The organism is Bradyrhizobium sp. McL0616, assembly GCF_049993385.1.
Taxonomy (GTDB): domain Bacteria; phylum Pseudomonadota; class Alphaproteobacteria; order Rhizobiales; family Xanthobacteraceae; genus Bradyrhizobium.
Genome location: NZ_CP188255.1, coordinates 7,234,566 through 7,290,321 on the forward strand (window position 1 = coordinate 7,234,566; position 55,756 = coordinate 7,290,321).

54 protein-coding genes, 1 tRNA gene and 1 pseudogene (2 of these 56 only partly in view) are annotated in these 55,756 nt (G+C 63.9%); 27 read left to right on the forward strand and 29 right to left on the reverse strand.

Going from position 1 to position 55,756, the window contains the following annotated elements:
* Together ACPPVR_RS34735 and ACPPVR_RS34740 are read right to left on the reverse strand one after the other, a co-directional pair.
* Positions 1–832, reverse strand: partial view of a D-amino acid dehydrogenase gene (locus ACPPVR_RS34735; protein WP_426611024.1) — the 5' portion only. The gene continues 434 nt to the left of window position 1, outside the view; 832 of the gene's 1,266 nt are visible here — the first part of the coding sequence; its start codon is at positions 830–832; its stop codon lies beyond the left edge, outside the window.
* A 71-nt stretch (positions 833–903) separates the two neighbouring features.
* Positions 904–2,232, reverse strand: coding sequence for an aspartate aminotransferase family protein (locus ACPPVR_RS34740; RefSeq protein ID WP_426611025.1), 1,329 nt, complete (start codon positions 2,230–2,232; stop codon positions 904–906).
* A gap of 149 nt (positions 2,233–2,381) precedes the next feature.
* Between ACPPVR_RS34740 and ACPPVR_RS34745 the strand changes: the two genes are divergently transcribed.
* From ACPPVR_RS34745 to ACPPVR_RS34755, 3 genes are all read left to right on the forward strand, one after another.
* The gene (locus tag ACPPVR_RS34745; protein WP_426611026.1) at positions 2,382–2,930 is read left to right on the forward strand and encodes a cupin domain-containing protein; all 549 of its coding nucleotides are present in this window, start codon (positions 2,382–2,384) and stop codon (positions 2,928–2,930) included.
* A gap of 117 nt (positions 2,931–3,047) precedes the next feature.
* Entirely contained in the window at positions 3,048–3,200 is a 153-nt protein-coding gene (locus tag ACPPVR_RS34750) for a hypothetical protein (protein WP_426611027.1), read from the forward strand.
* A gap of 104 nt (positions 3,201–3,304) precedes the next feature.
* Positions 3,305–4,873 carry a caspase family protein gene (locus tag ACPPVR_RS34755; protein ID WP_426611028.1) on the forward strand — a complete coding sequence of 523 codons (1,569 nt, stop codon included), beginning with the start codon at positions 3,305–3,307 and terminating at the stop codon, positions 4,871–4,873.
* Between the two features lie 13 nt (positions 4,874–4,886).
* On the opposite strand, the gene ACPPVR_RS34760 is transcribed toward ACPPVR_RS34755, so the two are convergent.
* The 3 genes from ACPPVR_RS34760 to ACPPVR_RS34770 are packed head-to-tail and all read right to left on the reverse strand — an operon-like array spanning position 4,887 to position 8,693.
* Positions 4,887–7,148, reverse strand: coding sequence for a xanthine dehydrogenase family protein molybdopterin-binding subunit (locus ACPPVR_RS34760; protein WP_426611029.1), 2,262 nt, complete (start codon positions 7,146–7,148; stop codon positions 4,887–4,889).
* Positions 7,141–8,196, reverse strand: coding sequence for an FAD binding domain-containing protein (locus ACPPVR_RS34765; protein WP_426611030.1), 1,056 nt, complete (start codon positions 8,194–8,196; stop codon positions 7,141–7,143). Before ACPPVR_RS34765 ends, ACPPVR_RS34760 begins: the two co-directional genes overlap by 8 nt.
* A complete protein-coding gene (locus ACPPVR_RS34770; RefSeq protein ID WP_426611031.1) occupies positions 8,193–8,693 on the reverse strand; it encodes a (2Fe-2S)-binding protein in 501 nt (166 codons plus the stop codon). The genes ACPPVR_RS34765 and ACPPVR_RS34770 overlap by 4 nt, the downstream gene beginning before the upstream one ends.
* A 241-nt stretch (positions 8,694–8,934) precedes the next feature.
* Between ACPPVR_RS34770 and ACPPVR_RS34775 the strand changes: the two genes are divergently transcribed.
* Entirely contained in the window at positions 8,935–9,573 is a 639-nt protein-coding gene (locus ACPPVR_RS34775; protein ID WP_426616242.1) for a TetR/AcrR family transcriptional regulator, read from the forward strand.
* Between the two features lie 67 nt (positions 9,574–9,640).
* On the forward strand, positions 9,641–10,048 hold the full coding sequence (locus ACPPVR_RS34780; protein WP_426611032.1) for a DUF4864 domain-containing protein: 408 nt from the start codon (positions 9,641–9,643) through the stop codon (positions 10,046–10,048).
* On the opposite strand, the gene ACPPVR_RS34785 is transcribed toward ACPPVR_RS34780, so the two are convergent.
* Positions 10,045–11,232, reverse strand: coding sequence for an MFS transporter (locus tag ACPPVR_RS34785; protein WP_426611033.1), 1,188 nt, complete (start codon positions 11,230–11,232; stop codon positions 10,045–10,047). The genes ACPPVR_RS34780 and ACPPVR_RS34785 overlap by 4 nt on opposite strands.
* A 227-nt stretch (positions 11,233–11,459) precedes the next feature.
* Between ACPPVR_RS34785 and ACPPVR_RS34790 the strand changes: the two genes are divergently transcribed.
* The 8 genes from ACPPVR_RS34790 to ACPPVR_RS34825 all read left to right on the forward strand — a co-directional run bounded on the left by ACPPVR_RS34790 (position 11,460) and on the right by ACPPVR_RS34825 (position 18,857).
* Positions 11,460–11,906 carry a hypothetical protein gene (locus ACPPVR_RS34790; protein WP_426611034.1) on the forward strand — a complete coding sequence of 149 codons (447 nt, stop codon included), beginning with the start codon at positions 11,460–11,462 and terminating at the stop codon, positions 11,904–11,906.
* 78 nt (positions 11,907–11,984) lie between these two features.
* Positions 11,985–12,269 (forward strand): hypothetical protein, encoded by a 285-nt coding sequence (locus tag ACPPVR_RS34795; protein ID WP_426611035.1) that lies wholly within the window; start codon positions 11,985–11,987, stop codon positions 12,267–12,269.
* A 9-nt stretch (positions 12,270–12,278) separates the two neighbouring features.
* Entirely contained in the window at positions 12,279–13,703 is a 1,425-nt protein-coding gene (locus ACPPVR_RS34800) for a TolC family protein (protein WP_426611036.1), read from the forward strand.
* 13 nt (positions 13,704–13,716) lie between these two features.
* A complete protein-coding gene (locus ACPPVR_RS34805) occupies positions 13,717–15,048 on the forward strand; it encodes a copper oxidase (RefSeq protein WP_426611037.1) in 1,332 nt (443 codons plus the stop codon).
* Positions 15,049–15,080: 32 nt separating this feature from the next.
* The gene (locus ACPPVR_RS34810) at positions 15,081–15,536 is read left to right on the forward strand and encodes a cupredoxin domain-containing protein (RefSeq protein WP_426611038.1); all 456 of its coding nucleotides are present in this window, start codon (positions 15,081–15,083) and stop codon (positions 15,534–15,536) included.
* Positions 15,537–15,552: 16 nt separating this feature from the next.
* On the forward strand, positions 15,553–15,855 hold the full coding sequence (locus ACPPVR_RS34815) for a copper-binding protein (RefSeq protein ID WP_426611039.1): 303 nt from the start codon (positions 15,553–15,555) through the stop codon (positions 15,853–15,855).
* Between the two features lie 365 nt (positions 15,856–16,220).
* Complete coding sequence (flhA, locus tag ACPPVR_RS34820) at positions 16,221–18,362, forward strand: flagellar biosynthesis protein FlhA (protein ID WP_426611040.1); 2,142 nt, start codon at positions 16,221–16,223, stop codon at positions 18,360–18,362.
* Positions 18,363–18,656: 294 nt separating this feature from the next.
* Entirely contained in the window at positions 18,657–18,857 is a 201-nt protein-coding gene (locus ACPPVR_RS34825; protein ID WP_426611041.1) for a hypothetical protein, read from the forward strand.
* A 223-nt stretch (positions 18,858–19,080) separates the two neighbouring features.
* Here ACPPVR_RS34825 and ACPPVR_RS34830 read toward each other — a convergent pair whose 3' ends face one another.
* The 6 genes from ACPPVR_RS34830 to fliI all read right to left on the reverse strand — a co-directional run bounded on the left by ACPPVR_RS34830 (position 19,081) and on the right by fliI (position 25,332).
* On the reverse strand, positions 19,081–20,298 hold the full coding sequence (locus ACPPVR_RS34830; protein ID WP_426611042.1) for an NAD(P)/FAD-dependent oxidoreductase: 1,218 nt from the start codon (positions 20,296–20,298) through the stop codon (positions 19,081–19,083).
* A 133-nt stretch (positions 20,299–20,431) separates the two neighbouring features.
* Entirely contained in the window at positions 20,432–21,391 is a 960-nt protein-coding gene (locus ACPPVR_RS34835; protein WP_426611043.1) for an AraC family transcriptional regulator, read from the reverse strand.
* A 237-nt stretch (positions 21,392–21,628) separates the two neighbouring features.
* On the reverse strand, positions 21,629–22,705 hold the full coding sequence (locus ACPPVR_RS34840; RefSeq protein WP_426611044.1) for an anti-sigma factor domain-containing protein: 1,077 nt from the start codon (positions 22,703–22,705) through the stop codon (positions 21,629–21,631).
* Positions 22,706–22,742: 37 nt separating this feature from the next.
* Positions 22,743–23,288 (reverse strand): sigma-70 family RNA polymerase sigma factor, encoded by a 546-nt coding sequence (locus ACPPVR_RS34845; RefSeq protein ID WP_426611045.1) that lies wholly within the window; start codon positions 23,286–23,288, stop codon positions 22,743–22,745.
* Between the two features lie 183 nt (positions 23,289–23,471).
* Entirely contained in the window at positions 23,472–23,891 is a 420-nt protein-coding gene (fliJ, locus tag ACPPVR_RS34850; protein ID WP_426611046.1) for a flagellar export protein FliJ, read from the reverse strand.
* A 115-nt stretch (positions 23,892–24,006) separates the two neighbouring features.
* Entirely contained in the window at positions 24,007–25,332 is a 1,326-nt protein-coding gene (gene fliI / locus ACPPVR_RS34855) for a flagellar protein export ATPase FliI (protein ID WP_426611047.1), read from the reverse strand.
* A 203-nt stretch (positions 25,333–25,535) separates the two neighbouring features.
* Between fliI and ACPPVR_RS34860 the strand changes: the two genes are divergently transcribed.
* Together ACPPVR_RS34860 and ctrA are read left to right on the forward strand one after the other, a co-directional pair.
* Positions 25,536–25,748 (forward strand): hypothetical protein, encoded by a 213-nt coding sequence (locus ACPPVR_RS34860; protein ID WP_426611048.1) that lies wholly within the window; start codon positions 25,536–25,538, stop codon positions 25,746–25,748.
* On the forward strand, positions 25,733–26,434 hold the full coding sequence (gene ctrA, locus ACPPVR_RS34865; protein WP_007600544.1) for a response regulator transcription factor CtrA: 702 nt from the start codon (positions 25,733–25,735) through the stop codon (positions 26,432–26,434). Before ACPPVR_RS34860 ends, ctrA begins: the two co-directional genes overlap by 16 nt.
* A gap of 119 nt (positions 26,435–26,553) precedes the next feature.
* Here ctrA and ACPPVR_RS34870 read toward each other — a convergent pair whose 3' ends face one another.
* Both ACPPVR_RS34870 and ACPPVR_RS34875 read right to left on the reverse strand, forming a co-directional pair.
* The gene (locus tag ACPPVR_RS34870) at positions 26,554–28,137 is read right to left on the reverse strand and encodes a hypothetical protein (RefSeq protein ID WP_426611049.1); all 1,584 of its coding nucleotides are present in this window, start codon (positions 28,135–28,137) and stop codon (positions 26,554–26,556) included.
* A 73-nt stretch (positions 28,138–28,210) separates the two neighbouring features.
* A complete protein-coding gene (locus ACPPVR_RS34875; RefSeq protein ID WP_426611050.1) occupies positions 28,211–30,028 on the reverse strand; it encodes a CHAT domain-containing tetratricopeptide repeat protein in 1,818 nt (605 codons plus the stop codon).
* Positions 30,029–30,292: 264 nt separating this feature from the next.
* Between ACPPVR_RS34875 and ACPPVR_RS34880 the strand changes: the two genes are divergently transcribed.
* The 4 genes from ACPPVR_RS34880 to ACPPVR_RS34895 all read left to right on the forward strand — a co-directional run bounded on the left by ACPPVR_RS34880 (position 30,293) and on the right by ACPPVR_RS34895 (position 32,566).
* Positions 30,293–30,697 carry a DUF350 domain-containing protein gene (locus ACPPVR_RS34880; protein WP_426611051.1) on the forward strand — a complete coding sequence of 135 codons (405 nt, stop codon included), beginning with the start codon at positions 30,293–30,295 and terminating at the stop codon, positions 30,695–30,697.
* Between the two features lie 2 nt (positions 30,698–30,699).
* Positions 30,700–31,101: a hypothetical protein gene (locus ACPPVR_RS34885; protein ID WP_426611052.1), complete on the forward strand. Its 402-nt coding sequence runs from the start codon at positions 30,700–30,702 to the stop codon at positions 31,099–31,101.
* Between the two features lie 64 nt (positions 31,102–31,165).
* Positions 31,166–31,405 (forward strand): hypothetical protein, encoded by a 240-nt coding sequence (locus ACPPVR_RS34890; RefSeq protein ID WP_426611053.1) that lies wholly within the window; start codon positions 31,166–31,168, stop codon positions 31,403–31,405.
* Between the two features lie 3 nt (positions 31,406–31,408).
* Positions 31,409–32,566 (forward strand): glutathionylspermidine synthase family protein, encoded by a 1,158-nt coding sequence (locus ACPPVR_RS34895; RefSeq protein WP_426611054.1) that lies wholly within the window; start codon positions 31,409–31,411, stop codon positions 32,564–32,566.
* Positions 32,567–32,610: 44 nt separating this feature from the next.
* Here ACPPVR_RS34895 and ACPPVR_RS34900 read toward each other — a convergent pair whose 3' ends face one another.
* The 6 genes from ACPPVR_RS34900 to chpT form a co-directional block, all read right to left on the reverse strand.
* Positions 32,611–33,483 carry a CheR family methyltransferase gene (locus ACPPVR_RS34900; protein ID WP_426611055.1) on the reverse strand — a complete coding sequence of 291 codons (873 nt, stop codon included), beginning with the start codon at positions 33,481–33,483 and terminating at the stop codon, positions 32,611–32,613.
* Positions 33,480–34,676 carry a protein-glutamate methylesterase/protein-glutamine glutaminase gene (locus ACPPVR_RS34905; RefSeq protein ID WP_426611056.1) on the reverse strand — a complete coding sequence of 399 codons (1,197 nt, stop codon included), beginning with the start codon at positions 34,674–34,676 and terminating at the stop codon, positions 33,480–33,482. Before ACPPVR_RS34905 ends, ACPPVR_RS34900 begins: the two co-directional genes overlap by 4 nt.
* Before the next feature lie 74 nt (positions 34,677–34,750).
* Positions 34,751–35,116 carry a response regulator gene (locus ACPPVR_RS34910; RefSeq protein WP_008138864.1) on the reverse strand — a complete coding sequence of 122 codons (366 nt, stop codon included), beginning with the start codon at positions 35,114–35,116 and terminating at the stop codon, positions 34,751–34,753.
* A gap of 73 nt (positions 35,117–35,189) precedes the next feature.
* On the reverse strand, positions 35,190–35,660 hold the full coding sequence (locus ACPPVR_RS34915; RefSeq protein WP_426611057.1) for a chemotaxis protein CheW: 471 nt from the start codon (positions 35,658–35,660) through the stop codon (positions 35,190–35,192).
* 21 nt (positions 35,661–35,681) lie between these two features.
* On the reverse strand, positions 35,682–38,495 hold the full coding sequence (locus ACPPVR_RS34920; RefSeq protein WP_426611058.1) for a hybrid sensor histidine kinase/response regulator: 2,814 nt from the start codon (positions 38,493–38,495) through the stop codon (positions 35,682–35,684).
* Between the two features lie 196 nt (positions 38,496–38,691).
* Positions 38,692–39,345, reverse strand: coding sequence for a histidine phosphotransferase ChpT (gene chpT / locus ACPPVR_RS34925; RefSeq protein ID WP_426611059.1), 654 nt, complete (start codon positions 39,343–39,345; stop codon positions 38,692–38,694).
* 174 nt (positions 39,346–39,519) lie between these two features.
* On the opposite strand from chpT, the gene ACPPVR_RS34930 reads away from it, so the two are divergent.
* Entirely contained in the window at positions 39,520–40,347 is an 828-nt protein-coding gene (locus tag ACPPVR_RS34930) for a 3'(2'),5'-bisphosphate nucleotidase CysQ family protein (protein ID WP_426611060.1), read from the forward strand.
* On the opposite strand, the gene ACPPVR_RS34935 is transcribed toward ACPPVR_RS34930, so the two are convergent.
* Positions 40,341–40,826, reverse strand: a complete 486-nt coding sequence (locus ACPPVR_RS34935) for a YHS domain-containing (seleno)protein (RefSeq protein ID WP_426611061.1) — start codon at positions 40,824–40,826, stop codon at positions 40,341–40,343. The genes ACPPVR_RS34930 and ACPPVR_RS34935 overlap by 7 nt on opposite strands.
* A gap of 139 nt (positions 40,827–40,965) precedes the next feature.
* Between ACPPVR_RS34935 and ACPPVR_RS34940 the strand changes: the two genes are divergently transcribed.
* The 4 genes from ACPPVR_RS34940 (at position 40,966) to ACPPVR_RS34955 (ending at position 44,393) form a co-directional block, all read left to right on the forward strand.
* Positions 40,966–41,571, forward strand: a complete 606-nt coding sequence (locus tag ACPPVR_RS34940; RefSeq protein ID WP_426611062.1) for a DUF1134 domain-containing protein — start codon at positions 40,966–40,968, stop codon at positions 41,569–41,571.
* Positions 41,572–41,689: 118 nt separating this feature from the next.
* Entirely contained in the window at positions 41,690–42,988 is a 1,299-nt protein-coding gene (locus ACPPVR_RS34945; RefSeq protein WP_426611063.1) for a hypothetical protein, read from the forward strand.
* A 161-nt stretch (positions 42,989–43,149) separates the two neighbouring features.
* Positions 43,150–43,224 (forward strand) — tRNA-Val (locus tag ACPPVR_RS34950).
* 293 nt (positions 43,225–43,517) lie between these two features.
* Positions 43,518–44,393: a hypothetical protein gene (locus tag ACPPVR_RS34955; protein WP_426611064.1), complete on the forward strand. Its 876-nt coding sequence runs from the start codon at positions 43,518–43,520 to the stop codon at positions 44,391–44,393.
* Positions 44,394–44,538: 145 nt separating this feature from the next.
* Here the strand turns inward: ACPPVR_RS34955 and ACPPVR_RS34960 are convergent, their stop codons facing one another.
* The 4 genes from ACPPVR_RS34960 to ACPPVR_RS34975 all read right to left on the reverse strand — a co-directional run bounded on the left by ACPPVR_RS34960 (position 44,539) and on the right by ACPPVR_RS34975 (position 47,088).
* Positions 44,539–45,315, reverse strand: coding sequence for a class I SAM-dependent methyltransferase (locus tag ACPPVR_RS34960; protein WP_426611065.1), 777 nt, complete (start codon positions 45,313–45,315; stop codon positions 44,539–44,541).
* Positions 45,316–45,438: 123 nt separating this feature from the next.
* The gene (gene greA, locus ACPPVR_RS34965; RefSeq protein WP_426611066.1) at positions 45,439–45,921 is read right to left on the reverse strand and encodes a transcription elongation factor GreA; all 483 of its coding nucleotides are present in this window, start codon (positions 45,919–45,921) and stop codon (positions 45,439–45,441) included.
* 147 nt (positions 45,922–46,068) lie between these two features.
* Positions 46,069–46,551: a hypothetical protein gene (locus tag ACPPVR_RS34970; RefSeq protein WP_426611067.1), complete on the reverse strand. Its 483-nt coding sequence runs from the start codon at positions 46,549–46,551 to the stop codon at positions 46,069–46,071.
* A gap of 165 nt (positions 46,552–46,716) precedes the next feature.
* Positions 46,717–47,088: a hypothetical protein gene (locus ACPPVR_RS34975; protein WP_426611068.1), complete on the reverse strand. Its 372-nt coding sequence runs from the start codon at positions 47,086–47,088 to the stop codon at positions 46,717–46,719.
* A 268-nt stretch (positions 47,089–47,356) separates the two neighbouring features.
* On the opposite strand from ACPPVR_RS34975, the gene ACPPVR_RS34980 reads away from it, so the two are divergent.
* Entirely contained in the window at positions 47,357–47,590 is a 234-nt protein-coding gene (locus ACPPVR_RS34980; protein ID WP_426611069.1) for a DUF3551 domain-containing protein, read from the forward strand.
* 332 nt (positions 47,591–47,922) lie between these two features.
* Positions 47,923–49,461: a peroxidase family protein gene (locus ACPPVR_RS34985; protein WP_426611070.1), complete on the forward strand. Its 1,539-nt coding sequence runs from the start codon at positions 47,923–47,925 to the stop codon at positions 49,459–49,461.
* A gap of 376 nt (positions 49,462–49,837) precedes the next feature.
* Here the strand turns inward: ACPPVR_RS34985 and ACPPVR_RS34990 are convergent, their stop codons facing one another.
* The 4 genes and pseudogenes from ACPPVR_RS34990 to ACPPVR_RS35005 form a co-directional block, all read right to left on the reverse strand.
* The gene (locus ACPPVR_RS34990; RefSeq protein WP_426611071.1) at positions 49,838–50,212 is read right to left on the reverse strand and encodes a hypothetical protein; all 375 of its coding nucleotides are present in this window, start codon (positions 50,210–50,212) and stop codon (positions 49,838–49,840) included.
* Positions 50,213–50,486: 274 nt separating this feature from the next.
* Positions 50,487–53,042, reverse strand: a pseudogene (locus tag ACPPVR_RS34995) (arylsulfatase).
* 196 nt (positions 53,043–53,238) lie between these two features.
* Positions 53,239–53,757 (reverse strand): hypothetical protein, encoded by a 519-nt coding sequence (locus ACPPVR_RS35000; RefSeq protein WP_426611072.1) that lies wholly within the window; start codon positions 53,755–53,757, stop codon positions 53,239–53,241.
* 37 nt (positions 53,758–53,794) lie between these two features.
* A complete protein-coding gene (locus ACPPVR_RS35005; RefSeq protein ID WP_426611073.1) occupies positions 53,795–55,342 on the reverse strand; it encodes an acetolactate synthase large subunit in 1,548 nt (515 codons plus the stop codon).
* A 265-nt stretch (positions 55,343–55,607) separates the two neighbouring features.
* On the opposite strand from ACPPVR_RS35005, the gene ACPPVR_RS35010 reads away from it, so the two are divergent.
* A protein-coding gene (locus ACPPVR_RS35010; protein WP_426611074.1) for a L,D-transpeptidase crosses the window boundary here: on the forward strand, positions 55,608–55,756 show its beginning. Its footprint extends 433 nt past the window's final position; only the first 149 of its 582 coding nucleotides appear in the window; it begins with the start codon at positions 55,608–55,610; its stop codon lies beyond the right edge, outside the window.

Consider the following 55,756-nt stretch of genomic DNA (forward strand, 5'->3'; position numbering starts at 1 on the left):
TGGAATAGCCCTTCACCGGATAGACCGGCAGGGAAATGCCGAGCGGCGCAACCAGCCGCGACGACCAGCTTCCGAGTGCGAGGACATAGGCGTCGGCCTGCAACATTCCGGCGCTGGTCGCGACACCGCTGACGCGCGCGCCATCCGTGACGATGCGATCGATGCCGGTGTTGAACATGAAGCGCACGCCGAGCGCCTCGGCGTGCTTGGCCAGCGCCTGCGTGAACATGTGGCAGTCGCCGGTCTCGTCCTGCGGCAGACGAAGCCCGCCGGCGAACTTCTCCTTCACGCCGGCAAGCGCCGGCTCGACGGCGATGCAGCCTTCGCGGCTCAGCACCTCGTAAGGAACGCCATATTGCTTGAGCACAGCGATGTCTTCGCCCGTACCATCGAGCTGGGACTGATAACGAAACAGCTGGAGCGTGCCCTGCGAGCGCTCGTCATATTGAATGCCGATATCTCGGCGCAGATCGCGCAGGCAATCGCGGCTATATTCCGCGATCGGAATCATCCGGCTCTTGTTGACCGCGTAGCGCGCGCTGGTGCAGTTGCGCAGCATCTTGAGCAGCCAGACCCACATCACCGGATCGAGCTTCGGCCGGATCACCAGCGGGCCGTGCTTCATCAGAAGCCACTTGATCGCCTTCACCGGCACGCCGGGGCCGGCCCAGGGCGAGGAATAGCCGGGCGACACCTCGCCGGCATTGGCGAAAGAGGTCTCCAGCGCCGGCTCGGGCTGACGGTCGACGACCGTCACCTCATGACCGGCGCGCGCGAGGTAGTAGGCGGAGGTGACACCGATGACACCGCTGCCGAGGATCAGAACTTTCACGCTTCGTCAAACTCCCGCGGCATCACGTTCGCCGCTGCAAGAAGAAACTCTCGCAACGGCGAGAGCAATTATCAGGCCACCCGCTTGATGGCGTCGCCCAGGATCGACACGATGTCGTCGATGTGGCTCTTCTCGACGATAAGGGGGGGCGACAGCGCGAAGGAGTCGCCGCTCATGCGGAAGTATAGCCCGCGATTGAAGCAGTCGACCATGACGTCGTAGCCGCGCGCACCGACCGTACCATCACGCGACGACAGCTCGACCGCGCCCATCAGGCCGCAATTGCGGATATCGACGACGTTCGGCAGGCCCTTCAGCGAATGCAACGCATCGCCCCAGTACTCAGCGATCGACGCACCGCGCGTGAGCAGGCCCTCGTCCTTGTAGATGTCGAGCGTCGCGATGCCGGCGGCGCAGGCCGTCGGATGCGCCGAATAGGTGTAGCCGTGGAACAGCTCCATCTGGTTCTCCGGACCGACCATCAGGCCGTCGTGAACCTTGCGGCTCGCGAACACCGCGCCGCAGGGAATGGTGCCGTTGGTGATACCCTTGGCGGTCGTCATCAGGTCCGGCGTGACGCCGAAGAAGTCGGCGGCGAACGGCGTACCGAGGCGGCCGAAGCCGGTGATGACCTCGTCGAAGATCAGCAGAATGCCGTGCTTGTCGCAGATCTCGCGCAGGCGCTTGAGATAGCCCTTCGGCGGCGGCAGCACCGCAGTCGAACCCGGCACCGGCTCGACGATGACGGCAGCGATCGTGTCGGCGCCATGCAGGCCGACCAGACGCTCGAGATCGTCGGCGAGCTCGGCGCCATGCTCGGGCTGATCCTTGGCGAAGGCGTTGCGGCCGAGATCATGGGTGTGACGGATATGGTCGACGCCCGGCAGATGCGTTGCAAAGGCGCGGCGGTTGGCGACCATGCCGCCGACCGACATGCCGCCGAAGCCGACGCCGTGATAGCCACGCTCGCGGCCGATCAGGCGGGTGCGGCTCGCCTGTCCGTTGGCACGATGATAGGCCAGCGCGATCTTCAGCGCGGTGTCGACCGACTCGGACCCGGAATTGGTGAAGAAGATACGGTCGAGGCCCTTCGGCGCGATCTCGGCGAGGCGCTCGGCGAAGTCGAACGCCAGCGGGTGGCCCATCTGGAACGACGGCGCGAAGTCCAGCGTCATCAGCTGCCGCTCGACCGCAGCGGCGATCTGCTTGCGGCCGTGGCCGGCATTGACGCACCAGAGGCCGGCGGAGCCGTCGATCACCTTGCGGCCGTCGACTGTTGTGTAGTGCATGCCCTCGGCCGAGGAGAACAGCCGCGGCGCCTTCTTGAACTGCCGGTTAGCCGTGAACGGCATCCAGAACGAATCGGTCTTGATGGTGTTCGGAATCTGATGAAGGGTCACGGGCCACGCTCCTTTGCTGACCTGACAGCAGAGCCACGGCTTCAAAGGCGCAACAAGTCCTTTTCTGCTCGCCCATAAGCCATTGATTTGACTGGGGCTGCTGGTCCATATTTGCGCGATCCGCAACACTCGCAACAGGGACCAGGGGCATGAGCGTCGACATCGGTGGACGGCTGCGATTCATCCGGGCGCGCCAGAAGCTGTCGCAGCGGGAACTCGCCAAGCGCGCCGGCGTCACCAATTCGACGATTTCGCTGATCGAATCCAACCAGATGAATCCGTCGGTGGGTGCGCTCAAGCGCATCCTCGACGGCATTCCGATGGGGCTCGCCGAGTTCTTCGCGCTGGAGCCGGAGACGCGACGCAAGATCTTCTACCGCTCAGAGGAGCTGACCGAGGTGGGCAAGAAGCCGATCTCGTATCGGCAAGTAGGCGACAATCTGTTCGGCCGCAACTTGCAGATCCTGAAAGAGCGCTACGAGCCCGGCAGCGACACCGGGCGCGTTCACCTCGTCCATGACGGCGAGGAAGGCGGCATCGTGATCTCAGGCAAACTCGAGGTCACCGTCGAGGACGAACGCCGCATCCTCAATCCCGGCGATGCCTATTATTTCGAGAGCCGCCGCCCGCATCGCTTCCGCTGCGTCGGCGGCAAGCCGTGCGAAGTGATCTCGGCCTGCACGCCGCCGACGTTTTGAAACGCATCATAATTATCCGGGATCTTACGGAGTCCACCGGTGTCTTACGGAGCTTGATCCATCTCAATTTCCGCCGGCCGATCCTCTATATCTTGCGAGCCGTAGCCAGAGCTCGCCATGAAGACCACGCTTGCCAATGCAGAAGCCGCGCTCGACGAAGTTCAGCGCGATACCAGCAGGCTCCATTCACGGGAGCTGCGCAAGGCTATCGAAAAATACATCGAAGAGCAGAGAGAGCAGATCAAGGCTCTTCGCCGGATGATGAATTAATCCGGTTACCAGAGCGACACTAGGCGCGCTCCCGACCACCTGAACCGAAGCGCCGCAGCGGACGACCAAGATCCAGGACGTCCCGTTTCGCGGAGTGCATCACCATGGCGAGCCGCATTGGCCTCGTGGCGCGCCTGATCGGCGCAGCGCTGCTGGCATGCATCGCGACCGCGGCGCAGGCCGAGAAGCGCGTCGCGCTGGTGATCGGCAATTCGGCCTACCAGACGGTTGCCAGGCTGCCTAACTCGGCGGCCGACGCCCGTCTGATGTCGGATACGCTGCTCTCGCTCGGCTTCTTCGTGGTCGGCGGCGCCGCGCAGGTCGATCTCGACAAGGCGGGCTTCGACCGCGCGTTGCAAGCCTTCAGCCAGGAGTTGATCGGCGCTGACGTGGCGCTGTTCTACTTTGCCGGTCACGGCGTTGAAACGCACGGCCTCAACTACATCGTACCCGTCGACGCCCATCCGGCGGATGAGGGCGATGTGTTCGTGCAGGCGGTGGGCCTTGCCGGCGTGCTCGATCAGATGGAGAAATCCGGCGCCAAGATCAACCTGATGCTGCTCGATGCCTGCCGCAACAATCCGTTCAGCGGCCAGGGCCTTCGCGGCGATGCCGGCGGACTGGCCCAGATGCAGGCCCCGCCGGGCACGCTCATTTCATTCGCCACACAGCCACGCAGCGTGGCGCTCGACGGCGACAACGGCCACAGCCCCTATACGCGCGCGCTGGCCGACGCCATGCAGCAACAGGGTCACGGGCTGTTCAGGACTTTCAACGAGATGGGATTGGCGGTGGAGAAGGCCACTCACGGCCAGCAATTGCCATGGGTTGCGTCGTCTCCGATCGCGACCAGCTTCTACTTCGCCGGCAAACCTGTGCCGCCTGCGCCGATGCAGGCGGCGCTGACGCCGCCGACAGATGTGTCGCCGGCACGACCGTCAGACGCGACGTCACGTCGCGATCTCGTTACCGACTGCGATCGCCTGGCAGGAATGCCGTCTGACGCGCTCGGTGCAGAGGGCGAGCCGGGCGTAGCATTCGAGAAGATCAAGGCGGCTGAAGCGACCGCCGCCTGCAATGACGCCATGCAACGCTACCCGGACGTCGCACGGCTCGCCTACCAGGCCGGCCGAGCCGCCACCGCCCGCAAAGACTATTCGGAAGCGCTTCGTCTGTACGAGAAGGCTGCAGCCGCGGGCTATCCGACAGCGATGCATAACATCGGCGTGCTTTACGCCACCGGCGAAGGCGTCAAGAAGGACAACGCCGAGGCCGCGCGCTGGTACAAGAAGGCATCTGACGCGGGCGATCCCCTCGGGATGCTGGAGCTCGGCTGGCTCTACGCCTTCGGAGAGGGCAACGCCAGGAATTGCCCGGAAGCGATCAGGCTCAACGAGGCTGCGGTCAAGGCCGGCGTTGGGGCGGCGATGAACAATCTCGGCCTGCTCTACATGCGGGGCCGCTGTGTCGAGCGCGATTATGCAGAGGCGCGCCGTCTGTTCGAGCAGGGGGCTGCGCTGAACGACGACTCCGCCTTGAACAGCCTTGGCTCGATGTACAACGAGGCCCAAGGCGTGCCGCGCAACACGCGGCTCGCCCGGGAATTGTTCGAGAGATCGGCCGCGCAGGGTTACGCGCTCGCCCGGCAGAACCTGCGCGACATGCGTCGCTAGCGGCGCAGAGCCGTCACAGCTGCGTCAGCAATTCCTCGATCCGGATCGGAAAACGGCGCACCCGCACGCCGGTCGCATGCCAGACCGCATTTGCGACTGCGCCCGCGCTGCCGGTGATGCCGATCTCGCCGACGCCCTTGATGCCGAGCGCATTCACATGCGGATCGTGCTCCTCGACCGTGATGACGTCGAGCGGCGGCACGTCGGCATTCACGGGGATGTGGTATTCGCCGAGATTGGCATTCATGATCCGGCCGCTGCGGCGGTCGGTGATGGCCTCCTCGTGCAGCGCGAACGACATGCCCCAGATCATGCCGCCGAACAGCTGGCTCTTCACCAGATGCGGGTTGACGATGCGCCCCGCCGCGAAGGCACCGACCATACGGGTGACGCGGATCTGGCCGAGCTCGGGATCGACCTTCACTTCGGCGAACACCGCGCCATGCGCGTGCATCGCGTATTCCTCCATCGCCGCGGGGTTCGGCGCACCAGTGCCGCGCGCCTCGACTTCGGCGACGCCGGCGCGCGCGAGAATCTCGGCATAGCTTTCGCTGCGACTCTCATCGTCGCGCCGGATCAGCCTGCCATCGCGCGCAATCACGCCGGCATTACCGGCGCCGAACAGCGGCGAGCGTTCGTCGTTCGTAGCAAGATCGGCAAGTTTTGCGACCACGGCCGCACCGGCGCTGTGGATCGCAGCACCGGCGGTCGCGGTGTGTGCCGAGCCACCCGCGATGCCGGCATCGGGCAGGTCGGACGTTCCGGCCTTGAACTCGACGCGGTCGATATCGAGGCCGAGTTCGTCGGCCGCGATCTGGGCCAGTGCCGTCCAGGCGCCCTGCCCCATGTCATGCGCGCCGATCTCCATCACGCCGGAGCCGTCGCGGCGAACCACCGCGCGTGCTTGCGCCTGGAACATCAGCGCAGGGAAGGTCGCGGTGCCCATGCCCCAGCCGACCAGCAAGCCGGCATCGTCACGCATCTGCCGCGGCTGGAGCGGCCGCTTCGCCCAGCCGAAGCGCGTCGCGCCCTGCTCGTAGCAGGCGCGCAGCGCCTTTGACGAAAACGGCTTTCCCGTGATCGGCTCGACCTCCGCGTAGTTCTTCAAGCGGAAGGCGAGCGGATCGATGCCGCAGGCCCAGGCCATCTCGTCGATCGCGCTTTCCAGTGCGATCGACCCGGTCGCCTCACCGGGCGCCCGCATGAACAGAGGCGTGCCGGTATTGACGCGCACCGCATCATGCGAGGTGCGGATCGCGGGACTGGCATAGAGCGTATGCGAGGCATCGGCAGCAGGCTCGTAGAAATCGTCGAACGTGCTCGACACGGTTCTGGCATGGTGATCGAGCGCGGTCAGGCGACCCTCGGCGTCAGTGCCGATGCGCAGCCGCTGGCGCGTCGGCGCGCGATGGCCGACCGGGCCATACATCTGCTCGCGGCGCAGCACCAGCTTGACCGGCTTGCCGACGAGCTTTGCGGCCATGACCCCGAGCACCGGCGGACCGGCCATCAGTCCCTTGGAGCCGAATCCGCCGCCGAGGAATGGGCTGCGGATATGGATCTTGTCCGGTGCAATGCCGAACAGCTCGGCGATGCGCCCGAGCGACAGCATCAAGCCCTGGGTCGGCATGTCGACCGAGAGATTGTCACCGTCCCAGTGAGCGACGATCGCATGCGGCTCCATGGCGTTGTGATATTGCGGCGGCGTCTCGTAGGTGGCCTCGATTCGCTTCTCGGCGGAGGCAAGGCCTGCCTCGACATCGCCGCGGTGATTTTGCGTAGGATTGCCGACACCGACGACCGCCGGCACGAAACTTTCGCCGGCATCCAGGCCAACAAGCGCAGGCAGCGTCTCATAACGTGGTGCCAGCAACACAGCACCTTCGGTCGCTGCCTCAAGCGTATCGGCAATCACGACAGCGATCGGCTGGTTGGCGTAGCGGACCTCGTCGCTCTGCAGCACTTCCATCCGGAACACGAACGGATTGGTCTTGATCTCGGGATCGATCGCGAGCGGCGGCTTGTGGCTCGACGTCATCACATCGACAACGCCGGGATGGCGCTTGGCGGCGGCGACATCGAGCGAGGTCACGCGGCCGCGCGCGATGCTGGACACCGCCATTACGGCAAACAGCATGCCGGGCGGATGGTTGTCGGCGGCGTAGGTCGCCTGCCCCTTGACCTTGAGGACGCCGTCGCGGCGGGTCAGCGGCTGGCCGATGCTCGAACCGTGCCGCAAATGAGCGGGAGCGCTGGTGAGATTAAGCTCAGACATGGATGGCTCCGGGCGTCGAGGCAAAGGGTGATGCCGGCAGCGCCGGCAGGCGTGCGGGCGTGCCGGCGGCGGCAAGCGTCAGCGCGCGCACGACGATGCGGCGTGCGAGCTCGATCTTGAAGGCGTTGTCCCCGGACGGCTTTGCGTCGGTGAGTGCGCGCCAGGCGGCCTCCTGGAAGGCGTCCGCGGTGGGCGAGACATCTTTCAGAACATCTTCTGCTGCGCGGGTGCGCCAGGGCTTTGCGGCGACACCGCCAAGCGCCAGCCGCGCCTCCTTGATCTTGCCGTCCTCGATCCGGAACGCCGCCGCGGCCGAAACGACGGCAAAGGCATAGGAGGTGCGCTCGCGAACCTTCAGGTAGCGCGCGTGTGCAGCAAAGCCACGCGCCGCGGGCGGCAGACGCACCGCGACGATGAGGTCACCGGGTTCGAGAGCGGAGTCGCGCTCGGGCGCGTTGCCCGGTAGGCGATGCAGCGCGTCGAGCGCGATCTCGCGCCGGCCGCTCCTGCCTTCGATTTCCACGACGGCATCGAGCGCGACCAGAGGCACGCAGAAGTCGGACGGATTCGTCGCGATGCAGCTCTCGCTCCAGCCGAGCACGGCGTGCGTCCGGTTCTCACCGTCGCGCGCGTCGCAGCCGCTGCCGGCTTCGCGCTTGTTGCAGCGGCTGGCGGTGTCGTAGAAATACGCGCAGCGGGTCCGCTGCAGGAGATTGCCACCCACAGTGGCGGCATTGCGAAGTTGCGCGGAGGCGCCGGAGAGAAGTGCTTCGGCAATGGCTGGATAGGACTTCGCGAACTCCATATCATGCGCAAGATCGGCGTTGCTGACCAGCGCGCCAATGCGCAACGCCCCGTCAGCGAGGTGCTCGATCTCGTCCAGTCCTTCGAGATGCGTGATATCGACCAAGCGATCCGGACGGCTGACGCCGCCTTTCATCAGATCGAGTAGATTGGTGCCAGCGGCGAGATAGACCGCGCCCGGCTGGGCCGCGGCGGCAACGGCCTCGGCGACCGTGGCGGGCCTGACGTAATCGAACTGTTTCATGCAGAGCGCCTCTGAGTGGATTCGTCCATGCTGCCGGCCTGCGCCTCGAGCACGGCATCGACGATGCCGGCGTAAGCGCCGCAGCGGCAGAGATTGCCGCTCATGCATTCGCGGATGCGTTCGGGATCGTTGCCGGCCTGGGCTTCATGCATCATGCCGATCGCGCTCATGATCTGGCCGGGCGTACAAAAACCGCACTGAAAACCGTCATGGGCGATGAACGCGGCCTGGACGGGGTGAAGCTGGTCGCCGCGCGCAACGCCTTCGATGGTGAGGATGTTGGCACCGTCATGGCTGATGGCGAGCGCGAGGCAGGAATTGATGCGCTTGCCGTCGACGAGAATGGTGCAGGCACCGCATTGGCCGCGGTCGCATCCCTTCTTGGTTCCGGTCAAATGGAGGCGCTCACGCAGGAGATCGAGCAGCGTCACGCGCGGATCGTCGAGGACGAATTCGCGCTGCGCACCGTTCACGGTGAGGCTGATGGAGTGGTTCATATAAGGCTCCGATCAGATATGGACATGAGCGACCGCGCGGCGCGCCACCTCCGTGGCCACCGTCGATCTTGCGCCGCGCGGACAAGATCCGGGCCGACACCTCAGCGAAGATACGGAGGCACCCTCCGTTTAACAAGGGCCGGCCGAAAATATTTGGAATTCGTCAAAAGCCCGTGCGCAGACAACGCGGTGCAGCCCTGCAAGGGTTCAATCTAACCAATTCGTGATCTACATTACCGGCATGGACGACCACATAGACCAGACCCGAAAGCCCCGCGCCGATGCCGTGCGCAATCGCGAGCGCGTGCTCGAAGCGGCCAAGGCCGTGTTCAACGCGGCCGGACCGGAGGCGAGCCTGGAGGCCGTGGCAAAACGCGCCGGCGTCGGCATCGGCACGCTCTATCGGCATTTCCCCGCGCGCGAGGATCTGTTCGAGGCGGTGTACCGGCGCGAGGTCGAGCAGCTCAGCGAACTCGCCGAGCAATTGAAGACCGCCAAGGATCCGGTCGATGCGTTGCGACGCTGGCTGCGCTCCAATGTCGAATTCGTTGCCACGAAAAAAGGCATGTCGGCGGCGCTGGCGCTGACGTTCCAGAGTTCGTCGGAACTCGCGGCGTTCTCGATGGACCGGCTGACCAAGGCGATTGGTTCCCTGCTCGATCGTGCGGTCGCGGCTGGCCAGATGCGCGCTGATGTCAGCCCGGAGGACCTGCTGCGGGCCTTGGTCGGCATGTGTTACATGCACGACCAGCCCGGCTGGCAATCCTCGGTGTTGCGGATGCTCGACGTGTTCGTGGACGGACTGCGCGTGCAGCCGGGCACCAAGACGAAGGCACGCGCGGCCAGGCCGGCAAAGACGGCCGCAAAGCGGAAGCGATAGCGCATCCCGCTTTGTCCCAAAGTCGTGCTAGGATCGCTGCCGCCGGCCTATCAACGCGGAGCCTGTCATGCGCGTCGCAGTCTTGCTCGTCGCTCTCAGTATCGCTTTCAGCCCGATCGCCGCATTCGCCGACGACGTCACAACGGCACAGGGCGTCATTCGCGCCCAGGAGCAGGCCTTTGGCCACGACGATGCGGCGACCGCCTATTCCTACGCAGCACCAGCGGTCAGGCAGATCTTCCCGGCGCCCGACATTTTTATGTCGATGGTGCAGAACGGCTACGCGCCGGTCTACCGGCACAAGAGCTTTGAGTTCGGCGACAGCAAGACCGAAGGCAGCTCGATCGCCCAGCGCGTCCACATCATCGATGCCAATGGCGAAGCCTGGGAAGCACTCTATACGCTCGAGCAGCAGGCCGACGGCAGCTACAAGATCACCGGCTGCTCGCTGCTGAAGGCGGGCCAGGCTGTTTAGGTCGCAAAGCCCGGTCCGGCCCTGGTCGCATTCATCCGCGAGCGGATCAGCAGTGTCAGGACGATGACGACATTGACCGCGTTCCAGACCACGCCGTTGGCGAAGGCGGCGGCATAGGAGCCAGTGGCGTCGAAAATAACGCCCGAGACCCAGCCGCCGAAGGACATGCCGAATACGGACGCAAAGATCACGATGCCGACACGCGTTGCGGCTTCGCTGGCCGGCATCGCCTCGCGCACGATGATGGCGTAGCTCGGCACGATGCCGCCCTGGAACAGGCCGAACATCGCGGAGATCAGATAGAGCGAAGTCAGGCTGTCGAAGAACAAATAGAACACCAGTGCAAAACCCTGGGCCACCGAACCGATCAGCAGCGTCGGGATGCCGCCGATCTTGTCGGCGAGATAGCCCGAGCCGATGCGGCTGACGATACCGCAGGCCATCATCAACGACAGCATCTCCGCGCCACGCGCCACGCCAAATCCGAGGTCGCCGCAATAGGCGACGATATGCACCTGCGGCATCGCCATCGCCACGCAGCAGGCAATGGATGCGATCGAGAGCAGCACCGTCAGCGTGTTGGTCGAGAGCTTGAGGTCGACCCGCGGCGGCGGCGCGTTGGCGTGATTGCGAACCTTGTCGTCGCCCATCTGCGAACGCAGGACCAGCACCAGGATCGTCATCAGGCTGGCGCAGACGATGCCGATGCCGATGTGCGTGGTGCGCCAGCCGATTGTCTGCATGCCAAAACTCACGACCGGCGGCCATATCGTGCCGGCGACGTAGTTGCCGCTCGCGACGATGGTCACAGCAAGCCCGCGATAGCGCTCGAACCAGTGCGAGGCCTCAGCCATCAGCGGCGCAAAGGTCGCCGAGGTGCCGAGGCCGATCAGAAAGTAGGCCGCGACGAACTGCCAAAGCTGCGTCGACAATCCCGCCAGCAAATTGGCGATGCCAAGGAACGCAATGCTGATCGCCATCGCCTGCACGATACCGAAGCGGTCGGTGATCTTGCCGGCGATCACGCCGCCGAGGCCGAAGCCGAACATCATCAGGGTGAAGGCGAGCGACACCGCACCACGTGTCGCGGCGAACTCGGTCTGCACCACCGGGATCACGACCACGACCGCCCACATGCCGACGGCGCCGATCGAGCCGATCATCAGCGCAATGACGAGCCGCACCCAGGCCTGACGGGAGTCAGGGGTGAAGGAAGCTGGTCTTTGTCCTGGGTGATTTGGTGCGTGCACGGCGGGACCATGTTCGCTGATGGCCTCATGGTCAAGCATCGTGCCGCGATATTGGGCATGCGCGGTGCGCTGCGGTAAGAAGGAGCTTGGCGGATGCACGGTTTGCCATTAGTTTACAATCTGCGTGTGCGACATTGCCGCGCAAAGAGCATGTCGGCGGAATGTTGCGGCAATTGACACGATCGATGCGGATCAGGGTGGGGCGCCTCATTGCCCTCGCCTATCTGTTCTGCGTGCTCGCGCCGGCAGCAAGCCTTGCCTGGGGCAGCGGTCCAGCACCGTGCCTTGATGATGCGCTGCTGGCCGATCTCGTGCCGGTGCATCATCAAGTGGTGGCGAACCACACCCATGACAGCAGCGTGGCGCATGACCATGCCGGCACGCAGGCGCATCACCAGACCGCCGCGCAGGACACACCCGCCCCGCATCATCATGATGGCAAGGGCAAGGTGGGCCCGTGCTGCGCGATGATGTGCGTAAGCGCGCTGCCAGCCGATTTGCCCAGCGTCGCCAAGCCGCTCCAGCCGATCTCCGCCTGCGCGCCCGAGATCGTGGCCAGCCTGCACAGCGAGGCGCCGCCCCTGCTCTATCGCCCCCCCATCGCCTGATCTGACACGACGACGTCAGGCCGAGCGCGCATCTCGCGCGCGAGAACCTGTGGTCTCCAGACAGATCAGGGATGAATCATGCTTACGCTTTCCGGGGCGAAGTCCGCCGCCGCATCTTCGGCGCGTGGACAAGGCTCTCTAATCAATTGGCTGCCAGTGGCCGTGATAGTGCTGGCGCTGTCCGGCTGCATGCCGGCCACGACGCCAATGACCGCTGCCGATCCCGCCGATCCCGCGGCCAAGGTCGCACGCGCCGGCTATCGTTCGACGATCGCGCCCTACACCGGCCTGCGGCCCGCAACGCCGGCGCCGTGGAGCGAGCGCAACGGCGCTGCCGCGCCGCAAGCCAAGCAAGACCAGTAGGGGCGCGCCATGGCACATCATTTCGCGCGGGGCCTGCTCGTCTTCCCCGCGCTCAGTGTTTCCGGCTGCGCCGCGTTCTCGCCGGACAGCGGCATGAATGCGGTCTCGGAACTCACGAGCCAGACCATCAAGAAAGATGTCGCCTTCGTCCGCTCTGCCGAGGGCGCGGAGACGGTCAACGCCACTGTCCGCGGGCTGCTGTCGCGGACGCTGAGCGCCGATGCAGCCGTGCAGATCGCGCTGCTCAACAACAAGGGGCTGCAAGCCGCCTATAACGAACTGGCGCTGGCCGAGACTGATCTCGTCGAGCAGAGCCTGCCGCCCAATCCGGTGTTCTCAGTCTTGCGAATCTCGGGCAATGGCGCCAGCGAGATCGAGCGCCAGGTCGTCGGCGACATCCTGGCGCTGGCGACGTTGCCGTTCCGCACCGACATCGCACGCGACCATTTTCGCCAAGCGCAGTTGCGCGCGGCGCTGACGACCCTGCGGCTCGCCGCCGACGTGCGCCGCGCCCATGTCCGAGCGATCACCGCCAACGAGATGGTGCTGCTGCTGACAGACGCGAAATCGACGGCGGAATCGACAGCGCAGCTCGCCGTCAAGCTCGGCGAGACCGGCTCGATCAACAAGCTCGACCAGGCCCGCGAGCAGGTGTTTTACGCCGAGACCACCGCCGATCTCGCCACCGCGCGGCAGACGGCGACGAGCGCGCGCGAAAAGCTGGCGCGGCTGATGGGATTGTGGGACGACGGCCTCGATTTCCGCCTTCCCAACGCGTTGCCGCCATTGCCGCGCCGGCCGCAGGCGCTGCCCTCGATCGAGGCCGATGCGGTCGCTCATCGCATTGATCTCCAGATCACGCGGCTGGAACTGACGGCGCTCGCAAAGTCGTTGAACCTCACCGAGGCAACGCGCTTCGTCACCCTGCTCGATCTCGCCGGGATCTCCCGCCGCACCAAGGATCCCGAAGGCGCGCCGTTCCGCGAACGCGGCTTTGACGTGCAATTCCAGATCCCGATCTTCGACGGCGGCGAGGTGCGGGTGCGGCAGGCGGCTGAGACCTACAATCTCGCTTTCAACCGCCTGACCGAGCGCGCCGTCAACGTCCGCTCGGACGCGCGCGATGCTTACCGCACCTACCGGTCCACCTACGACATCGCGACCCACTACCAGCGCGAGATCCTGCCTCTGCGAAAGATCATCACCGAGGAGATGCAGCTGCGTTTCTCCAGCATGCAGGTCGACATCTTCGCGCTGCTAACCGAAGCGCGGCAGCACCTCGCTTCGATGCGAGGCGCGATCGATGCCAGGCAAAATTTCTTCCTCGCCCAGTCCGACTTGCAGACTGCCGTCAATGGCGGCGGCACGCCCGCGCCCGGCGGCGACAATTCCACCACTATCGCCGCGGCAGCGCCTGCCGATGGCGGCCACTGACATGGAGGCCAGCATGTTTTCCCGCCGAGGATTTTTGGGCACTGCCGCGCTCGTCAGCGCAAGCGCGATTCAAGGCCGCGTTCAGGCCGCATCGATTCCGGAAGCCGCGCATATGGATAAGGCGGTGATGCAGCCGCCGCTGCATCCAAGCAGCGGCCCTGACTATCGCCCCGTGGTCACGCTCAACGGCTGGACGCTGCCGTTCCGGATGAACGGCGACTGGAAGGAATTCCATCTCGTCGCCGAGCCCGTGGTGCGCGAATTCGCCGAAGGCATGAAGGTGAATCTGTGGGGCTATAACGGCCAGTCGCCCGGTCCGACCATCGAGGCGGTGGAAGGCGACAAGGTCCGCATCTTCGTCACCAACAAATTGCCCGAATACACCAGCGTGCACTGGCACGGCATGATCGTGCCGAGCGGCATGGACGGCGTCGGCGGATTGACCCAGCCGCACATCGAGCCCGGGAAAACCTTCGTCTACGAGTTCGAGATGAAGAAGAGCGGGACCTTCATGTACCACCCGCATTCCGACGAGATGGTGCAGATGGCGATGGGCATGATGGGCATGGTCGTCGTGCATCCTCGCGATCCGAATTTCCGTCCCGTCGACCGCGACTTCGTCTTCGTGATGAGCACCTATCGCGTCGATCCCGGCACGTATCTGCCGCGGGTCAACGAGATGACCGACTTCAACATGTGGACCTGGAATGCACGGGTGTTTCCCGGCATCGATCCGCTGCCGGTCAGGCTCGGCGACAAGGTGCGCGTGCGCATCGGCAATCTCAGCATGGACAACCACCCCATCCATTTGCACGGCCACAGCTTTGCGGTGACCTGCACCGATGGCGGCTGGATTCCTGAGAGCGCGCAATATCCGGAGACGACGACCGACGTGCCGGTTGGTGCGGTGCGCGTGTTCGACGTTCTCGCCGACAATCCCGGCGACTGGGCGTTCCACTGCCACAAATCGCATCACACCATGAATGCGATGGGCCACGACATGCGCAACATGATCGGCGTGTCGCGCAAGGATCTCGCCAAGGCCGTCGGCAAGCTGGCGCCCGATGGCATGGCGATGGGTTCGACCGGCATGGCAATGGGCAACATGGAAATGCCCGCGCCCGACAACACGCTGCCGATGATGACCGGCACCGGCCAGTTCGGACCGATCGAGATGGGCGGCATGTTCACGGTGATGAAGATCCGCGAGGGGATGGCGCACGACGATTACCGCGACCCCGGCCCCTATCAATTTCCGCAAGGCACCGTCGCCTACGAGGTCGCTTCACCTGCGGCGGAGCCGGCGCGGCAGCCCGCCACGCCAATGCAGAAGATGAAGATGTGAGCATTTCGATGAACCACCAACTGGAGACTACAATGAAGAAGACGATCAAACTCGCCTTGGCACTGGCCGCGCTCACAATCGCGCCCGCGTTCGCGCACGAAAATCACGGCCACGAATCCTTTTCGGCCGGCGAGCCCGGTGACCCCAAAAAGCCGGCGCGCACCATCGAGATCGCACTGAGCGAAATGTCCTACGAGCCGTCGAACATCAATGTGAAGCGCGGCGAGCAGATCCACTTCGTGCTGCGCAATGTCGGCAAGGAGGACCACGAATTCCTGCTTGCCACCCCCAAGGAGAACCTCGCGCATGCCGAGGTGATGAAGAAGCACCCGCATATGGAGCATGACGACCCGAACGGGGTGCGGCTTGGCCTGAACAAGACGGCCGAGATCGTCTGGAAGTTCACCAAGGCCGGCACCTTCGAATTTTCCTGCCTGATCCCCGACCACCGCGACTACGGCATGGTCGGCCACGTCACAGTGAAGTGAGCCGATGGAGAAAGCCATGAAACCGATCACCCGCATGACCGCAGCGCTCGCGCTGGCGCTGGGCCTGACCCTCAGTGCAGTCGCGGCACAGAGCGCCTCGATCAGCGGCGAGGTGAGGAAGATCGACGCCGGCGCCGGCAAGATCACGCTGAAGCACGGCCCCGCCAAGAGCCTCGGCATGGATGAGGCCATGACCATGGTCTACCGCGTCACGGACCCCGCTTTGCTCAAGCAGGTGAAGGTCGGCGACAAGGTGACCTTCGAGGCCGAGGAGGCGGCGGCGGGGTACACGGTGACGAAGATGCAGAAGGCGAAGTAGGGTCGTCTTGGTCATTCTGGGGCGCGTGCAGCGCGAGCTATGATGCGCAATTGCGCATCTGAGAATCCATTCATTCGCCAACTCCGCCGCACAATGGGTTCCGGGCTCGCGCTTCGCGCGCCCCGGAATCACGACCTGGGAGGCCCGAAACACCCCGCCCCGCACTCTTGCCGCGCCCTTTGTTAACCCTTTGCTAACCATACACCGGGCAAAAATTGCCCAGTGGAGTCGAGTGTCGTCAGCCGCGTAGAACGGGAGCTCCCGTGGACGCCAGTGCGGTGCCTCACTTTCGAAACGGCGGCCCATCGGCCGCCGCGCAGACGTTTGGGGCGCGTGGACGGCAGTCGCGCGGGGGAGCAGCTACGATGGTCGATGTCACCGCGGGACAGGGTGTAGGCAGCACCAACGCCGGCGTCCCTACCCTCACCGAGATCGTCAACATCCTCAAGCGCGGCGATATCGCGCTGGCGCTCGGCATCCTCACCATCCTGGTGGTGCTGATCCTCCCCTTGCCCTCGGTCGTGCTGGATCTGTTCCTGGCGATCTCGATCACGCTCTCGATCCTGATCCTGATGACGTCGCTGTTCATCCAGACGCCGCTGGAATTCTCCGCCTTCCCGACCATCCTGCTGATCTCGACCATGCTGCGGCTGTCGCTCAACATGGCCTCGACCCGCTTGATCCTGTCGCACGGACACGAGGGCACGGACGCGGCCGGTCACGTCATCGAAGCCTTCGGCAGCTTCGTGATGGGCGGTAATTTCGTCATCGGTATCATCGTCTTCGCCATCCTGATCATCGTCAACTTCGTCGTCATCACCAAGGGTTCGGGCCGTATCGCCGAAGTCGCCGCCCGCTTCCACCTCGACGCCATGCCCGGCAAGCAGATGGCGATCGACGCCGATCTCTCCGCAGGCCTGATCGACGAGAAGGTCGCCAAGGAGCGCCGCAAGACGCTGGAGGACGAAAGCGGCTTCTTTGGCGCCATGGACGGTGCCTCGAAATTCGTCCGCGGCGATGCCATCGCCGGCCTTTTGATCGTCTTCATCAACGTCGTCGGCGGCATGATCATCGGCGTGGCGCAGCAGGGCCTGTCGTTTGCCGACGCAGGCCGCAGCTACACGCTGCTGACCGTCGGTGACGGCCTCGTCACCCAGGTGCCGGCGCTGATCGTCTCGACCGCGGCCGGCCTGCTCGTCTCCAAGGCCGGCGTCTCCGGTGCTGCCGACAAGGCTCTGATGAAGCAGTTCTCCGGCTATCCGCAGGCGCTGGCGATGTCCTCGGCGGTCATGCTGGTGCTGGCGGTGCTGCCGGGCATCCCGACCATCCCGTTCCTCGCGCTCGGCGCCGGCGCCGGCGCGCTCGCCTGGCACGCCCGCAACCGCAACCGGGCGACTGCCAAGGCTGACGAAGCTGCAAAGACCGCACCTGCTCCGGGAAAGCCGGGTGCATCTGGTGCCGCTGCGGCCGAGGAGCCGATCTCGGCGGCGCTCAAGATCGACGACCTCAAGATCGAGCTCGGCTATGCGCTCTTGCCGCTGGTCAACGGTCCCGACGGCACCGACCGCCTCACCGAGCAGATCAAGGCGCTGCGCCGCTCGCTCGCGATCGAGATGGGCTTTGTCATGCCGGCGGTGCGCATCCTCGACAACGTCCAGCTCGAGGCCAACACCTACATCATCAAGATCAAGGAGGTCGACGCCGGCACCGGCAAGATCTGGCCGAACCAGTTCATGGTCATGGATCCCGGCGGCAGCCAGGTGCAGGTGCCCGGCATCCACACCACAGAGCCGACCTTCGGCCTGCCCGCGACCTGGGTCGATGCCAGTCTCAAGGAGGAGGCCTCGCTCAAGGGCTACACCGTCGTCGACGCCGCGACCGTGCTCTCGACCCACCTCACCGAGCTGCTCAAGGCCAACATGTCGGATCTGCTGTCCTACGGCGAGGTGCAGAAGCTGCTCAAGGAGCTGCCGAAGGAGCAGAGCGAGCTGGTCAAGGACATCGTGCCAGGACAGGTCACGGTCTCCGGCATCCAGCGCGTGCTGCAACTGCTGCTCGCCGAACGCATCTCGATCCGCGATCTCTCGACCATCCTCGAAGGCATCGCCGATTCGCTCGCCTTCTCGCGCAATCCCGCCAGCATGGTCGAACATGTGCGCGCTCGTCTGGCCCGCCAGATCTGCGCGCAGAATACCTCCTACAACGGCTATCTGCCGCTGATCGCGCTGTCGGCGCGGTGGGAACAGGCCTTTGCCGAATCCATCGTCGGCCAAGGCGAAGAGCGCAGCCTCGCCATGCAACCCTCAAAACTGTCGGAGTTCATGACCGCCGTGCGCGAGGCGTTCGAGCGCGCCGCCCGCGAAGGCGAGGCGCCGGTGCTGGTCACCTCTGCGGCAATTCGTCCCTTCGTGCGCTCTCTCGTCGAACGGTTCCGAGCCCAGACCACGGTGCTGTCCCAGGCCGAAATTCACCCCAGGGCGAGGCTGAAAACGGTCGGAAGCATCTGATTTGCCTTAAGAAGCCGTGTGTTTTTCGGCCACATGCAAATGGTTTTTGAATTCCTGGCGCCTTGTCGACCAAATGCTGACAAGGCACCCTGCAAGCACATTATAGCATTGAAATAATTACGAAATCGCACGATCAAGGGGCGCTTTTGATCGCGATCTTTCACATCCTGTCACGCTCTTGTGATCGCCTCTTGGGAACGAATCCCCCCAATACTAGGTTGTTGGTCACCGGAAGCATGAACCTGCCTAAACAAGGTGGCGACTACTTCGGGTAGATGGTGGCAGGAGCCTTCCATGAACCACTCGATTTACAGCGCAGATCGCTCGACCCACCTGAAGATCGTGGTCGTGGCCCTCGTCGCAGGGATCGCGGTGGCAGGCTTCGGCATCACGGCACGCTCGGGTTCGGACGACGGCCTGACCCAGACTGCCCGCGTCATCAAGGCCGGCAAGCCGGTTGTGATCACCAGCTCGAACGCATCGGTCGTTCGCTAAGGAGTTCTGACGAGTTTTTTGAATTCACGCGGCTCTTTACCAGCCCCCCAAAGTCGCCACGTGGATATGTAGACGACCCCAACCCCAAGTCGACTACAGAAAGCGCCCGCCCCCCACGGGCGCTTTCTCATGTCTGGGGTATCTCATCATTGCGAGCGCAGCGAAGCAATCCAGACTGCCGCCGCGGAGGATTGCTTCGCTGCGTTCGCAATGACGGAAGTGATTACCGCGCCCCATAAGCCGGCGGCGGCGCCTGCACCGTCGGCGCAGCAGCCGCGAACAGCTCGTCCTTGCTGCCGCTGAGCGGCGGATAGATGCGCTTGCGGTTGATGGTCTGCTTGGTCGCTTTCGCGGCGGCACCCGACGCACGCAGTTCGCGATCCCACCCTTCCGTATAGAGCGCGCCCCAGCCGCCGAGATCGAGCACGGTCACGTACCAGTCGACCCGCAGCGGCAACATCGGCAGGCCGGCGAGATCGGCCACGACGTTGTGGCCGGCGAAGCGGCCCATGGGGCGGGCGAACTGGCAGGACATCACCGTCGGATGCAGACCGTCGACCACGCTGGAGGCGACGTCGCCGGCCGCGAATACACCCGATACGTCCGCAACCCGCATGAAGGGATCGACCAGCAGCCGCCCGAGGCGATCGCGACCGCTCGCAAAACTCGTCGCCAGCGGGCTCGCGCGCATCCCGGCGCACCAGATCACCGTCTGCGTCGGAATGAACTCGCCCGAACTCAGGTGGATGCCTGTGGCCTCGACGGACGCGACGCGCACGCCGAGCCGTGTCTCGACGTCGAGCGAGGCCAGCGCCGTCTCGATGACGGGACGCGCATGCGCGCCGATGGTGGCGCCGACGGCCGGATTGGGATCGACCAGGACGATGCGGCGGCTGCCGGTAACGCCGGCGCGCGCCAGCCTGTCCGGCATCTCGGCCGCGACCTCGATGCCGGTGAAGCCAGCACCGACCACCACGACCGTCGAACGCCCCGGCGAGGGCGCGCTACGCCCGAGCGACGTGAGATGATCCTCGAAGCGGAGCGCCGCAGCATAGGTATCGACATCGAACGCATGCGCGGCAAGGCCCGGAATATCCGGCCGCATCACTTCGCTGCCGAGCGCCAGTACGAGCCGGTCATAGGCCAGTATCTCCTCGCCGCCGCTCGTCACCAGCGAGATCCGGCGACGCACCGGATCGATGGCTTCTACCTCGCCGATGCCATGGACGACGCCGATCGGATCGAGCAGTTGCGCAAGCGGAATCGCGACCTCGCTGAGATCGGCCTCGTAATTGCGCACGCGGATGTTGTGATAGGGATTGCGGTCGACGACCCGGATCTCGATGTCGCCGTCAGCGCCGATCTCGTCGCGCTTGCGCGCGGCGCCGATGGCCGCCCACAGGCCTGCAAACCCTGCGCCGAGCACGACGATACGCGCCATGTCCGTTGACTTCGTTCCGTTGACTTCGCTGTTCCAGGGAATCCGGCGATCTGTCCCGTGCGGACAGATATAGCTCATTCGACCGGATCGACCAACTGCGGCGGCGCCGCACCGCTGCACAAAATCGCTGCCCTCAGGCCTCGCGCAGTTCCGACGGCGTCGTACCAAAGCGCTTGCGGAAGGCGCGGTTGAAATAGGACAGATCGGAGAAGCCCGACGAATGCGCGATGTCGCTGATCTTGCGTGTCCTGGCGCGAAGATCAGCGAGCAGCTTTCGCGCGAGCAGCAACCGCTGCTCCAGCACGAATTCGGTGAAGGTGGTGCCGGCCTGCTCGAACAGCCGCTGCGCCTGGCGCGGGCTGAGCCCCGAGCGCGTCGCGACCTCCGACAGGCAGAGATCGTTGCGACCGAGGGCTGCCATCACATCGGCGCGCATGAGATCGAGACGGGCCGCCGCATGTCCCCGGCCGCGTGCGAGCGCTGCGTGCTCGGCATCGGTGCCAAGCAGGAGACCGACGAGATCGACCATGTGCTGCGCGGTGAGGCGCTGGCCCACGGCGTCGAGATGCGGCGCGTGATGCGCGGCAAGCCCGTGGTAGCGGAAGATGGTTTCGGCGACCGCACCGTCAGAGAGCACCTGGGACAGCTTCTCCTCGGCGCGTGGATTGATGTCGAGCAGCGCGCGGCGCGGCATGCGGATGGTGGTGAAGCGGTCTTCGTCGCTGTGGCCGACGCTGCCGGTGACGCCCATGTCGACGAGCACCATCTGCGCCGGCGCGAGCTCGACGCTATGACCGTTCTGCCCGACGCGGACGAGGCCGGCATGCGCAGCGATCAGCACGAGATCGTCGCTGCCGTCGGCAAGCAAGCTCTGCGTGCGCGAGTATTGCGCGGAGGCGCCTTCGGGAATGGCCAGCGCAATATTGTCGACCACGCTGATCTGGAGCCGGCAATCGATGCTGTCGCCATGGCTGGGCCCGATATCGAGGCCACAGGCACCGAAGGCCCTGTCGCGCCAGTGCTCAAAGGCTGGGCCGTGCGGCAGGCCCGCATATTGGTGAATGAAGATGCCCGGCGGCTTGACTGCATCCATCTGACTTCTACCCCCTCTCCGGCACCATGATCGGCGGCGCCGACTGTAAATTCCGGGGATTTGACGCCGCGGAATGCGCGAAGGTTCAAATCGGGGGCAGTTTTAGCCTGACTTGTCGGATTGCGACGACGAGGTGGACCCTGGCGACAGAGCTGCGCTTTGTAGCCCGAATCGAGCAACGCGGAATGCGGCACGGTGGCCCCGGATTGCGCTGCGCGCATCCTGGCTACGACAGCCCTACTTCTTCGCGGGCGCCTGCGGCTGGGACGGCGGGACCGTCTCGATGAGCTTGCCGGAAAAGACTGGCGCCGAGGTCGGCTGGCCGCTGGGCGAACCGCCCGACTGCTCGACTGTGACGGCGTAGGTCGCGCCGTTGACGAGGTCGGCATCGTAGCCGGCGAGCACCGGACGCGCGGTGAAATCACCGCCGCCGATCACACCGAGCGACCGCGGGCGCGGCAGTTTGTCGGAGATCAGCCACAGCTCGAAGCTCTTGCCCGGCTCCGGCGTCGCGCCGACCTTGCGCACCGTGAAATTCTTGGTCGCGCCGTCGATGGTGAGGATGAAGGCGGGGCCGCCGCTCTGACCCTGCAACAGCGCAACATATTGCCCAGGTGCTGACAACGGCGCGGCCGGTGTCTTCACCTCGACCGTCTGGATGCGCTGTGCGGGACGTAGCGCGCCGGGCAGCGCATCCGGCGAGAAGATCTGAAGCGATAGCGTCACCAGCAGCGCGGCCGCGAGCGCGCCCACGGCGGAGGCGACATTGCGCCAGCGCTTCACGCGGCTCTCGAGATAGACCACGTTGGTGTCGTCGACGATTGGCACCTGCGTAACAGGCACGACGCGCGGGTCAGGCGCATGGGTCTGCGGCACGAATTGCGACGGGAAAATCGGAATGGCATCGGAGTTGGATTGGGGCGGCGCCGGCTGCTGCACGTCCAGCGATGCAGGCTCTGGCGATGACGACTCCGGTGTATGAAACTCCGGCAGAGACGGCGGCGGCGCGTCCGACAGCACCGGCGGCTCCTGCGACGTGTCTTGCTGTGAGCCCTGCAATGAGTCCTGCAATGAGTCTTGCGATGCTGACATCCGCGCGATCTCGCGCCTGATGTTCTCCCACACGATCGGCCGCGGCTCGATCGTGCCGACCATCTGGTTGAGGGCGCCGAGCCGGAATTCCCACGCCTGCACGATGGCGGCGAACTCCTGGTCCACCGCCATCATGGTCGCGACCTGCGCGCGCTCGTCGGGGTCGAGTGTGCCGAGCGCGTATTCCGCGGCGAGCGCGATATGGTCCTCGCTATAGGCCATCAATTGCAGTCCAAAACCATCCTCGCTGATCCGGTCCTCATAGTCCGAGGCACTCCCGGATATCCAACATGCTGCGCCGTAGCCACGTCTTCACCGTGTTGACGGGCGCGGCGAATTTTTCCGCCAATTGCTCGCGGCTCCAACCGTTGTAATAGGCGAGAAGCACGAGCCGCTGACGATCTGGCTCGAGCCGGCCAATACATTCCAGGAGCCGCTTCAACTCCTCGGACATCTCCCGGCGCGCCAGGGGATCGGGACTGTCTGCGGCGACCTCCATCGCCTGAGGCTCCTCCTCGATGGAGGCTTCCGTCTTCTTGCGCACGATGTCGATGGCGCGGTTGCGCGCGATCGACGCCATCCACGTGATCGGCGACGACAGCGCCGGATTGAACTGGCCGGCGCTGCTCCAGATCTTGACGTAGGTCTCCTGAACGACCTCCTCTGCGAGATCCTGTCGGCGCAAGATACGGAGCACAACGCCATAGAGTTTCGCGCGCGTGGCGCCATAGAGGCGCTCGAACGCGGCCTGGTCGCGCTTCGCCACCTCCTCAATCAGCCCGACCAGCTCTGCTGGCGTCAGCATTCAGCCCCCCAACGCGCAGGCCTCGTCGCATCCCGCGCGGACCCTAACACCCCGCTACCATAGCGCGCGGCAAAGCCCGTCACCAAGGGGCCGCGCGCCACACTGTGGACAGCAAATGCAAAAACCCGGACCATGCGGGTCCGGGCTCGCAAATTTCACGGCGGATTTGACCGCAGGCTGTCTTCAGGCGATGGCGCCCATACGAGCGCGCATCAGGCCGATGCTGTCGAGATCGGCCTGCTCGCGGGCGTTTTCCTCGGCGCGCTCGCGGGCCTGATCACGCTCGTCCAGCAGCTCGACCTTCTTCAGTTCCTCGAAGGCCTCCCCAAGGGCAGCCTTGGCATCCTCGAGCTGGCCCTTCAGCTCGTCGGCTGAGCGGGTCAGGTTCTCGCGGCGCTGGATGGCGGCCTTGGCATAGGTCGGATAGGCGAAATGCGAGGGATCGTTGATCCCGGCGCGGTCCTGCTCGGTCTGGATCTCCCGTTCGAGATCGACCGACATCCGCTGGAAGTCGGCAATCATGGACTCGATCTGGGCGACCCGGCGGCGCTTCTCGTCGACCTGAAACTTCTTCAGGCGAATGAGGGTATCACGTGACTTCATCGACTCGTACTCCCCAGAAGTCCCTTAGCTGCCCGTGGGACGACACCGGTCTCCCCACAGGCCCGACTAGGGCCAAGACCGGCTTTGCTAGAGATCGGATGATGACGGGACAAAGTTAGCGTTCCGTTTCCAAATTACCGAGGATTTGCGCCAACTGGCGGTAGCCGTCGGCCAGCGAGGCATTTTCGTCCTTGCGCTGGCGCAGGAAGGCCTCCAGCGGCTCGTGCAGGCGGATCGCCTCGTCGACCTCGGGGCTGGAGCCGGCCCGGTAGGCGCCCAGCCGGATCAGTTCCTCCATGTCGGCATAGGTCGCCATCACCTGACGCGCCCGCTGAATGGTCGGCCAGAACTGCGGATCGGCCGATTTCGGCATGGTGCGGGAGACCGATTTGAGGATGTTGATGGCGGGGTAGCGGCCGCGCTCGGCGATCGAGCGCTGCATCACGATGTGGCCGTCGAGGATGCCGCGGACGGCGTCGGCGATCGGCTCGTTATGGTCGTCACCGTCGACCAGCACTGTGAAGATCGCGGTGATGGCACCCTCGCCGAGGCCGGGACCGGCACGCTCCAGCAGCTTCGGCAGCTCGGTGAAGACGGTGGGCGTGTAGCCCTTGGCGGTCGGCGGCTCTCCGGCGGACAGCCCGATCTCACGCTGGGCCATGGCGAAGCGCGTCACCGAGTCCATCAGGCAGAGCACGTCCTGGTCCTCGTCGCGAAAATATTCGGCGACCGCGAGCGTCAGATACGCGGCCTGCCGCCGCATCAGGGCCGGCTCGTCGGAGGTTGCGACCACCACGACGGAGCGGGCCAGCCCCTCCTCGCCGAGGTCGTCCTGCAAGAATTCCTGCACCTCGCGGCCGCGTTCGCCGATTAGGCCGATGACGCTGATGTCGGCATCGACGTTGCGCGCCAGCATCGAGAGCAGCACCGATTTGCCGACGCCGGAACCTGCGAAAATGCCCATGCGCTGGCCGCGGCAGCAAGTGAGGAAGGTGTTCATCGCGCGCACGCCGAGATCGAGCGGGGCGCCGACGCGCTTGCGCGAATGCGCCGGGGGCGGCGAATTGCGGAACGGCATTGGCGAAGCGCCTTGCGGCAACGGCCCCTTGCCGTCGATCGGCTCGCCCAATGCGTTAACGACGCGGCCGAGCCACGCCGACGACGGACGTACCTGATTGGCCGCATTGGCGATCACAGCCTTGCAGCCGCGGCGCACACCGTCGAGGCCGGCGAACGGCATCACGACGGCATTGTTGCCGGAGAAGCCGATCACCTCGCAGGGGATGGAACGGTTGGCGCCGGTCTCGATCACGAGCCGCGCGCCGACCGACATCGCGTGGATCGGGCCGGCCACCTCGACCATCAGGCCGCGCACGCCGACCACACGGCCATAAATATTGACGCCGTCGATATCGCCGATCTGCTCGGCAAGAGCCTTCATAAGGAGCACGCCTTCATGAGAGGGGCCTTCACGGCGAAACTCTTAAATTTCGCCATATTTCTGAACGGCGCTTAACTTCGTGTTTACCCGCATCGTTAATCATTGCGTCACTGTCTTTGTGACTGAGCGTGGCTCCCCTTCAGAAGAAGGCTGAGTCGCGGGAGTCGGTTAGGCCCGTCTCTTAAAGTGGAACTTGAGCGGAATTGGACGATGAAAGCTGCTTCGCGCGCAACACCTTAGGGCGATTCGAGAAAAATTGCACCGCGGGGCTTGCGTTCCAGAATCAGATTTTGTTAACCATCTTTCGTCAGGATCCGAATCAGTTGTTCAAAGGCGTTTTGTTGAGTGCCGCGAATGCGGCCGACCTGACGCCCAGGAGCGGCGACTATGGGGAACTGGCATGCGCGTTTTGCTGATTGAAGATGACAGCGCCGTCGCGCAGTCGATCGAGCTGATGCTGAAGTCTGAGAGCTTCAACGTCTACACGACCGATTTGGGGGAAGAAGGCGTCGATCTCGGTAAATTATACGATTACGACATTATCCTTCTCGACCTCAACCTGCCCGACATGTCCGGCTACGACGTGCTCAAGCAGCTTCGGGTCTCCAAGATCAAGACACCAATCCTGATCCTCTCCGGCCTCGCCGGCATCGAGGACAAGGTCAAGGGTCTCGGCGTCGGCGCCGACGACTACATGACCAAACCCTTCCACAAGGACGAACTGGTCGCCCGCATCCACGCCATCGTGCGCCGGTCCAAGGGCCACGCCCAGTCGGTCATCCAGACCGGCGACCTCGTCGTCAACCTCGACACCAAGACGGTCGAAGTCGGCGGCCAGCGCGTGCACCTGACCGGCAAGGAATACCAGATGCTGGAGCTGCTCTCGCTCCGCAAGGGTACGACCCTCACCAAGGAAATGTTCCTCAACCACCTCTATGGCGGCATGGACGAGCCCGAGCTGAAGATCATCGACGTCTTCATCTGCAAGCTCCGCAAGAAGCTCGCCAACGCCTCGGAGGGCCGCAACTTCATCGAGACCGTGTGGGGCCGCGGCTACGTGCTGCGCGAGCCGCACGAGGTCGAAGAGCGCATCCCCGCCTGATCCATTTACGTCGCGAGCCCTTCGGGGCTTGCTCCTCCCAGCCTGGACCCCGCCGCAAATGGCGGGGTTTTGTTTTTTGGGCCTGTGTAGGTGACGAGGTCCAGCGCGCCCCAACCCGATCAGACGCGGGCGAGGGACGGGGTCGCCAGGTCCGCCTTCCAAACCGGACAACGCGCCGCCGCCTCGCGTAGCCGTCCGACCATCGCGTAGCCGATGATGAAGCCGAACGCGAAGGTCGGAAGCACGAAGGATGCGAAGAACGCCCATCCGGAGACGTCGTCGACGATTTCCATCACCGGCATCGGGACGATCTGGTGGATGACCAGCAGCATCCACAGCATCACCGTCATGCCGCCGCCGAAGACGAGACCGTCTCTCATCTGCCGCGTCTTCCGCGACCGCCTGCCCCACGTCGAATCCTGCACCAGCAGGGCCGTCATCGCTCCGACGCCCCATGGGAAGATCAGAAGCGGCAGCTCGCGCAGCACGACGTCGGGATAGGGTCGATCGGGAAACTGGTAGAAATCGAATATCGCCTGGATCGGGAAGAAGATCAGGGCACTACAGAGACCGATCGAGAGGATGAATCCCACCGGGAGCCGCCCGAAGATCGTTTCGTTCGCAAACCCGTAGTACCGCTTGAAATAGTAGATCAGCCAGAAATTCAGGATGAACTGCAGAGGAGTCGTGACCAGAGTCCGCAGCACACCGGCGGCTTGATCTCCAGGTACTTGAATGATCTTGCCCGATCCGAGCAGCCACAGGAGGCACCAAACGAAGGTGAAAGCCGCAACGGTCGCCACGAACTTCACGATGCCGGGCGGGGACGGCTCCAGCGTGAAGCCGATCGCGCCCAGCCTTCGCTTGCTGCGGCCGAGCGTCCATTCGCCGGCGAGCGCCGCGCGCGCGGCGAACAGCAGAAGATTGTTGAGCAGCGAATCCATGTCCTTGCGAAGGTCTTCCAGCATGCATCCCGCCGCCGTCTGGGCGGCCAGTTGAAGCTGGCTGACCGCGCTGTGGCGGGTCGAGAGCTGGTCGAGTGCCTGCCAGTCGTCCGGCTCGACCTGGCTGTCTTCCATGATCGCGCCGTAGACCTCGGCGCAGCTCTTGAGCACCCGGACGGTGCGGAAGCACAGCGCGTCATAGACCGCCAGCAGCTCCGCATGGACGTCGGAGTTGCGCTCCATGAAGCTCTCGCTGCTTCCGGCCCACCCCTCGAGGTGCAGCATGAGAGCCGAGATCTTCAGCAAGCGCGACTGGATGGCGGTCGATTGCACGGCTCGAAAGTCGTCGATCTGGTAGCCGACCCTGGCGAGCTTGCGCTGAAGGCTCGGCATATCGTCCAAATGGACCTGGAACGGCGCTGCGGCCAGCTGGTCGCGCAGCGTGAGCGCGCTTGCAGGAATTCCGGCCAGCTCCTGACAAAAGCTTCGCCACCGCGCCGGAATAACGGGAATGCGCCAGACCAAGATCAGAAGCCAAATCGCGGCAAGCGGCGACAGCTTGTGCGGAAGCAGCGCGTACACGATCATGAACGGCGTGATGAAGGCGGCGACACCAAAGAAGAATAAGGGCTTTGTCGTGAACGAGCGCGTGCCCTTCAGCGTATGGAACCTGAACCAGTAGAACAGCACGACGAGAAGCGGTCCGCCGAAGGACCCGAAGATCGCATTCAGGGGCTCTACGACATTATCGAGCGTCACGGTGAACTCCTATTGCTAGGGTTCGCTGATGAAGACGTACCGGACGCCGCAGCATCCGGCGGTCGTGCGAGAATTATGCAGCCTGGGCGACCATCTTGGCTTTCTGGACCAGGAGATCGATGTTGTCGGGTGCAAGCGCAATCGCGCTGTCCATATCGCTTTGGGCCTTCGCCACGTCCTTGATCTGGACAAAGGCATTGGCCCGCGACACCAGATATTTCGGCTCGTTCTCATTCGTCGCGATCGCCGTGCCGAAGGCCTTGATCGCCTCCTCGAGATAGCCGCGCTTGTCGTCGGTGCCGGCCGCCGTCATGCTGACGATGCCCTTGATCCAGTAGAATTCCGGATTCTTCGGCTTGAGCTTGATCGCTTCGGTGATGTCGTTGAGCGCGTTCTCGTAGAGACCGACCGTCACGTTGAAATTGGCCCTGCGCACGAAATATTCGGGCTTCGCCGGATCGAGCTTCAGCATGTAGGCAAAGCTCGCGGCCGCCTTCGGAATCTGCTTCTGCTTGTGCTGAAGCGTGCCGAGATCGAAATAGACCTTTGCGAGCCGCACCGAGAGTTCGGAATCATCGGCGAGCAGGCCGTGCAGCTCCTGCCCGCGCCGGGTCAGATCCTCCAGCGCCTCGGTCGTGGCAGCACTGACCGCGAGCGCCTCCATGAATTCGTCGCGCCGCTGCCGCAGCATTTCCTTCGAGAGGCGCGCCGCTTCGGCCGGAGGCACTGGTAGCGACTGGGCTTCGACGTCAAAAATCCGACCGTCGGGCGAGCGCATGTAGAGGACCGGGATTCCCCATTCGACCCGGGATTTTTCCTGGATGAATTTGCGTGCGAGCGTGACCGCATCGTCGATCGGATGATTACCGGCCAGCGCGGCGTAAAATCCCTCCGACATCGAAATCGCGGCATTGTCGGTGATCGGAAACTGCATCGCGACCACGGCGGGCAGCCATCCCGTCTTCATCAGCCCGATCGCCGGATTGCCGAAGCGATCGCCGACATTGATCCTGGCGCTCTCGCAGCAATTGAGCACGATCAGGCGCATGCTCCGCCGCGCGCCCGTCAGCATCATCGCGAGGTCGGTGGCGAACTTCTTCACCGGCTTGCCGTCCTCGTCGACCATGACGACGAAGCCAGAGGTACCCGCTCCGGGCAAGGCTTCCTCGACGCCGCCATGGCCGATGAAATGGAAGATGTGCCAGTCACCTTCCAGAAGCTTCTTCATCAGGTCTTTTCCGGTCCCGCCCGGGACCCACTGGAAATCGACCTTGCCTTCGTGCTGGAGCGCATCGATGCCCTTGTTGATGCGGTCGCGCTCCTTGACGACGTTGAGCTTGGGCCACTCGCTGGTCGAGGGATCGGAGATCATGCCGAGGATGCGCAGCGGTCCCTTGACGCCCATCCGGCTAACGCCGCCCGCCGTCTCGAGATAGCGCACGATGGGGCGCGTGAGGCTGACGAAGCCGGGCATGTCGTCTTCGTCGTAGAGATATTCCCAGGGCAGGCCCGCAAGGTCGGCCGCCTCGATGCGCAGCTTGATCCTCAGATCCTGGGCCGCGCCCTTGCTGCGTTCGTAGATGCGCTGGATCGACGGGACGTCGGTGAAGACGCTGCGAAACACCCCGCGCCCGAAATCCCGCAGCACCTGCTCCCCGCGCGTCGTCGGCCCCTGGTAATTTTTCTCGTCGATCTCCAGGACGGCGTTTTCCAGCTCGCCGCGCAGCTTGGCCAGTTCGCCGGGTGCGGAGAACCAGAACTTCACCTGGCTCTTCGGCGCCTCGCCGGCCGGCGACCTGATGACCCGGCCGTAATATTGCTGAGGGCCGCCGCCCACGGGCAGATCGGAGCCGATCTCTAGCTCGAAATCTTCGTATTCGGCAGCAGGCATTTTGAGCCTCACTCAACAAGATTTCTAGCTGAACGAAAAATCCCTCGAATTAGCGTGGCTTGCGGCAGCATAGCATCAATGCCCCAGACTATCACACGCAACCTCGAGACGCATTTGTGAAGCATGTCTCACACGGCCCGAAAATTTGTGCAGTGCCCGGAATCCGCCGGCGAGCCGGTTGGTTTCTGGGGATCGAACCTATCCGCCCGGTGCGGCGACTAAGCGATCGTGCCAGAATTCGCACCGTCAACGTCGGACCTCCCCATGATCCTGCAATCGCTCGCCGGCTTGCCCGCCTTCCTGGTCTATTTCTGCACCGGCCTGATCGCGATAGTGGCGTATCTGTTCGTCTACACGCGGATCACGCCCCACAACGAGTTCCAACTCATCCGCGACAACGACGCGGCCGCTGCGCTGGCGCTCGGCCTCAGCCTGCTCGGCTTCGTGGCACCGCTGTTCAGCGCGATCGCGCATTCGGCCAATGTGCTGGACTGCCTGATCTGGGCCATCATCGCGCTGATCGTGCAGGTCGCCGTGTTCTATCTCGTCAAGATCCCGGTGCCGAACCTGTCGGGGCAGATCGCCGCCGGCGAGCTTGCACCAGCGATCTGGCTCGGCCTGTCTTCGCTCGCCGCGGGCCTCCTGAATGCCGCCTGCATGATCTACTGATCATGACCGCGAAGCCTCCCACCAAGGATTTTGGCAAGCGCCGGCCGGCGCCGGTGTCGTCGACACCGCGGGAGCCGGTGAAACGCTCGCGCCATGTCGCGCTGCTGGTGATGGGCACGATCGCGGTCGGTAGCACCGCCTTCACGCTGATGCCCCGGCCAAATTGCGATGCCCCTCCTCCCGGGGCGTCAGTCCCCGTCGCGGCGACGCCGGCACAGACGACCGCCAACTGTGACAGCAGCCACAGCTCGTCCGGCAGCTCGCACTGGTCGTCGCGGTCGAGCTTCTTCAGCAGCGACTCCTCGAGCCATTCCTCGTCGGGGACCTCGTCCGATTCGGGCTACGGCGGCGTCACGCGCGGCGGCTTCGGCGCGTTTGCGCATGGCTTCTCGGGTGGCGGCTGAGGCGCGGGTTTGTGAATTCACCATTTCTCGCGGCTCTGCTTAGCTGGCGCCGGAGGATCATCGAATGAAGCGTTCGCGAAGGGTCGTGCTTACCCTGATGGGCACCGCCGCGGTCAGTGCGGTCTCGATGGGGTTCGCGAAGCGCGAGCGCGCTTGCGGCTCCGGGCTCGAAGCCGTTCCAGGCCTCGACGGCAGGCCCTATTGCCGACCGACCTATGGCGGCTTCGGCAGCACGCTGCATCACATGCACGGGCACGGCCATTCTGGTCACGGTCATGGCGGCCACGGTCACGGCGGCGGCTGACACATGCAACGTATCGTCTGTCCCGAACGCGACGACTGGCAACAGACTGCCGAACAATGCGGTTTTGCGTTCCACACCATCGATGGCGAACGCTATTGGGACGAGCGCGCCTATTACGCCTTCACACTCGACGAGATCGAGCGCGGCATCGAGACGCCGACCGGCGAGATCGACGCTATGTGCCTGGAGCTTGCTGGCCGCGTGATCCGCGACGAGCGGCACTTGCGGCGTTTGAAGGTTCCGGAAGCGTTCTGGAATTTGATCGCGGAGAGTTGGGAGCGCGACGACCGCAGCTTGTACGGCCGGCTCGACCTGAAATTCGACGGCGAGACGCCTGCAAAACTGCTTGAATACAACGCGGACACGCCGACCTCGATCTTCGAGGCCGCGGTGTTTCAATGGACCTGGCTGGAGCAAGCGATCGAGCGGCGCATCGTCCCCGCGCGCGCCGACCAGTTCAATTCCATCCATGAGCGGTTGATCGAGGCGTGGAAGGCGATCGGTGCGGGCCGTCATCTGCATCTGACTGGAACCACCGGCAACGAGGAAGACGTCGGCACGCTCGCCTATCTCGAGGACACTGCGCGCCAGGCGGGACTGCCGACCACGCTGCTCGACATCGAGGAGATCGGCTGGCGCGATGCCGGTGGCTTCGTCGACCTCGACGACCGCGACATCGCGCTCGCCTTCAAGCTCTACCCCTGGGAATGGATGTTCCACGACGCCTTCGGCGCAAGGCTCGCGGAGGTCCCGACCCGCTGGATCGAGCCGCCGTGGAAGGCGGTGCTCTCCAACAAAGGTATCCTGCCGCTGCTATGGGAGATGTTTCCCAACCATCCCAACCTGCTGCCGGCGTTCTTCGAGGACGATCCGCGCACAGCCGAACTCGGCAGCTCCTATGTGCGCAAGCCGCTGCTGTCGCGTGAAGGCGCCAACGTCACGCTGGTCTCGGCCGGTGTCTCGCTTGACGCGCATACAGGCCCTTACGGCGCCGAAGGTTTCGTGCGCCAGGCGCTCTCGCCGCTGCCGAACTTTTCAGGATTCTATCCGGTGGTCGGAAGCTGGCTGGTCAACCACGAGCCGTGCGGCCTGTCGATCCGCGAAGACGAGAGCCCGATCACCGGCAACAGCTCGCGGTTTCTGCCGCACGCGATTTTGTGAAATACTATTCCTCTCCCCGCAAGCGGGGTGAGGTGAAGCGCATCTCACCGCGCTGCGGCAATCTTCAGCGGCTGCGGCATCAGTCCGCCCATCGGGCGGCCGGAGCGCGCGGGATTGAGTTGGTAGAGGCCGCGGCGGTCGGCGACGGGACGGAAGGCGTCGGTGATGCCGACGACGGATTCGGCAGCGCCCAGCAGCAGCGTGCCGTCAACTTCCAGGCCCTTCCCCATACGCTCGAAGATCACGGCCTTGGTATCCTGGTCGAAATAGATCAGCACGTTGCGGCAGAAGATGATGTCGAAGGTGCCGAGATGGGAGAAGTCCTGCAGCAGATTGAGCTGGCGGAACTGCACCATCGAACGGACATCGGAATTGAGCTGCCAGGTGTCGCCTGCTTGCGTGAAGTATTTCATCAGCAGCTGGATCGGCAAGCCGCGCTGCACCTCGAACTGGCTGTAGACGCCGGCCTTGGATTTCTCCAGCACCTCCTGCGACAAGTCGGTCGCGACAATCTCGATACGCCAGCCGGCGAGCGAAGCGCCCATCTCCTTCAGGCACATCGCGATCGAATAAGGCTCCTGCCCCGTCGAGGAGGCCGCCGACCAGATGCGCAGCGATCTGCGCGCGGCACGGGCCTGGATCAGGCCGGGCATGATGGTCTCGCGCAGATGATCGAACGGGATCTTGTCTCGAAAGAAGAAGGTCTCGTTGGTGGTCATGGCCTCGACCACGTCGGTCGCAAGCCGGCCGTCACCGTTCCTGATCTTGAGAACGAGATCGGGGATGCCCGGCAGGCTCGCCTTGCGCGCGAGCGGCAGCAACCGGCTTTCGACCAGATACTGCTTGTCGGCGGAGAGATCGAGACCGGACCGTTCTTTCAGAAACTTACGCAGATACTCATAGTCCGTTGGCGTCACGAGCGGTCTCCCGCGAACAGGCGGTTGACCTTGGCGCCGATCTGGTTGAGCGGCAGGATCGCCGCGCAGATGCCGGCATTGGCGGCCGCGCCCGGCATGCCCCACACCACGCTCGAGGCTTCATCCTGCGCGATCACACTGCCGCCGGCCGCGACGATGTCCTTGCCGCCGCGCATGCCGTCCGAGCCCATGCCGGTCAGGATCACGGAGAGGATGCTGCCGTGCCAGATGTCGATGGCGGAGGTGAAGAGCGGATCGACCGCGGGTTTGCAGAAATTGACGGCGGGGCCATCATCGAGCGCGATCGCGACGTCTGCGCCATTGCGCACGACGCGCATGTGCTTGCCACCGGGCGCGAGGTAGATGCGCCCCGGCTTGACCGGCTCGCCGTCGACCGCCTCGGCTGCCGGCTTGCGGCTCGAACGCGCCAGATGTTCGGCGAGAATGGTGGTGAACGTCGGTGGCATGTGCTGGGTGATCAGGACCGGGACGCGATCGATCACCGGGCCGAGCTCGGTGACGAGTGCCATCAGCGCCTGCGGGCCACCGGTCGAGGAGCCGATCAGCAGCACCTTCGGAGCCTGGGTCGAGAACGGACGCGTGGTCAGCGGCCCCGACGACAGGGCATGCAGGGCCGGGGCCGGTGCGGGCGAGGCAGGCCGCGGAATCAGTCCGCGCGCGGCGGGAGCTGGGCTCGCGGGCGCCAGCGGCGGGCTCGCGACCGCAGACTTCCTGCGCAGCCGCGCACCGAGGTGACGGATCTTCTGGATCAGGTCGTGGTGGAAGATGTCCGCGGCCGACGCCTCGCGCGTCGATTCCGGCTTCGGAATGTAGTCGGCAGCGCCGAGCGACAGCGCCTTGAAGCTGATCTCCGCGTTGCGGCGGGTCAGCGTCGAGGCCATGATGATGACGAGATCTCGCTTCTTCGCCAGCAGTTGCGGCAGCGCCGAGATGCCGTCGAGCTCGGGCATTTCGATGTCGAGCACGGCAACGTCGGGACTGATGCGTTCGATCTGGTTGACCGCTTCGAGCCCGGTGCGCAGCGAGGCAGCGACCTCCATGTCGTGCTCGGCACCGACCCAGCGCGAGATCAGACCGCGAATGACGACGGAGTCGTCGACGATCATCACCCGCAGTGGCCCGGCTTCGCGCGACGGACTCGTAGTCGAATTACCTGCGAACGCAACACTCATTACTCACCAACTCAGACTGAAACGGTTCAGTTGAAAACAACGCCGAAGGATCCGTTCAGCCTCCGGTTGCTCGCTCAGATAAGTCCGACTTCCTGGAACTTCGCCGTCACGATGTCCTTGTCGAAGGGCTTCATGATGTACTCGTTGGCGCCGGCGTGGAGCGCACGCGCGATATGCGCGACATCGTTCTCGGTGGTGCAGAACACCACCTTGGGCTGGTCGCCGCCCGGCATGCGGCGCAAATGGCCGAGGAACTCGTAGCCGTCCATGATCGGCATGTTCCAGTCGAGCAGCACTGCGTCCGGCAGCCCGCGCTTGCAGGCCTCGAGCGCCTTCTCACCGTCCTCGGCTTCGAGAATCTGGAAGTCGAGGCCCTCCAGGATCCGGCGCGCAACCTTGCGGATGACGCTGGAATCATCAACGACGAGACAAGTTCGCATGTGAACCTCTGCTTCCTATCCCCTTTGCGGGGGCACTTCCAATTGCGAGTCCGTCGGCGGCGATGCCGCCGTATCAGGCCGCCATCATCTCGGGCGCGAGTTCGAGCACGCGATCGACGTCGAGGACGACCATGAGCTGTCCGTCGAGGCGGTGGACGCCGCCGGCGAGCTTGGCCATGCGGGGGTCGAGGTTGACGGGGTTTTCTTCCTTGTTGTCCTCGGCAAGCCGCAGCACTTCGCCGATCTGGTCGATCAGGAGGCCATAGGATTCACCGCGCAAATCGACGCCGACCGCCATCGGCGGCTTGCCGTCCTCGGGCTTGGGCAGGCCGAGGCGGGCGCGCATGTCGACCACGGTGACGATGCGGCCGCGCAGGTTCAGCACACCCGCGATCTCGCGCGAGGACAGGGGCACGCGGGTGACGCGCTCGGGCATGAACACGTCCTGGACCCGGGAGATCGGCAGGCCGAACAGCTGGCCACCGATCATCGCGGTGACGTATTCGACCATGGCGCCTTCGCCAACTTGCATCTTCTTGCTCATCTGGTGTCTCCTTGGTCCCGCTTACGCAGCCGCCCGGCTCAGCTCGGAGGCGCCGGCGGCGCCCGCGGTCTGTTCCTTCAGCGCCGCGATCAGACCGGGACGGTCGAACTTGGCGACATAATCGTGGAAGCCGGCCTGACGGCCGCGCTCGATCGCCGCCGGCGACACCAGCGCCGACAGGCCGATGATCGGCATCGCGCCGAGATTGCTGTCGGAGCGGATAACTTCCGCGAACTCGAACCCGTTCATGTCGGGCATCTCGATGTCGGTCAGGACCACGTCGAAGGTCTGCGCGCGCAGCGCGGCCAGGCCCTCCTGCGCGGTCGGCGCGGTGCGGACGCGGTAGCCCGCGGCCTTGAGGACGGGGGCCAGCATGTTGCGGAAGAAGGCGCTGTCGTCGACCAGCAGCACCGACTGCGAGTGCAGCGACGGCTTCATCTCCTTGCGGGTGAACCAGTCGGAGAACGCCATCGGGAGGAAGTGGCCGACGTCGATCACTTCGGTGGCCTGGCCCTTGATCACGGCCGAGCCGAGGATGCCATGGCTGGAACCGCCGACCTCGATGTTGAGCCGTTCCTCGACGATGTCGATGATCTCGTCGACGACGAGGCCCATGGAGCGGCCGTCGTCGGAGAACACCAGGATCGGCTGGGCGCCCTGGCTGGCGATGGTGACGCTCTCCATGGCGACGAGCGGCATCAATTGCTCGCGGTACTGCACCATGTAGCGGCCGTTGCTGAACTCGATCTTGTCGGCCGGGAGCTCTTCCAGGCGGGTGACAAGCCCGAGCGGGACCGCCTTGGGCTGGGACGAGCCGGCGCGGAACACCAGCAGCGAAGTGGTCTGCTCGCCCGAGCCGACATGGTGCGCGCCATTGTCATCGGCCATGTCATGGGCCGAGGAGCCGGCGGCGCCGAGCGCCTTGGCAATGCCGTTGGGGTCGATGATCATGATGACGGCGCCATCGCCCAAAATCGTGTTGCCCGAGAACATGTCGATGTGGCGCAGTTTTGTGGACATCGGCTTGACCACGATCTCTTCGGTGTGGAACACGCCATCGACGACGATACCAAAAGTCTGGCTGCCGACTTGGGTGACCACGATGAAGCCGTTCTCGGGATCGCTGGCGGCGCCGTCGTCGATCTTCAAGAGCTTCTTCAGGTGGATCAGCGGCAACAGCTTGTTGCGGAGCCGGAGCACCGCGGTGTCCTTGATGCGCTCGATGCGGTGCTCCGAGTTGGCGCGGGCACGCACCAGCTCGACGACCGAGAGCTGGGGAATGGCAAAGCGGTCGCCGGCGGCTTCCACGATCAGCGCCGAGACGATCGCCAGGGTCAGCGGGATCTTGATGGTGACGGAGGAGCCTTCACCGGCCACCGATTTGATGTCGATGGTGCCGCCGATCTGGTCGATATTGGTGCGGACCACGTCCATGCCGACGCCGCGGCCGGAGACCGAGGTGATGGCGGCTGCGGTCGAGAAGCCCGGCGCGAAGATGAACTTGTGGATCTGGGCTTCCGACATCTTCTCGAGCTCGGACTCGGTGGCGAGACCGGAGGAGATCGCCTTGGCCTTGATCTTGTCGGTGTTCAGACCCCGGCCGTTGTCGGCGATGCAGATGATGATGTGGCCGCCTTCGTGATAGGCGGACAAACGAATGGTGCCCTGCTCGCCCTTGCCGCCGGCGAGGCGCTCGGCGGGGGTCTCGAGGCCATGATCGGCGGAGTTGCGCACCATGTGGGTGAGCGGGTCCTTGATCAAATCGAGCACCTGGCGGTCGAGCTCGGTGTCGGCGCCGTGCATCTCCAGCTCGATCTGCTTGCCGAGTTCGCTCGACAGATCGCGGACGATGCGGGGCAGCTTCTGCCAGGCATTGCCGATCGGCTGCATGCGCGTCTTCATGACGCCTTCCTGCAGCTCGGCGGTGACGTTGGAGAGGCGCTGCAACGGCACCTTGAACTCGGTGTCCTCGTTGCGGCGGGAGATCTCGAGCAGCTGGTTGCGGGTCAGCACCAGCTCGGAGACCATGGTCATCAGATGTTCCAGCGTGTCCACGTTGACGCGGATCGACTGGTTGGCGATGCGGTCGCCCTCCGAGGCGCCCTCCTCGGCTGCCGACTTCTTGGCGGCAACCTTTTCCTTGGCCGGCTTTGCTTCCTTGGCGGTTTCCTTGGCGGCGACCGGGGCCGGAGCCTCGGTAACCGGCTCGGCCTTTGCTTCGGCCTTGGCAACGGGCGCCGGCGCTTCGATCGCGGTCTCGCGGAAGGCGCGCTCGAGATCGTCGAGCGACACTTCGCCCGGGCGCAACGGGCGCTCCAGGGTCTGGTCGATCAACGCACCTTGGGTCATGTCTTTTGCGGGTGCGGGCGCAGCGGCAACCGGCGCTTCCGGCACCAGCGGCGGCGCTTCCGTGACAGGAGCAGCAGCGATCGGCTGCGCCGACGCGGACATTGTCGCCATGCCCTGCTCGACCATCGCTTCCAGCTTGTCGATGAGATCGCGGTCGGTGCCTTCGGGCTCGGCTTCGGTCGCTTCCAGCCCGGCCAGGATTTCCTTGATGCGGTCGATCGAGGCCAGGATCACCGTCACCGCGCCGGCCGTCACCGGCATGCCGTCGCGGAACTTGCTCATCAAGGTCTCGCCGGCATGCGCCAGCGCTTCCAGACGCGGCAAACCGAGGAAGCCGCACGTGCCCTTGATGGTGTGGACCAAACGGAAGATGTTATCCAGGATCTTGGCGTTGTTCGGCTCCTGCTCGAACTTCACCAGTTGATTGTCGACGGTGTCCAGGCTCTCGCTGGTCTCCGTCAAAAACTCCCGCAACAGATCATCCATGAAAACAGGCCTTCATACAGGGAGGGCACGCACGATGTGTGATGCGCCACTTCAGAATGGGGCCAGCTTCACCGCAAAGCGTTTAATAATGGTTGAGTATGTGGAAAAGAACGGAACCAACAAAGAGATAAGGCGCTCCGGACAAGCCGAAGCGCCTTGTAAAGAATTGATTAACTGCCTAGGGACGACCGCGGGTTTACGAAGCGGTAATGATGATGGCTTCGCCTTCGGGCTTGAGCGTCACGGTGAGCCCGCAGGCTTGCGCCAACAGCCGCGTATAATAAGGCTGGATCGCGTGCGCGTCCGCAGCCGGGCCGCGCTCGCCGCTCAGGAGTTCGGCGATATTCTGCGGCAGGCGCGCATTGTGGCCTGTCGCGGTGATGCGGAAGCTCATGGTTTCGCCCTCACCGATCGGATCGATGGTCAGCGTGCCACCGCGCGGGATCGTATGCTGGGAGACGACCAGCATATTGAGCAGCAGCTTGACGCGATTCTTCGGCAGCAGCAGCCGCGGCAGATTCCACGTGATTGTACACTTGCCGTCCTCGATGTGGCCGCGCGCCATGGTCTGCGCATCGCCGACGTCGATCTGCGCGCCGGCGGAGCCGGCCGCGCCGAAGGCCAGGCGGCAGAACTGCAGGCGGGCGGAGGCCGTCTTGGCGCTCTTGCGAATCAGGTCGAGCGCGAATTCGCGGTCCTCGGGCTTGGGATCGTCGTCGAGCACCTCGAGCCCATTGACGATGGCGCCGACCGGGCTGATGAGATCATGGCAGACCCGCGAGCACAGGAGTGCCGCGAGTTCGAGCATATCGGGAGCAGAAGCGGTACCGGGTGACGGAGCGTCAGACATAAGGGGTTCCTGGAATTGCACGGCGCGGACGCGGCGAATCACGCATGCTTGACGGATGCCGCAGGGTTCTATCATTCGCCAGCCCGTGGCAGCTAGCTTGCGATAGGTTCGAAGCGGCCATAAGGCCCGCAAGCGAATCAATTGAGAGAAACGAGATTTGCCAATGAATGAGGCATGCAGGTGAGGATCATCGATGGCGAGGCTGCATCCCGGCTGATGGAGCCGCTCACCGCGCTGGTGGTAAGGGCGGGCGAGGCGATTCTCGCGGTCAACCGCGCGGCGATGCGGGTCGACGGCAAGCAGGATGGCTCGCCGGTCACCGAGGCCGACCTCGCCGCCGACCGAATCATCGCAGACGGCCTGGCGCAGCTCGCGGGCGACGTCCCGTCGCTCTCGGAGGAACGGTGCCAACTGGCCTCGCCACCGTTTCGCGACAGTTTCTTCCTGATCGATCCGCTGGACGGCACCAAGGAGTTCGTCGCCGGGCGCGACGAGTTCACCGTCAACCTCGCCCTCGTCACCCGCGGCGTGCCGCTGCTCGGCATTGTCAGCGCGCCCGCGCTCGGGCTGCTTTGGCGCGGCATCGTCGGCCGCGGTGCCGAACGCGTGACGTTTGACGGCACGACCATCGGTGCCGCCGAGCCGATCCAGACCCGCAAGCTGCCGAAGCAGGGGGAGCCTTGGATCGCGGCCGTAAGCCGTTCGCACGGCGACAAGAAGAGTGAGGCATTCATCGATGGCCGCCCGCATGCCGAGAGAAAGATTTGCGGCTCAGCGGTCAAATTCGGCCGGATCGCCGAGGGCAGCGCCGACGTCTATCCCCGTTTCGGACCGACGTCGGAATGGGACGTCGGAGCCGGCTGCGCCGTCGTGACCGCGGCCGGCGGCAGGGTCACCGACGGCCAACGGGGCGAGCTCCGATTCGGCGAGCTTCGCGACACCGGCTTCATCGTGCCGGAGTTCATCGCCTGGGGCGACCCGGAGGCGATAGGGCTCTACTGACTGAGCTTGTCCTGGAGCGCCGGCCAGCGCTTGCCCACTTCATACAGGAAGCGTTCCGGATTGGCGGCGAAGGCATCGCGGTTGTCTTCCCGGCCGAACAGATAGAGCCGCTGCTCCGAGATCACGAAGAAGCGGGGATTGCCGGCAACGACCACGCCGCGGGCGATATCGGCCGGATCATAGCCGCCGAATTGCGGCCCGTAGATCTCGGGATGGGCCAGGAAGGAGGCCCGGTTGCCCTCGTTGCGGAAGCGCCAGACCGCGCCCCAGAGGTTGGCCTCGAACTCCGCCGTCCCCTGCATGGGGCCGCCATCAACGAAATAGGCCACGGGGTCGAAGCCTTCGATGGCGACGCCGGAGAAACGATTGACGACGATTCGCTCGGTGGTGGCCGCTTGTGCGGACATCCCGGAAAAGCCGAGCCAAATGCCCGCGAGCAGGCAGACCAGACGGCCGATCAAGGCGATTCCGGGGCGCAAAGGGCTATCTTCCTGCCGTTGTGCCGTCATAGTTGCTGCGGATAACATCCGAGTCGAGGGGACATTCGGCGCAACCTAGAGCCGTGCCTGTTGGCATCAGGTTAAGGAAGCAACCGAGTTCGGTACCAGGGGTTCTTTTATGACTTTCGCATCACGTCTCGCTGCGGTCGCGCTTGCCGCGCTGGTCGGCTGGATCGTGCCGGCCTCGGCCCAGCAGGCGCCGCCGCCCAATTTGCCGCCGCCGCAGCGGACCCCGACGCCCACCACCTACGGGCCGGACGAACTCGTGAACGCCGGCCATCGCTTCTTCGGCAATGTCTCGCGCGGGCTCGCCTCGATCATCGAGAAGGCGGTCAGCCAATGGGGCCTGCCGAACGGCTATATCCTGGGCGAGGAAGGCTCCGGCGCTTTCGTCGCCGGCCTGCGCTACGGCGAAGGCACGCTCTACACCAAGAACGCCGGCGACCTGCGCGTCTATTGGCAGGGCCCCTCGCTCGGTTTCGACTGGGGCGGTGACGGCGCGCGTACCATGACGCTGGTCTATAATCTGCCCGCCACCAACGCGATCTACCAGCGCTTCGCCGGCATCGACGGCTCGGCCTATATCATCGGCGGCTTCGGCATGACGGCGCTCACGTCCAACAACATCGTGCTGGTGCCGATCCGCTCCGGCCTCGGCCTGCGGCTGGGAGCCAATATCGGCTACCTCAAATTCACCCCGCGAGCGACCTGGAACCCATTCTAGGTCTCCTCCTCCGATCCGGTTCCGGATTCACGTTAACGACAGGGCGGGGCTGGCTTTTTGCCGGCCCGCCATGCATTGTCGTTGGTAAATTTTTCCTTAGCTTTTGGAGTTCTGGCCCATGGTCGAGCCGATCATGTACTTGGCGATCGGTTTCCTGCTCTCGATGCTGTGCGGGCTTGCGATCGTGCCGTTGGTGCATAACCGCGCGGTGCGCCTGACCACGCGCCGGCTTGAGGCGGCGACCCCGCTGTCGATGGCTGAGATCCAGGCCGACAAGGACCAGCTCCGCGCCGAATTCGCCATGTCGGCGCGGCGCCTGGAGATGAGCGTCGACCAGCTCAAGAACAAGACCACGAGCCAGCTTGCCGAGCTCGGCAAGAAAAGCGACGCCATCAACCGCATGAAGATCGAGCTCGGCGAGAAGAACGCCACGATCTTCGCGCTGGAGGCCCGCGAGAAGGCGGTCAAGGAGCAGCTGCGCGCCACCGAGGAGGAATTCAACACCAAGACCGCAGCCTTGCGCGAGGCCGAGATTGCGCTGAGCGACAAGCAGGGCGAGCTCGCAAAAATCAACTCCGAACTGTCCGACCGCTCGTTGATGGCGGAGAGCCGCCAGGTCGAGCTCGTCGCGGTGCGCGCGCAGATCGACGAACTGAAGAATCGCGTCGGCGATGCCGAGAAGGAGTTCACCGCGACACAGGCGCGGCTGACGCAGGAGCGCACGGAATCCGAGACCGCCTCGCGCGAGCTCGGCGATGCGCGCGGCCGCGTCGAGAATCTGAGCCAGCGCGTCACCGAGCTCGATCGCCAGCTGATCGCGCAGGTGAAAGAAGCCGAGATGCTGTCGGGACGCGTTACCGACCTCGAAGGGCGCCTTTCCACCCAGGGCAAGCTGCTCACCGAGCGCGAATACGAGAACAACCAGCTGCGCCAGACCAATGAGGGCTCCGATCGGACCATCAAGGAGCTGCGCGTCGAGATCGCCGCGCTGAGCGGCGGCAAGTCGTCCGCGGCAGTCGAGACGCTTCGTGCGGAGAAGACCGCGCTGGAAGACCAGCTGCGCACCGCGCGCGACGAGCGCGCCAAACTCCAGCGCGACATCAATGCGATCCAGCAGCAGGCGGAGAGCTCCTGGGCGACCGAGCGCATGGAAAACGCGCTGCTGCGCGAGCGCATCAACGACATCGCAGCCGAAGTGGCAAAGCTCGCCATGCAGCTCGAAGGCCCGAACTCACCGATCGAGGCCCTGCTCGCGGCCGAGGCCGGCCAGGCCCCGAAGCCGGCGCCGCGCCCGGCCAACGATACCGTCACGAACGGCGCGGCCACCGCCAGCCTCCCCGAGGGCGGTGGAACGCTCGCCGAGCGCATCCGCGCGCTCCAGGCCCACGCCTCCCGCGCCCGCCAGCAGGGCGCGTAAGCGGACCGAAAACGCGGTTTCCTGCGCGAATTGCGTGACCTGCGGAAGGTTTTTCAGCCCCCGGGGCGCCTCAAAACTTGACAGCTTTGGCCCGCACTTCTAAATCGCGGTCTCCGATGTGCTGGCCGGCCGAAAAGTCCGGCCGTCTGCATGATGGTCCCGGGTGCATAGCTCAGCGGGAGAGCGTTCCCTTCACACGGGAGAGGTCCAAGGTTCGATCCCTTGTGCGCCCACCATTCATCTTCCCGAACCTGACCGGTTGCGAACAAGCATCGACGCATGGCGGCGTTCGGGACCGCCTGATCAAAAATGTCGAAAACAACCCCATGCACAGTAGCCGGCACCAGCCGGATCAACATGTTGCGGCTTTTCCGAACTCGCTTGCTCCGTCGGGCAAAACAGAGGCATGATGGCATCATCCGGAGAGAGGCCTATCGGACTGTCAGTCGCCCTGGTGTCCGCGGTTGAGAGCGCATAGCCGAAGACCTTCACTTCAACAGCGAAACAAGGATTTGCGAGAGAGACACATATGACGCTCGTGGTGGCGCATGCCAGTCCAGATATTTGCTTCATGGTGGGAGACACGCTCCTAAGCCACGAGCATTTTCAGCTCAAAGGCGATATCGGACCCATCAACGGCGAGTTTCACAGCCTCAAGATACAAATACTGTCTGGGGAGCTCGCGGTTGCTTTTGCCGGAAACTTCGATGCTGCCTATTCCGCAGTGGCCGCCTTGAAGCTAGAGCTTTCGGATGATTCCACGATAGACTCTGCCGTGTGGCTCGCATCCAAGAAGCTCGCTGATGTAGACTTTCTCGTCTTGAAAAACGAAGAGAAGAAGCAGCTGTTTGTGATCGAACACGGGGAAGTACGACAGGCAACTGACGCCCACATCGGAGACGGAGAAGAATGGAATCGGTTGTTGCAACTAAAGCAACCTTACAAGGGTGCGCTCGAACGGCATACGATCGATGAGAATGGAGGAATAACGAGATCCGACCTGGTCACTAGCGGCGAGCAAGAATTCGACGTCGTTTCGGATGCTATTGAAGCACTCTCGCGAGATCGAGTAGGTCGAAAGCAACCGACCGTTGGAGCGATTAGTGGCTGCGTCGTTCGTATTGTGGATGCCCGAATTTCAGGGCAGCTCGAATACCTTCAGGCTGTCGAGGCCTCCAATTTTCCTTGGGAGCCTGCTGGCGGGTTCACCCTTTTGGCGTCGAACGAACTATCACGCGGCATCGGCATTTTCTTCAGGGTCGGAAGGAAGGGCTTCATACTACCGGCGGGAGGCACACTGCCGTGCGTGGCAAGCACCGCAGAAACTTTGCAGGCATTTATTGAAGAAGCTCGCGTCAAGTTTGGAATGAAGCTAACTGGCGGCACTTGGGTCGAACCGGCGTAGCCGGTTGAATTTCTTGGAACTCTTGATCAGCCAAGGAAAAGGCTGTTGTTGTTGGTATTGCAGGCAACGCCTTCCGTCCGGCATCTTCGCAGGGACCGGCAAGCGGCGGCGCCGTCCGCGCGTGCGGACAGCGCCATCGCCGGCGTTACGCCGATGGGAATGGCTGCGCAGCCTTGGTGTATTTGAGCGCACCGATGCCAAAGCCTTCCTGACTGCGGCTTTGAACGAATTCCTTGTGCTCGTAGAACGGCGACACCTCGCGCCATAGCTGCGGGACGCCGCCCGCCCAGGCGCTGGTGTTGCCGCTGGACTCGACGATGTCATGGAAGAGGATGATGCCGCCCTCCCGGACGAACTGCCGGTAGCAGAGAAAGTCCTGCTTGACGCCCTCGTAGCGATGATCGCCGTCGATGAACAACGCGTCGATCAATCTGCCATTGAGGAATTTCTCGACCCGCCGGACCGTATCGTCCGCGTAGGACGGCATGTCGAAGAACGTCCATTGCTGCTTCGGCGTCGCTAGCAGCTTCAGCATTTCCTTGTTCTTCACGTGCAAATCGATGCAAACCATGGTCTCCATCGTCGGCAGAAATCGCCCGAACAAGAGCGACGTTCCGCCGTTCAGCGTTCCGATCTCGACCACGAGCTTCGGAGCGGACGCCGAGATGTAGTCGAGGGCCGAGGAGATCTCCGTCTCGATCTGGCAGGAGCCTGTGCCCATGTGCTGCTTGGTGAAGTCAATGACGTCCTGCACGCTCGATCCGCGCTTGTACTCCCCGATGATCTCGTCGCGCTTTTGGGTATTGAATTTGAGGCGCAGTGCTGGGCCGCTATCGGCCAGACGTTTCTTGATCTGTCTGACGGCGAGAACGGCAGGGTGAAATTTCAGTTCCGTCAATCGCGCGTTAAAGGCCTTGCTCAACGACATTATCGAACCTCACTTCGTGCAGAGTTGCCCGACAGCTCCAAATGCTAGGGTCGTTTCAAATTTTGATCAACTTAAGGTTTTTGCTTGACAGCGAGATGAAACGTGGAGCTCGGATCGCTACGCGATCTCGATAAGCTCGATCTCCTGTGTTCCCGAGCCGACGACGTCACCGACGGCCTTTCCGATCAGCAACCTCGCGACCGGGGATACGAACGATATTGACCCCGCCTTCGGATCAGCTTCATCCTCGCCGACGATGCGATAGGTCTGCACGCGGCCATCGGCGCGGCTGAAGGTCACGGTGCTGCCGAAGGCGACCGTCTCGTTCGACGCCGGATTGGGGACGAGTTGCGCCGTGCGCAGCCGTTCGGTCAGATAGCGCGCGTCGCGCAAGGGGACCGCCGATTGCCGGCGTTTTTCGTTGACGTCATCGATGGCTTGCGCGGCTTCATAGGCCTCGCGCGCCTGTTGCAGCTGCGTCTGCAATGCCTGCAAGCCCGCGTCGGTCACGAGGTTTGGATGCGGCGAGATCGGGCGATCTGGCAACAACGTCTCGGACGCAGTCTCGGCGCTTTCTTCCTTGGTAAAGGCGACGCTCAATCCAGAAATCCCATCGAACTGTTTCGGGTCACGGCCGTAGCAGACCTAAAGCGCGATGAGATTAGATGAATCGTCATCGCGCTTTAGGTTTTTGTTTTTGAGCATGATCTTTGCGGCAAACCGCATCACACTTTTCCGGATCATGCTCTATATCTCAAGTTCGACGAAACGACGGAGCTTGAAGACGAGATCCGGCATGGCCTGGCGGAACCGCGTCGCGTTCCGGAACGTGGTCGAGAACGGCGCGAAGGTGATCATCGCGTTCCAGTGCCGATAGCCGTAGACCGTGACCGAGGCGCCGGACGCCGGAAAATCCTCGATCTTGCGCAGCTCCCCGAGCACGAGATCGGCAATCGCCGCGGCCGGCAGCAGCCGCTTGCCATCCGGCGTCAACGGTAGACTGGCCGGCCCGACCGGCTTTGCAGAGGCCACCACAGCATCGGATGCATCCTGAAGCTTCGGAGCTGCGGCTTCCGGGATTTGCGCCACCACCGGTTCCGGCCCGCGCGCCGGCGCAGCCGGACCGAAGTCATCAAGCGGAGGGAGGCTGGCAGCCTCTGCACGCTTGTTGCCTCCCAGGATGCTGCTGATCATCGCCACAAGGCCAGCATCCTTTGCATCATCACTCATTGACTGCTTCCCCCGGGGCTTTGGCCTACTGTAACACCAGCACCGTAGGCCGCCACAGGGTCGGCCAGTCAGATCGAGCCTTCACTCCTGCATGGCTCCAGACCAGTATGGCTCCAGACCAGTTTCACCGCGGCGCAACGCGAGACGGCGTGGCGCCGCGATCCGTCACTGCTTCTCGAATGGAATATATTGCTGGTACTGCTTCGGCACCGAGCCGCGATAGCGCGCCGGAACGGTGCCGCTATCGACCGAATGATCGATCTCCTGCTGCCGCGTCATCTTCTTCTTTGCAGATTTCTTCTCGGCGCTCTTCTTCGAGCCGGTCGACGGGCTCGACGTGTCGGTGGCGGCGCTCGGCGTTGTCGTCGCTGCTGGCGTGGAGGTGGCGGCCGGCGCAGTGGAGGCAGCAGCCGGTGCGGTGGTCGCGGCTGCCGGCGGGGTGCCGCCTGCGGCCGGAGCGCCCTGCGCCAACGCGAGCGATGTTTGCATGACGAGCGCCAGCGCTGCGGTCGCAGCCAGCAAATATGATTTTTGCATCAGAACCTCCAAAACAACTGATCCCCAATGACGGAAGCGTAATCCCGCGGGATCGACCCGTGCAAGTGCCCCGAACATGGGCCGGGACCAGGCTGCAAACTGTGGCCGAGATCACATAGCCCACGGCAGCTTGTATCATCATAGCGCATGTGGAACGCCGCGCGCACTGCGGACACCAGGATGCGCACGACAACGTGTCGCGCGAGTCCCGGAACACAGGAGGCTCGGCCGAAGTTCCTCATCCACCCGTTCTCGAATGGAGACTGACATGCGTCGTACCATCCTCACTCTCGCATCACTCGCAGCGCTGATTGCCGCGACATTCCCTGCGGCCCAGGCCCGCGCCGGAAATGACAGATACTGCCTGCAAGGCCGCAGCTGGGGCTATCCCGGCAACTGCCAGTTCGCGAACTATCAGCAGTGCCAGGCTTCGGCTTCCGGCACGTCGGCCTATTGCGGCATCAACCCGCGCTACGCGTTCTCGCAATCGCGCGACTATTGATGACGCGGCGTGCGCACGCCGCTACAATTTTTACGCGAACATGATGTTCGCCACGACAATCGCTTCGCCGATTAGGTCGGCGAAGCTGACACTGCACAAAACCGATGACGTCGATGACGAGAATGTTATCCGGCATCGGCGCAGGAAGAATTTGCAAAGCGCATCCGCAGCTTGCTCTTAACGTTCCCTCCCGGAACCGCATCGATGCTGCGCGGTGTGTGAAGTAGCGGCTTGTGACGCCGAATTTCGCGATCTAGCCTCACCTGCATATTTTATTACGAACAACTTTAGCTTTAGTCGTTTTTCGCCGTAACTTTTCATGGAGGTTATTGATGAGCAGCCGTCACGCCATTACTCCCCGCGGTCTGAACGCAACCCGTTCGTCGCTATCGCAAGGCCGCTTCGGCCGCATGTTTCGCAATCTGACGCCGGCAAAATTCGGCCCGAACGACGCCGACAACATCGGAAATCTCGCGGCGCTGGCCGACAACATGGTCGGCGATTTCGACCCGCCCAAGGACAGTCCCGATGCCGAGGAAAGCGGGATTCCCGCGCTTTACACCTATTTCGGCCAATTCATCGATCACGACATCACCTTCGATCCCGTAAGCTTGCTGACCAAGCAGCAGGACCCTGACGGGCTGGTCGATTTTCGCACGCCCGCGCTGGACCTGGACAATCTCTATGGGCGCGGTCCCGGCGACCAGCCCTACATGTACGACAACAGCGGCAAGTTCCTGCTCGGCGACCCCTTGACCGGCACCGGCGTGTCCAATGCCAACGACCTGCCGCGTTTCAAGGGCCGCGCGCTGATCGGCGACCCCCGCAACGACGAGAACAGCATCGTGTCGCAGTTTCAGGGGCTGATGCTGCGCTTCCACAACCGCATGGTCGACGACAATGACACCCTGTCCTTCCAGGACGTGCAACAGCGCGTCCGCTTCCACTACCAATATGTCGTGCTGAACGACTTCCTGCCGCGGATCGTGCACGACAGTGTCCTCAGCCAACTCCGCACCGGCGGTCGCTATGACCGCAGCAGGCTGGCTTACTACCACTGGAAGACTTTCCCGTTCATGCCGGTCGAGTTTTCGGTTGCGGCCTATCGGCTCGGACATTCGATGATCCGCCCAGGCTACCGGCTGAACGATGCCGACAACATGCTGCTGCAGATCTTCCCGGATCCGAACAACCCCGACACGAACGCGCTGACCGGCTTCCGCTCCATGGGCCCGGGACGCGCCATCGACTGGGGGCGCTTCATCGACATCGACAAGCGCGCCTATGGCGTCGATGGCGACAACACAAGCACGGACAACAAGCGGCGGCTTCAGTTCGCCTATCGCATCGATACGTCGCTGGTCGATCCGCTGCGCAAACTGCCGCCGGAGGTCGCCTCCAATCCGGCATCGCTGGCGCTTCGCAATCTCGAACGCAGCTGGCGGCTCGGCCTGCCCTCGGGGCAAGCCGTCGCCAGGGCGATGCACCTGACGCCGTTGACCGACGAGCAGATCATCATCGGCAGGGCCGTCGACACGCCCGAAGCAGGCGATCCGCAAGTTGCGATCGCGTCGATTGCGAACGGCGTGTTCAAGGACAATTGCCCGCTCTGGACCTACATCCTCGCCGAAGCGCGTCAGTTCCAGACCGCGGTGACGATTCCCGTCACCGGCACAGCGGTGACGGTCAACACGCCGCAGCTCGGACCGGTCGGTGGGCGCATCGTCGCCGAAGTCTTCCTCGGCATGATGTTCGGCGACAGTTCGTCCCTGCTGTCGCTCGATCCGAATTGGGCGCCTGTGACCGGCCCCGATTTCGAGTTGAAGGATCTCGTGGCCTATGCGCTGGGCCAGGGCGGTCCGCTGCACTGAGCGGCGGTCGACGATAACGGCAAGGCCGCCCGCGTTGTATGGGCGGCCTTTCCCGCTCAGAGCGTGAAAACAGGTTCGCAGGCTGTCCCTGTCCCCGACGGGAAAAGGTGAACCACGTCTTGAGCGCGCATCGTTTCAACCAAAACTCGGCCAGCTCCAGGGCGTGTCCTGACAAACTCGTCGCGCCCGGTTTGCTCTCAGCAAGGCGACATTGATCCGACATGCCACCATGTCGGTCTTGGCCCAGAAGCGGTCATCAGCCGGCTGACAAGCGCCTGCCTGCCTCCACGCTGGCCCACTCAGAACGAGGGCTGCTCTCCGGCATGAAACAGGCGGCCCTTTTGGGGCCGCCTGATTCAGCCTCAGAGCGGATGACCTATTGGCAGAGATGCCGGAGGCCGTCAGCACCCTTGAAATAGGTGCCGGGCCTGCAGACGATGCCGTTGCGGGCAGCATACGCATTCCAGTTGCCGTGCCAGCCCATCTCGCCGGCCCCGGACATGGCGTAGGAATTGCCCCAGCTGCCGACGGTAGCGTCCGCCGCCACCGGCTGCCGATATACCGTTCGCCGATTTGATTGCCGATATTGATAGCCGCTGGTGGGAGTACTCCCGGTTCCAAGACCCGTGCAGCTCGCGAATTCAGCTTGGCATTCGTCAGGATTGGAAAGGGCCGCCTGCGCCAGTGCAGCAGAGCTGGACAGGGCGGATGCCACAATCACGACTGCGGTAAGAACTTTTAGATTTAGCATGGCTTCCTCCTTGCGCTTGAACCGTGGCACAATGCCACGTCTGGTAGTAGCCGATCGACGTTTGCGAGCCTGTGCTACGTCGGCAAAACTCACACCGCCAGGATTTGGACTGCTTTGGGTCAGAAGCGGTCTTCGACTTAGGCCGCCGCGAATATCCGCTACGGGCCAGGAGCTGTGACATGACGCGCCGCGCGATGTTCGACGGATTTCGCTGGACACTGGCACGCCAACGTCCGGTCGGGCCCCGAGGGCCACCGGCCGGATTGCTGTGGCATCAGTTGTTCGCGCCGGCGCGCGCATGCCTAATGACCTGCTGCTCGTCGCTGGTGAGCTGTACTGGCCCGACCTTGACGGTGAGCTTATCAAGCTTGCCAGTGAAGCGGAAGGGCACCTGATAGTCCTGGTCTTCAACGCCGGTGCGGGTATCGACACCCACGTCGAAGGTTTCGTCAATTGACATGATGAATGGAAGGGTGTGCGGGACTTTGCTGGTCGCAGCTTCCTTGTCGTCCACCTTCAGGACGCCCGTGCCGCCCTTGCCGAAGCCGGGCCCATCGTATTTGAAGTCGAACACGATAGTGTGCCTGCCCGGCGTGAGCGCGTCCTTGCCTTCCCAGCGGAAGCGTTCGAGGTCGGCGAAGTTATAGACGAAAACCGGCTTGCCCTTGAGCAGATACAGTCCATAGCCACCGAAACGGCCGCCGAGGGTAACGAGCATCCCTTCGGTGCTGTCCTGCGAGCCCGTACGCCCAACGGTGGTGCCCGCGCCCGGAATGTCGAGCTCCGCGGTGATCGTATAGGACCTGTTCAGGATGCTGGGTGCATCGCTTGTGGGGATACCCGACAGCTCACCCGAATAGGTGAAAACGTTCCGACCGGCGGTCGCGCTTGGCCTTGGTGCGATGATGCGTTGAAGGACCGAGTTGTCCAGCGGAAACACATTGTACTTCGCCGCCTCTACCATGAACAGCTGCTGCATCTCCCGCAGCTTGTCAGGCATCTTTCCCGCGAGGTCGTTGCTCTCCGAGTAGTCCTCGGCGATGTTGTAGAGTTCCCACTTGTAGCCATTGACCACATCCTCGGGCAGCTTGGCAGTTCCAAGAAGCCATGGCGGCGCAGGTGGTGTTGTGGCCGCGATCCAGCCGTCGTGATAAATTGCGCGGTTGGCGAACATCTCGAAATACTGCGTCGTTCGCGTGGACGGCGCGTTGGCGTTCGCCTTGTCAAAGGTGTACGCCATGCCCACCCCTTCAATCGGTTTCTGCGCGATGCCGTTGACCATCAGCGGCGCCGGAATGCCCGCTCCCTCAAGGATGGTCGGTACGATGTCGATCATGTGGTGGAACTGGGTGCGGATGCCGCCCGCATCCTTGATACGGTTCGGCCAGCAGATCGCCATGCCTTGGCGGGTGCCACCAAAGTGCGACGCGACCTGCTTCGTCCACTTGAATGGCGTGTCGAAGGCCCATGACCAGGCCACCGCCATGTGCGGATAGGTCGCCGCGGAGCCCCAGGCGTCATACGCCTTCAACTGCTCGGAAATCGGAAGATCCAATATGCCGTTGTAAGCGGTATACTGGTTCGGCGTCCCGCGCGTGGTGCCTTCCGGACTCGTGCCGTTGTCACCGCTGATGTAGATGATCAGCGTGTTGTCGAGCTTGCCTTCGTCCTGGACTTCCTGGATCACGCGCCCGATCTCGTGGTCGGTGTAGGCGGCATAACCGGCGAACACTTCAGCCTGCCTCGCGAACAGCTTCTTCTCATCGGCCGTCAGCGTATCCCATCTCTGCAACTCGTCCGGCCAGGCTGTGAGCTGCGTGTTCTCGGGGACGACGCCAAGCCGCTTTTGATTGGCGAAAATCTGGTCGCGCAGGGCGTTCCAGCCCATGTCGAACTTGCCCTTGAACTTGTCGATCCATTCCTTGGTCGGCTGATGCGGCGAATGGGTGCCGCCGGGCACGTAGTAGAGGAAGAACGGCTGCTCCGGAGCGGCCGCATTGATCTATCGCAGGTGGGCGATCGCGTCGTCCGCCAAGTCCGTGGTCAGATTGTAGCCGGGGTTTCCGACCCAGGGGAAAACCTGGGTGGTGTTCTGGAACAGGTATGGCGTCCACTGGTCGGTCTCGCCGCCCATGAAGCCGTAGAAATAGTCGAAGCCCATGCCGATGGGCCACTGCTCGAACGGTCCCGTCACGCCGTACTGATAGCTCGGCGTGTTATGGTTCTTGCCGAACCAGGACGTGGCGTAGCCGTTCTGCTTCAGTATCGTGCCAATGGTGGCGCTCTCCGGTCCAATGATGCTGTCGTAACCCGGATAGCCGGTCGCTTGCTCCGAGATGATGCCGAAGCCCACCGAGTGGTGGTTGCGGCCGGTGATCAGCGCGGCCCGCGTCGGCGAGCAAAGTGCCGTGGAGTGGAATTGAGTGTAGCGCAGCCCCATCTGGGCAATGCGATCCATCGCAGGTGTCGGGATCACGCCGCCGAACGTCCCCGAAACTCCATAGCCCTGGTCGTCAGTCATGATCAGGAGCACGTTGGGCGCGCCCTGCGGCGGCACCACTCGGGCGGGCCAGTACGGTTTGGACTGACTGGCCTGCAGGTTGATGTCGCCGCCAAACTTCGGCGGCGGCGGCGGAAGATACTTTCCATCTAGCGTCGTGGTAGCCCCGGGTGAGCCCGGCGTGCCGGTGGTTTGCTGCGCAAGGCTGGTTCCCTGCGCGCACAGCAAACAAGCGGCGGTGAGTGCGGTGCCACAAAGCAGCAAGTTGCGGCGGTTCAGCAAGCGGCCTTCCGGCTTTGAGCTATCGTCATGCTGACCGGTGCGGGGCATTGGAAGCTCCCTCTTGGAGACGTCAAACCCTGTGGACGCCCAGCCGAGGCACAATGCAGCAACGCTTCTGTTGATCTAGATCAACGTTCCGCCCACGGGCCCGAAACGTCGGCTTCGGGGTCATAAGCAGTCGATGCTGGCCAAGCGGAGCGACTTCGGCTTTGTCCTCGAAATCGGACGCTAATGAGTACACGCCCTAATGGGCGGCCCCGAGGCCGTTCTCCGCGAGGCGCGCCGCAAACCAGAGCGACAACGGCTGATCCGCGGCGCCACTGACATAGACTTCCGACGTCGTGACATGATGCTTGTCCAGCACCAGCAGCACGCCGATCCCATAGGCGAACCAGACATGCGGATCGGTCATCGCCTTCAGCTTGTGCTGGTCGTGCTCGAGCGGCGTGTGATTGCTGGCCTTGCGGATCTCGACGGTGAGCAGATTGTTCGGGATCTCGCGCTGATGCACGACGACGTCGGGATAGATCGACTTGCCGAGATGATCGTCGGTCGAGATGATGGTGCCGTGCGGCAGATGCAGCGTACGCTCGCCGAGCCGGTCGTAATTGCAATCGACGGCCCAGCCCGAGAACTGCCGCTCGAGATAGACGGCGAAGCGGTGCGTAACGGCACGCTCGCCGATGTCCTTCTCGAACAGGAATCCTTCGTGGACGTAGAAATCCCGGAGCGCCGCGATCACCTTGTTCAGCTCGGTCTGCATCCTGCCTCCGGGCCCTCGGCGCTCTGGATAATACGCCCTACATCTTCACTTCGATCAGCCGCGGTCCCGGCTCGGCGACGGCCTCGGCCAGCGCCTTGTTGAACTCGTCGGCATTGGTGACGGCGCGACTTGGCACGCCCATGCCCTTCGCCAGCGCGACGAAATCCAGCGTCGGCCGGTCGATCCTGAGCATGTCGTTGGCGCGCTGGCCGGGCTCACCGGCACCGACATTGTCGAACTCGCCGCGCAGGATCTGGTAGATGCGGTTGGCGAACACGATGGTGACGATGTTGAGGTTTTCGCGCGCCTGCGTCCAGAGCGACTGGATCGTGTACATCGCGCTGCCGTCACCGACCATGCAGATCACCTTGCGGTCGGGACAGGCGATCGCGGCGCCGATCGACAGCGGCGTGGAGAAGCCGATCGAGCCGCCCATGTTCTGGAGCCAGTCGTGCGGCGCGGCGGCCGCCGTCGGCGGGAAGAACGCTCGGCCGGTGGTGAGGGACTCGTCGACCATGATCGCGTTCTCGGGGATCGCGTACGCAATCGCCTGCGCGATCGAGGCGTGGGTCAGCGCTCCGGTCGGCTTCACCAGCTCAGCCACGGCCTGCGGCTTGACGTCCTTGGCGCTGGCCTTCACGGCACCGGCGAGTGCTTCGAGTGCCGCGACCGAATTCTCGCCCCAGGAGGTCATGCGATGCACGTCGCAGCCCTCGGGCTTGAGCATGCTCGGCCTGTTCGGATAGGCGAAGAACGCCACCGGATCGTCGGACTCGACCAGCACGATGTGACGGAATTTTGCCAGCATTGGCAGCGCGTTCTCGATGACGTAATGGATGCGGTCGATCGAGTAACGGCCGCGGCCGCGCGCCATCCTGGGACGGAAGGTCGGGCCCATCACCGTGCAGCCGGTCTTGGCGGCAATGCGCTCGGCCAGCGCCAGACCTTGTTCGCTCAGCGCGCTGCCGGTCATCAGCAGCAGCGTGCCTTCGCCGTCACCGTGCAAAATCTTGGCGGCCTGCTCGACCGCCTGCGGCGAATAGCTCGCGCGCTGCTGCTCGGCCGGCACCTCGGCGACGCCATCGGCCTCATTCCAGGCGGTGTCGGCGGGCAGGATCAGGGTCGCGATCTGCGGCGGGGCGCTTTTGGCGGCGGCAATCGCCGCGGCACCGTCAGCGGCGACCGATTTGGAATCCGGCGAGGTGCGGACCCAGGACGACATCGGCCGCGCCAGACCCTCGATGTCGGAGGTCAGCGGCGCGTTGAAGCCGATGTGGTAGACCGCGTGCTGGCCGACGATGTTGACGATGCCGGAATTCGCCTTCTTGGCGTTGTGCAGATTGGCCAGGCCGTTGGCGAGGCCGGGGCCGAGATGCAGCAGGGTCGAGGCCGGCGTGCCCTTCATGCGGAAATAGCCGTCGGCAGCGCCAGTCACCACGCCTTCGAACAGGCCGAGCACGCAGCGCATGCCGGGCACACGGTCGAGCGCTGCGACAAAATGCATCTCGGAGGTGCCTGGGTTGGTGAAGCAGACGTCGACCCCACCCTTGACCATCGTCCGCACCAGACTTTCCGCACCGTTCATTCTTCAGCTCCCGCAACCGGCCATTTCCAGTGATCCATGCGATCAATCATTGTTCGCGGTCCCCGTCAAAGCAATAGCCTGCATCGCGGCCCTGCCCCGCACGGCGACGCACTGGTTTGGCTAATGCTTTTCGGCAAATTGGCGCGGTTGCCGATTTGGTAACGCCAAGTGTTAAGGATGACCTCCTCACGGGGCCGTGGCTTGCGAAAAGCCCGCAAATATGGCCTCTGGTCAGCGTTGAATCGAATTTTTGCTGGGGGATACAATGATCCGGTTTTTTGCCGCGCCGATCGCCGCCATCGCACTGCTGACGGCCACCGCCGGTGGCGCGCTCGCCGAGGAATTCGACTCGCGCGACATCATGGGCGGCGGCCCGAACTTCTTCCGCGGCGGTGCGAACCCGATCCCCCGCAC

What these genes read in the sequence shown, in the direction of transcription:
- ACPPVR_RS34760 (WP_426611029.1), bottom strand. Translation starts at nt 7,148, where the DNA reads ATGTCTGAGCTTAATCTCACCAGCGCTCCCGCTCATTTGCGGCACGGT.
- ACPPVR_RS34835 (WP_426611043.1), bottom strand. Translation starts at nt 21,391, where the DNA reads ATGGATGCAGTCAAGCCGCCGGGCATCTTCATTCACCAATATGCGGGC.
- ACPPVR_RS34920 (WP_426611058.1), bottom strand. Translation starts at nt 38,495, where the DNA reads ATGGATGATCTGTTGCGGGAGTTTTTGACGGAGACCAGCGAGAGCCTG.
- ACPPVR_RS34875 (WP_426611050.1), bottom strand. Translation starts at nt 30,028, where the DNA reads ATGCCTGCTGCCGAATACGAAGATTTCGAGCTAGAGATCGGCTCCGAT.
- ACPPVR_RS34825 (WP_426611041.1), top strand. Translation starts at nt 18,657, where the DNA reads ATGAACCACTCGATTTACAGCGCAGATCGCTCGACCCACCTGAAGATC.
- ACPPVR_RS34940 (WP_426611062.1), top strand. Translation starts at nt 40,966, where the DNA reads ATGACTTTCGCATCACGTCTCGCTGCGGTCGCGCTTGCCGCGCTGGTC.
- ACPPVR_RS34885 (WP_426611052.1), top strand. Translation starts at nt 30,700, where the DNA reads ATGACCGCGAAGCCTCCCACCAAGGATTTTGGCAAGCGCCGGCCGGCG.
- ACPPVR_RS34815 (WP_426611039.1), top strand. Translation starts at nt 15,553, where the DNA reads ATGAAACCGATCACCCGCATGACCGCAGCGCTCGCGCTGGCGCTGGGC.
- ACPPVR_RS34755 (WP_426611028.1), top strand. Translation starts at nt 3,305, where the DNA reads ATGGCGAGCCGCATTGGCCTCGTGGCGCGCCTGATCGGCGCAGCGCTG.
- ACPPVR_RS34985 (WP_426611070.1), top strand. Translation starts at nt 47,923, where the DNA reads ATGAGCAGCCGTCACGCCATTACTCCCCGCGGTCTGAACGCAACCCGT.
- ACPPVR_RS34795 (WP_426611035.1), top strand. Translation starts at nt 11,985, where the DNA reads ATGCTTACGCTTTCCGGGGCGAAGTCCGCCGCCGCATCTTCGGCGCGT.
- ACPPVR_RS34780 (WP_426611032.1), top strand. Translation starts at nt 9,641, where the DNA reads ATGCGCGTCGCAGTCTTGCTCGTCGCTCTCAGTATCGCTTTCAGCCCG.
- ACPPVR_RS35005 (WP_426611073.1), bottom strand. Translation starts at nt 55,342, where the DNA reads ATGAACGGTGCGGAAAGTCTGGTGCGGACGATGGTCAAGGGTGGGGTC.
- ACPPVR_RS34895 (WP_426611054.1), top strand. Translation starts at nt 31,409, where the DNA reads ATGCAACGTATCGTCTGTCCCGAACGCGACGACTGGCAACAGACTGCC.
- fliJ (WP_426611046.1), bottom strand. Translation starts at nt 23,891, where the DNA reads ATGAAGTCACGTGATACCCTCATTCGCCTGAAGAAGTTTCAGGTCGAC.
- ACPPVR_RS34980 (WP_426611069.1), top strand. Translation starts at nt 47,357, where the DNA reads ATGCGTCGTACCATCCTCACTCTCGCATCACTCGCAGCGCTGATTGCC.
- ACPPVR_RS34975 (WP_426611068.1), bottom strand. Translation starts at nt 47,088, where the DNA reads ATGCAAAAATCATATTTGCTGGCTGCGACCGCAGCGCTGGCGCTCGTC.
- ACPPVR_RS34945 (WP_426611063.1), top strand. Translation starts at nt 41,690, where the DNA reads ATGGTCGAGCCGATCATGTACTTGGCGATCGGTTTCCTGCTCTCGATG.
- ACPPVR_RS34810 (WP_426611038.1), top strand. Translation starts at nt 15,081, where the DNA reads ATGAAGAAGACGATCAAACTCGCCTTGGCACTGGCCGCGCTCACAATC.
- ACPPVR_RS34805 (WP_426611037.1), top strand. Translation starts at nt 13,717, where the DNA reads ATGTTTTCCCGCCGAGGATTTTTGGGCACTGCCGCGCTCGTCAGCGCA.
- ACPPVR_RS34910 (WP_008138864.1), bottom strand. Translation starts at nt 35,116, where the DNA reads ATGCGAACTTGTCTCGTCGTTGATGATTCCAGCGTCATCCGCAAGGTT.
- ACPPVR_RS34880 (WP_426611051.1), top strand. Translation starts at nt 30,293, where the DNA reads ATGATCCTGCAATCGCTCGCCGGCTTGCCCGCCTTCCTGGTCTATTTC.
- ACPPVR_RS34750 (WP_426611027.1), top strand. Translation starts at nt 3,048, where the DNA reads ATGAAGACCACGCTTGCCAATGCAGAAGCCGCGCTCGACGAAGTTCAG.
- ACPPVR_RS34970 (WP_426611067.1), bottom strand. Translation starts at nt 46,551, where the DNA reads ATGAGTGATGATGCAAAGGATGCTGGCCTTGTGGCGATGATCAGCAGC.
- fliI (WP_426611047.1), bottom strand. Translation starts at nt 25,332, where the DNA reads ATGAAGGCTCTTGCCGAGCAGATCGGCGATATCGACGGCGTCAATATT.
- ACPPVR_RS34930 (WP_426611060.1), top strand. Translation starts at nt 39,520, where the DNA reads ATGCAGGTGAGGATCATCGATGGCGAGGCTGCATCCCGGCTGATGGAG.
- ctrA (WP_007600544.1), top strand. Translation starts at nt 25,733, where the DNA reads ATGCGCGTTTTGCTGATTGAAGATGACAGCGCCGTCGCGCAGTCGATC.
- ACPPVR_RS34770 (WP_426611031.1), bottom strand. Translation starts at nt 8,693, where the DNA reads ATGAACCACTCCATCAGCCTCACCGTGAACGGTGCGCAGCGCGAATTC.
- ACPPVR_RS35000 (WP_426611072.1), bottom strand. Translation starts at nt 53,757, where the DNA reads ATGCAGACCGAGCTGAACAAGGTGATCGCGGCGCTCCGGGATTTCTAC.
- ACPPVR_RS34765 (WP_426611030.1), bottom strand. Translation starts at nt 8,196, where the DNA reads ATGAAACAGTTCGATTACGTCAGGCCCGCCACGGTCGCCGAGGCCGTT.
- flhA (WP_426611040.1), top strand. Translation starts at nt 16,221, where the DNA reads ATGGTCGATGTCACCGCGGGACAGGGTGTAGGCAGCACCAACGCCGGC.
- ACPPVR_RS34905 (WP_426611056.1), bottom strand. Translation starts at nt 34,676, where the DNA reads ATGAGTGTTGCGTTCGCAGGTAATTCGACTACGAGTCCGTCGCGCGAA.
- ACPPVR_RS34775 (WP_426616242.1), top strand. Translation starts at nt 8,935, where the DNA reads ATGGACGACCACATAGACCAGACCCGAAAGCCCCGCGCCGATGCCGTG.
- ACPPVR_RS34890 (WP_426611053.1), top strand. Translation starts at nt 31,166, where the DNA reads ATGAAGCGTTCGCGAAGGGTCGTGCTTACCCTGATGGGCACCGCCGCG.
- ACPPVR_RS34845 (WP_426611045.1), bottom strand. Translation starts at nt 23,288, where the DNA reads ATGCTGACGCCAGCAGAGCTGGTCGGGCTGATTGAGGAGGTGGCGAAG.
- ACPPVR_RS34790 (WP_426611034.1), top strand. Translation starts at nt 11,460, where the DNA reads ATGTTGCGGCAATTGACACGATCGATGCGGATCAGGGTGGGGCGCCTC.
- ACPPVR_RS34830 (WP_426611042.1), bottom strand. Translation starts at nt 20,298, where the DNA reads ATGGCGCGTATCGTCGTGCTCGGCGCAGGGTTTGCAGGCCTGTGGGCG.
- ACPPVR_RS34745 (WP_426611026.1), top strand. Translation starts at nt 2,382, where the DNA reads ATGAGCGTCGACATCGGTGGACGGCTGCGATTCATCCGGGCGCGCCAG.
- ACPPVR_RS34955 (WP_426611064.1), top strand. Translation starts at nt 43,518, where the DNA reads ATGACGCTCGTGGTGGCGCATGCCAGTCCAGATATTTGCTTCATGGTG.
- chpT (WP_426611059.1), bottom strand. Translation starts at nt 39,345, where the DNA reads ATGTCTGACGCTCCGTCACCCGGTACCGCTTCTGCTCCCGATATGCTC.
- ACPPVR_RS34915 (WP_426611057.1), bottom strand. Translation starts at nt 35,660, where the DNA reads ATGAGCAAGAAGATGCAAGTTGGCGAAGGCGCCATGGTCGAATACGTC.
- ACPPVR_RS34840 (WP_426611044.1), bottom strand. Translation starts at nt 22,705, where the DNA reads ATGGCCTATAGCGAGGACCATATCGCGCTCGCCGCGGAATACGCGCTC.
- ACPPVR_RS34800 (WP_426611036.1), top strand. Translation starts at nt 12,279, where the DNA reads ATGGCACATCATTTCGCGCGGGGCCTGCTCGTCTTCCCCGCGCTCAGT.
- ACPPVR_RS34990 (WP_426611071.1), bottom strand. Translation starts at nt 50,212, where the DNA reads ATGCTAAATCTAAAAGTTCTTACCGCAGTCGTGATTGTGGCATCCGCC.